The organism is Brevibacterium sp. LAARM2_SD2, from assembly GCF_057364785.1.
The window spans coordinates 1-57,105 of the sequence record NZ_JBNFOM010000002.1 but is presented as its reverse complement, the minus strand read 5'-3'; the positions used below and the strand labels follow the sequence as shown (position 1 = coordinate 57,105).

Below are 57,105 nucleotides of genomic sequence, written 5' to 3'. Positions count from 1 at the left end.
GGCCGCCCTCGGTGCCTACCGCTTCACGACGTACCGCTCCGGAGACGACGACCGCGTGCCCGGCCCCGTCACGGTGCTCGGCCCGAAGGGCAAGACGTACGCAGCGGCCCACGAAGCCGGCACGATCATCGCCGCGGCGACGAACGCCGCCCGCGACCTCGTCAACACGCCCCCGCTCGACCTCTACCCGGAGTCGTTCGCCCAGCTCGTCAAGGACCAGGCGAAGTCGCGCAAGGTCAAGGTCACCGTGCTCGGTGAGAAGGAACTTGCCGCCGGCGGCTACGGCGGACTCATCGGCGTCGGTCAGGGGTCGACCCGCGGACCGCGCCTCGTCAAGGTCGAGTACAGCCCGAAGAAGGCCCGCCGTCACATCAGCTTCGTCGGCAAGGGCATCACCTTCGACTCCGGCGGTCTCTCCCTCAAGCCGGCCGCGAGCATGGAGGACATGAAGTCCGATATGGCCGGGGCCGCCGCCGTCGTCGAGGCGGTCTTCGCGATCGCCGACCTCGGACTGCCCGTCCGCGCCACCGCGTGGCTGCCGCTCGCCGAGAACATGCCCGGCTCCTCTGCGCAGCGTCCCTCGGACGTGCTCACCATGCGCAGCGGCAAGACCGTCGAGGTGACGAACACCGACGCCGAGGGCCGCCTCGTCCTCGCCGACGCGCTCACCGACGCCGGGGCGGAGAACCCCGACCTCCTCATCGACGTCGCCACCCTGACCGGTGCGCAGATCGTCGCCCTCGGCAACCGCACCTCCGGGGTCATGGGCACTCCCGCGGCCCGCACGACGGTCGCCGAACGGGCCGCCGTGGCCGGTGAGGACGTCTGGCCGATGCCGATCCCCGAAGAGCTGCTCTCCGGTTTCGACTCGACCGCCGCCGATCTCAAGAACTCCGGTCCGCGCCCCGGCGGCATGCTCGCCGCCGCCGCCTTCCTCCAGGAGTTCGTCGCCGATGACGCCGAATGGGCGCACATCGACATCGCCGGACCGAGCTTCAACACCGGTTCGGCCTTCGGCTACACCCCGGCCGCGGCGACCGGTGCCGCTGTGCGCACGCTCGTCGAGATCGCCCGCGACGCCGACTGACCAGCATCCCCGCGCCTGACCCCGGTCGCAGAGCTCTGCGTCCGGGGTGGGTCGGGAGTGATGCTCCCCACCTGTGGCGCAACAGACACCGTTTGCTTTCGCCCCTGGCGAGAAAAGTGGAAAGATAAGAGGGAAAGCTGCCCTTGGCAGGCTTGACCACAGCTACGAGGAGTAATCCGTGAGTGACGCATTGACCTATGACCTTGTCGTCCTCGGCGGCGGACCCGGCGGCTATGCCGCTGCTCTGCGCGCCGCAGAACTCGATATGAAGGTCGCCCTCATCGAACAGGACAAGGTTGGCGGGACGTGCCTGCACCGCGGCTGTGTGCCGACCAAGGCGCTCCTCCACACCGCGGAGATCGCCGATGCCGCGAAGGACTCGGAGACGTTCGGCGTGCAGGCGGAGTTCAAGGGCATCGACATCGACAAGGTGCTCGACTACAAGAACAACGTCATCAACCGCAACTACAAGGGTCTCCAGGGCCTCGTCAAGGCCCGCGGCATCGACACCTACATCGGCAAGGGCAAGCTCGTCGGTGAGGACACCGTCGAGGTCACCGGCGACGACGAGCACTACACCCTCAAGGGCAAGAACATCATCCTCGCCACCGGTTCGACGTCGAAGACCATCGGCCTCGACGTCACCGACCGGGTCATCACCTCCACCGAGGCCCTGCAGCTGGCGACCGTGCCGAAGTCGGTCATCGTCCTCGGCGGCGGCGTCATCGGCGTCGAGTTCGCCAGCGTGTGGAACTCCTACGGTGCCGACGTCACGATCGTCGAGGGCCTGCCCCACCTCGTGGCCAACGAGGACGAATCGATCTCGAAGGCGCTCGAGCGCGCATTCAAGAAGCGCAAGATCAACTTCAAGCTCGGCGTCATGTTCAAGGGCGTCGAGGAGACCGCCGACGGCGTCAAGGTGACGCTTGAGGACGGCACCACGCTTGAGGCCGAGTACCTCCTCGTCGCCGTCGGACGCGGTCCCGTGACCGAGGGCCTCGGCTTCGAGGAACAGGGCATTCCGATGGATCGCGGCTTCGTCCTCGCCAACGAGCGCCTGCACACCGGGGTCGGCAACATCTACGCGATCGGCGACATCGTCCCGGGCCTCCAGCTCGCCCACCGCGGGTTCGGTCAGGGCATCTTCGTCGCCGAGGAGATCGCCGGCCTCAACCCGGCACCGATCGTCGAGAGCGGCATCCCGCGTGTCACGTACTGCGAACCGGAGATCTTCTCCGTCGGGCTCTCGGCGAAGCAGGCGGAGGAGAAGTACGGCGCGGACAACGTCGAGACGCTCGAGTACAACCTCGGCGGCAACGGCAAGTCGGTCATCCTCAACACGACCGGCTTCATCAAGGTCATCCGGGAGAAGGACGGCCCGGTCGTCGGCATCCACGGCATCGGCGCGCGTCTCAGTGAGCAGGCGGGCGAAGCACAGCTCATCGTCAACTGGGAGGCTTTCCCTGAGGAAGTCGCACAGCTCATCCATGCGCACCCGACGCAGAATGAGGCGATCGGCGAGGCTCACCTGGCCGCCGCCGGCAAACCCCTGCACTTCCACTCATAAGATCCGAGGAGACGAAAGACATGTCGAATTCCGTTCAGATGCCGGCTCTCGGTGAGTCGGTGACCGAAGGTACAGTCACCCGGTGGCTGAAGTCCGTCGGCGACACCGTCGAGGTCGACGAGCCCCTGCTCGAGGTCTCGACCGACAAGGTCGATACGGAGATTCCGAGCCCCTTTGCCGGTGTGCTCGAGAAGATCCTCGCCGACGAGGACGATGTCGTCGAGGTCGGTGGCGATCTCGCGTACATCGGCGACGGCAGCGATTCCGGATCCGCCGAGGTGGCTCCCGAGGAGGAGCCGGCGAGCGAGGCGGCCGAGGAGTCGGCTCCCGCCGAGGAGAAGTCCGAGGATGAGGCTCCGGCCGAGGACACCAGCTCGTCGTCCGAGTCCGAGAAGACCGAGACGTCCGCAGAGTCCGCGCCCGCCGCTGACTCGCAGTCGTCGTCCGGTGAGGGCACCGAGGTGACGATGCCGGCGCTCGGCGAATCCGTCACCGAGGGCACTGTGACCCGCTGGCTCAAGGAAGTCGGCGAAGAGGTCGAGGTCGACGAGCCGCTCCTCGAGGTCTCGACCGACAAGGTCGACACTGAGGTCCCCTCCCCCGTCGCCGGTGTCGTCCAGGCGCACCTCGCCGAGGAGGACGAGACCGTCGAGGTCGGCGCTCCCCTGGCGCGCATCGGTTCGGGAGCTCCGGCCGAGTCGGCCCCCGCCGCCGAGGAACCGAAGCAGGAGGAAGCTCCTAAGGAGGAGGCTCCCAAGGAGCAGCCGAAGGAAGAGGAAGCTCCGAAGGAAGAGGAAGCTCCGAAGGAAGAGCCGAAGCAGGAGGAAGCTCCCAAGGAGGAAGCTCCGAAGCAGGAGACGACCTCTGCCTCGGCCCCGGCAGCGCAGTCGGCTGCCGCCGCGCAGTCCGCTCCGGCGAAGTCGGAATCGGCACCGGCGAAGTCCGAGTCGGCAGCGGCTGACACCGTCGGAGAGAACTCCGCGTACGTCACGCCGCTCGTGCGTCGTCTCGCCAAGGACGAGGGCGTCGACCTCTCGACCGTCACCGGCACCGGAGTCGGCGGCCGCATCCGCAAGCAGGACGTCATCGCCGCAGCGGCGAACCGTCCTGCCGCAGGATCGTCGGCCCCCGCACCGGCTGCCTCCGGCGAAGCGAAGAAGCCGTTCACGCTCGAGATCCCGGAGGAGGCTGCGAAGCTTCGCGGCACCACCGAGAAGGCCTCGCGCATCCGCCAGACCATTGCGAAGCGGATGAGCGAATCGCTCGAGGTCTCGGCACAGCTCACGCAGGTCATCGAGGTCGACATGACGCGGGTGGCGAAGCTGCGCAAGGCGAACAAGGACGCGTTCCTCGACAAGCACGGCGTCAAGCTCACCTACCTGCCGTTCTTCGCGAAGGCGATCGTCGAGGCGCTCAAGCAGCACCCGAAGGTCAACGCCCAGTACGATCTCGAGTCCCAGGAGATCACGTACTTCGACCACGAGAACCTCGCGGTCGCAGTCGACACTCCGCGTGGTCTGCTCGTGCCGGTCGTCAAGGACGCCGGGGATCTCAGCATCGCGGGCCTCGCCAAGGCCATCGACGATGTCGCCGATCGCACCCGCAACAACAAGATCATGCCGGACGAGCTGTCGGGCGGCACCTTCACGGTGACGAACATCGGCTCCGTGGGTGCGCTCTTCGACACGCCGATCATCAACCAGCCGCAGATGGGCATCATCGGCACCGGTGCGATCGTGCGTCGCCCGATCGTCGTCAAGACCGCTGACGGCGAGGAGTCGATCGCGATCCGCGACATGGTCTACCTTCCGCTCACCTACAACCACCAGCTGGTCGACGGTGCGGATGCGGGACGCTTCCTGCAGACGATCAAGGCGCGTCTCGAGGACGGCAACTTCGAGGCCGACCTCGAACTCTGAGGCACCGCGATCTCAGCAGCCCGCAGGGGGCCGGTCATCGACCGGCCCCCTGCGGCATTCACGCCTCGGCCACCTCGGCGATCCGCCATTGCCCGGCATGCCGGCCGAGCGTGACGACGACGTCCTTCGCGTCGAACGTCTCCTCCTCGCCCCCGCTCTCCGCCGTCGTCGTCATCGTGGCGGTGACGACGATCTCCGCGTCCGACTGCGACTCGACGACGACATCGGTGACAGTGATCGTGTACGTCCCGCCGGAGTACGCGGCGAGGTCGATGAGCTCATCGGCTGCCGCCGCCGTCGATCCGGGCACCGTGAGCCCGGCCAGCCCCTCACCGTCACCGGCTCCGAGCGCCCGTGCGCGTTCGGCGCAGAGTTCGCCGAGGCGCTCGGCGACGGCCGTGTCACTGAGCGGCTGAGCTCTCCCACCCCCGTCCGCGCTCTCCGCGGCGGGGTCGTCGGCGGCGACCGGCGAGGGCGCCTCGTCCTCACCGGCCGACCACGCGCGGACCATGAGCACTCCGCCGAGGAGCACGACGACCATCGCGGCCCCCAGCGCGGCGCGCCTGGCCCACGGCGAGGTCACGGCAGCGCTGAACAGGGCGACCGCCGAGGCGGTGGCGCGTCCCCGTGTCCGCCCGCGTCCGCGGGTGCCGGGGCTGCGATCGCCTGTACGGCGACCGTCAGTGCCGCGACCGCCGGTACGGCGACTGCCGGTGTGACGGCGGGTCGAGGGCGGCCGCGTCGCCGCGGCCCTCGGCGCCCTCGCCGCGCCGACTCGAGCGCGAGCGCAGAGCGGCCACCGTCGACAGCCCTCGCCGCGACGACCCGGGGCCGGCTCCCTCCCCCGGATCCGACTCGGGAGGGATGCGGTCCGGGGCCGTCCGGGGCGTGGTCGCGCGCAGGCGGCCGTCAGGGCCAGCGCCGGATCGAGATCACGGGAAGCCGGGACGAGCGGAAGCACGGCAGGAGTGCCGAGGCGACCGAGCCGCGGAGTCACCTCGGCGATGACGGCCGGCAGGGAATCGTGCGCTGCGGGACTCGACTCGTCGAGGAGATCGGTGACGAGGGCCTGCAGCTCGGCGCTGCACGACTCGAGGGCGACGCCGACGGGCAGGAGGCTCTCGGTCCACGGCACCCCGTGGAGGGCGTGATAGAGCAGCTCCCCCACCGCGCGCCGAACCGGGGTCTCCAAGGCGCGGCGCACGCCGGGGATGACCCGCGGACGTCCCGCGGCGTCGAGTCCGAAGCACGCGAGGCTGAGCCGCTCGGTCGCGGCGTCGACCTCGGCGAGTTCGGCGAAGACGCCGCGCAGCAGGGTGTGCGCTTCGGCCTCCGTGAGACCGTGGAAGGCGCGGACGACGTCGATGACGAGGCCCCCGGGCAGGACCGGGACGAGGAGCAGCCTCGCCTCCCCGGTCGGGAGGATGACCTCGGCCGTTCCGAGCACTCCGGCATCGGCGGCCGGGTCATCGGCGTGCGCGTCGGCACTGCGGGTCCGGTCTCCGCCGACGACACCCCAGCGGGTCTCCCCCGTGTCGTCGCCGACGCGATGAATGTCGTCGGCGATCGTCGCTTCGAAGTGCCATGTCATAGTTCGTCATCCCCGTCAATGACTGTGAATGCTTTTCGATGTCATTTGATGATGAATGATGCACTCTGATAAGTCAATGGCAGACCTGTGGAGAACGTGTCGAGGGTCATGGGGAGATGAATTGAACACCCCGGTCAACGGGCATAGTCTGGACACATGCCACTGGCCACAGAGATTCTGGGTTTCGCGCCGGTCTTCTCGGACTATCGCACCACGTGGGACCTGCAGAAGAAGTATCACGAAGACGTGCTCGCCGGGAACAGGGAGTCGACGATCCTGCTCCTCGAACACCCCCCGGTCTACACTGCCGGCAAGCGCACGGAGGACCACGAACGCCCGACCGATGGCACCGAGGTCATCGACGTCGACCGCGGCGGCAAGATCACCTGGCACGGCCCGGGTCAGCTCGTCGCCTACTTCATCTACCGGCTCAACGATCCCAAAGAGGTCCGCCTCTTCGTCGCTCAGCTCGAGGATTCGATGATCCGCCTGCTCAGCGAGTACGGCATCGAGGCCACGACGATCGAGGGCCGCGCGGGCGTGTGGATCCTCGGCGACGGCGCCCGCCGTGACCGCAAGATCGGGGCGATCGGCATCCGCATCCACGACGGCGTGACGATGCACGGTCTCGCCCTCAACTGCAGCAACGACCTCGGCGCCTACGAATCGATCATCGCCTGCGGCATCACCGATGCCGACACGACCACCATCAGTGCCGAACTCGGCCGGACCGTGACGCCCGAAGAGGTCGCCCCCCGGCTCGACGAGATCCTGCACGAGACCATCACCGCTTAGGAGAACCGACGTGACGATCGCACCCGAAGGCCGCCGCATGCTCCGTGTCGAGGCACGGAACTCGGAGACGCCGATCGAGGAGAAGCCGGCCTGGATCAAGGCGAAGGCCCACATCGGACCGGAGTACACCTCCCTGAAGTCCCTCGTGCGCAAACAGGACCTCCACACCGTCTGCGAGGAGGCCGGCTGCCCGAACATCTTCGAATGCTGGGAGGACCGCGAGGCGACCTTCCTCATCGGCGGTGAGCAGTGCACCCGCCGCTGCGACTTCTGTCAGATCGACACCGGCCGCCCCGCCGACTTCGACGCCGACGAGCCGCGCCGCGTCGCCGCCTCGGTGGGCGAGATGGGCCTGCGCTACTCGACGATCACCGGCGTGGCCCGCGACGACCTGCCCGACGGCGGTGCGTGGCTCTACGCCGAGACGGTCCGCCAGATCCACGACCTCGACTACGTCGACGGCCGCGGCACCGGGGTCGAACTCCTCATCCCCGACTTCAACGCGAAGCCCGACCAGCTCGCCGAGGTGTTCTCCTCCGGCCGGAGGTGCTCGCCCACAATGTCGAGACGGTGCCGCGCATCTTCAAGCGGATCCGCCCGGCCTTCCGCTACGAGCGCTCCCTGTCGGTGATCACCCAGGCCCGCGAGGCCGGACTCATCACGAAGTCGAACCTCATCCTCGGCATGGGCGAGACGAACGACGAGATCATCTCCGCACTCCAGGACCTCCACGACGCCGGGTGCGACCTCATCACGATCACCCAGTACCTGCGCCCGTCCCCGCGCCACCATCCCGTCACCCGCTGGGTCAAGCCCGCCGACTTCGTCATGCTCCGCGACGCCGCCGAGGAGATCGGGTTCCTCGGAGTCATGTCCGGTCCGCTCGTGCGCTCGTCGTACCGCGCCGGTCGCCTCTGGGCCACGGCGATGCGCCACCGCGGCGAGGAGATCCCCGCCCACCTCGCGCATCTCGACAAGCACACCCCGGCCAAGCAGGAGGCGCAGGCCGTTGTGGATATGTTCGGCGCAGGCGAAGAGGTAGACTTGTCTGCTGAGCAATGAGTGGTTCCGCGGGCCTGTCCTCGGGACCCGTCGGCCCGTCAAGAGCAAGTGAGAGAATGAGCGAAGAACCGCGCAAGGGACTGTTCCGTCGCAAGCCGAAGGATCCGAACAAGAAGCCGGGCCGTCTGGCGCAGATGCGTCAGGTCTACGAGCTCGCCGCGAAGCACAACAAGGCGACCCCGTGGCTCCTGGCAGCCGCTGTCGTGGGCTTCACGCTCCTCGGCCTGCTCGCCGGACTCGTCTTCGGCGGGGCCGTGTTCACGACGATCCTCGGTCTCATGGTCGGTCTGCTGCTCGGCATGTTCATGCTCGGCCGCTTCGCTGAGACCGCGGCGTTCGCGCAGATGGAGGGCCAGCCCGGTGCCTTCGGCGCGGTCCTCAACACCGCGCGTCGCGGCTACCTCATGGACGAGAAGCCGATCGCCATCGACCCGAAGAGCCGCGACCTCGTGTTCCGCTCGACGGGTCGGTCCGGTGTCGTGCTGCTCAGTGAGGGACCGAAGGCCCGCAGCGCGAAGCTGCTCGCCAAGGAGAAGAAGCGCCACGAGCGCATCCTCCCCAACGTCCCCGTCCACACCCTCCAGGGCGGCAATGAGGACGGCCAGCTGCAGATGAAGCAGGTCGTCTCGACCGTCCACAAGCTGCCCCGCAAGCTCAATCGCGCCGAGGTGCTCGCCGTGCGCAACCGCCTCTCCGCCCTGGGCACCCAGGGCACGCGTCCGCCGATCCCCAAGGGCATCGACCCGAACAAGGCGCGCCCCAACCACAAGGCGATGCGCGGACGCTGATCGGCGCTCCCGAGAACGACAGCGGCCCCGTCACCGGAATCCTGGTGACGGGGCCGCTGTCGTTCTCGCCTGCCGTCTGCTCAGCGGCGGAGGATCACCGTCTTCGCCGCGAGGTCGTGGAGACCGCGGTGGTCGCGGTCGAAGATGAGCGCGGGAATGACGAGGACGACGAGGACAGACCGGATGAGGGCGGGCACGAATCCCGGGACGCGGCCGTCGAGGCGGCGCACCTCGATCCCGAAGATCCGATGGCCGACGGTGTAGCCGAGGGTCGAGACGAGGAGGATGTTCGCCAGGAGGAAGATGCCCGGGGCGAGGAACGGGTTGGTCGAGTCGAAGAGACCGGCGATCGCCAGGCACATGAACCAGTCGACCATGAGGGCGAGCAGGCGCTTCCACGCCGGTGCCACCGCATGGCGGCCGGTCTCCGGGAGGCCGAGTCGGCGTCCGGGCCAGTCACCCTCGTCTCGGCTGGTCTGTGGTCCCTGCAGCCAGGACCCGAGGTCGTCGCGATTGATCACTCCCCCAGGGTACCGAAGTCGTCCCTGAGTGAATCATCAGGAAACATCCCCGAAACATGACTGTCATCACGGCTTCACCGAGCACGAACTAGGATGGATCTCGGTCACGAAGAACCGACCATACGTCTAACTAGGAGACCTAAGTGTTCTCGTCTGCTGAAGAACTCGTCAACTACATCGCGGAGAACGACGTGCGTTTCGTCGATGTCCGCTTCTGCGACCTGCCCGGTGTCGTCCAGCACTTCAACCTTCCCGCCGCCTCGTACGGTGTGGATGAGATCACCGAAGGTCTCCTCTTCGACGGGTCCTCGATCACAGGCTTCCAGGGCATCCACGAATCTGACATGAAGCTCCTCGCCGATGTCGCCTCGGCGTTCATCGACCCCTACCGGGAGGCGAAGACGCTCGTCGTCACGCACTCGATCGTCGACCCCTTCACCGACGAGCCCTACTCCCGTGACCCCCGCCAGGTTGCGGCGAAGGCGGAGAAGTACCTGCAGAGCACCGGCATCGCCGACACCGTCTACTACGGCGCCGAGGCCGAGTTCTACATGTTCGACTCGATCCGCTACCAGAACACCCCCGGCCACAGCTTCTACGAGGTCAACTCGATCGAAGCGGCGTGGAACACCGGCGCGCAGGAGCCCGAGGGCAACCTCGGCTACAAGACGCCCTACAAGGGCGGCTACTTCCCCGTCTCCCCGCAGGACAAGTTCGCCGACATCCGCGACGAGATGTCGATGACGCTCGAGGAGATCGGCTTCGAGATGGAGCGCGCCCACCACGAGGTCGGCACGGCCGGGCAGCAGGAGATCAACTACAAGTTCAACACCCTCCAGCACGCCGCTGACCAGCTCCTCGACTTCAAGTACGTCGTGAAGAACACCGCCGACGAGTACGGCAAGACCGTCACCTTCATGCCCAAGCCCCTCTTCGGCGACAACGGGTCGGGCATGCACTGCCACCAGTCGCTGTGGAAGAACGGTGAACCGCTGTTCTACGACGAGAACGGCTACGCGGGTCTCTCCGACCTCGCCCGCTGGTACATCGGCGGCCTCATCGAGCACGCCGGCGCCGTCCTCGCGTTCACGAACCCGACGATCAACTCCTACCGCCGGCTCGTGCCCGGCTACGAGGCGCCCGTCAACCTCGTCTACTCGGCGCGCAACCGCTCGGCCGCCATCCGCATCCCGGTGACCGGCTCCTCGCCGAAGGCCAAGCGCCTCGAGTTCCGTGTGCCCGACCCGTCGAGCAACCCCTATCTCGCGTTCTCCGCGCAGCTCATGGCCGGACTCGACGGCATCCGCAACCGGATCGAACCGCCGGAGCCGATCGACAAGGACCTCTACGAGCTGCCCCCGGAGGAGGCCAAGGACATCAAGCTCGTCCCGGCCTCCCTCGACGAGGCGCTCGACGAGCTCGAGAAGGATCACGACTTCCTCACCGCCGGTGACGTCTTCACCCCTGACCTCATCGAGACGTGGATCAGGATCAAGCGCGAGAACGAGATCGACGTCGCGCGTCTGCGTCCGACTCCGACCGAGTTCGAGCTCTACTACTCGATCTGACCCGACCGGCGGACCATTCCCCAGGGAATCGGCTCGCAGGGAATACAGTGGGGGCGTCACCGGTTTCTCCGGTGGCGCCCCCGCTGCGTTCCTGCCGGAACCCTCTCGCGCGGGCGCACGGCATCGACATCACCATCTGCGAGGACGGACTATGACGCATTACGATCTGCTGCTCATCGGCACGGGCTCGGGGAACATGTTCCTCGACAAGAGGTTCGCGGGACTGAAGACCGCGATCGCCGAGGAATGGCATTTCGGGGGCACGTGCCTCAATGTCGGGTGCATCCCGACGAAGATGTTCGTCTATCCGGCCACCATCGCGGAGGAGGCCGCACACGCCCGTCGCTACGACGTCGAGGCCGCGTTCGAGGGCGTCGACTGGTCGGCTCTGCAGGAGCGCATCTTCTCCCGCGTCGACGCGATCGAGGCCGGCGGTCGGGAGTACAGGTCGGGCGATCGTCAGCCGAACAACACCGTCATCCCCGAGCACGTCCGCTTCGTCGATGAGAAGACCGTGGTCACCGCCTCGGGTGAGGAGATCACCGCGGACCGGATCGTCATCGCCGCCGGGGCCGCGCCCACTCTCCCGGACACCCCCGGGCTCGATCCGGCGCGGGTCGACACTCCGGGCTACCCGATCGTCACCTCGAATTCGATCATGCGTCTGCCGGAGCAGCCGAAGCGGCTGGCGATCGTCGGCTCCGGCGTCATCGCCATGGAGTTCGCCCACATCTTCGCAAGCTTCGGCACCGAGGTCACCGTCATCGCCCGCGGACCCCGGCTGCTCCAGGACCTCGACGGCACCGCCTCGGCGGAGTTCACGACGATCTTCACCGCCGACCACAACGTCATCCTCGGGGCCCAGCCTGCCGCCTTCCGCCTCGGCGACGGGGAGGGCGCACCGGTGACGATCGACCTCGAGCCCAGCGGTCGGGTCGACGACGTCGACATTCCCGCCGCGGTCGACGCCGACATCGTCCTCATCGCCATCGGTCGCCACCCGAACACCGCTGGCCTCGACGCCGCCGAGGTCGGCTACGATCTCACCCCCGACGGCAGGCTCGTCGTCGACGCGTTCCAACGCGTCTATGCCGGCGGAGAACCCGTCCCCGGGGTCTTCGCCCTCGGCGACATCAGTTCCGAGCACCAGCTCAAGCACGTGGCCAACCACGAGGCCCGGGTCGTCGGCGACAACCTCGTCGTCGACGTCGCCGCCGGAGCCCCCGGGGCCGCGGCGGAGGATGCGCTCGAGCGCACCAGCCACAAGGCCGTGCCGGCTGCGGTCTTCACCTCCCCGCAGGTCGCGACCGTGGGCATGACCGAGGACGAAGCCCGGCTGGCCGGACACGACGTCACCGTCAAGGTCCAGCAGTACTCCGATGTCGCCTACGGGTGGGCGATGGCCGACGATCCCGGGATCGTCAAGGTCATCGCCGACCGGGATTCCCGGCTCATCCTCGGTGCGCAGATCGTCGGGGCCGAGGCGTCGATGATCATCCAGCCGCTCATCCAGGCGATGGCCTTCGATCAGCCCGCCGACGAGGTGGCTCGGGGCCAGTACTGGATCCACCCGGCGCTGCCCGAGGTCATCGAGAACGCCCTGCTCGGACTCGAGTTCACGCCTCGCTGACCCCAGCACCACGGGTCCCGACTCGATCTGCGCCCGCGGCGGATCAGAACCCGTAGAAGCGCTGCTCCATGACCGCGCGGGCGTGACGGGTCGCCCGCAGGTAGTCGTCTTCGAGCTCGCGACCCCGCCGGCGGGATAGCCGAGCAGCCGCGCCGTCGCCTCGAGCTCCGAGTGCTCGTCGGGCAGCGCTGCGGCGGTGCGGCCGCGGAAGAGCATGACGGCCGAGCGGACATTCGTCGCCAGCTGCCAGGCCGCGACGAGTTCAGCGGCGTCCTCGACGGGGATGAGGCCCTCCTGCGCAGCGACGTCGAGGGCACCCAGCGTCGAGGTCGTCCGGAGGCCGGGAACCGTGTGGGCGTGCTGGAGCTGGAGGAGCTGGACCGTCCACTCGACGTCGGAGAGACTGCCTCGGCCGAGCTTGAGGTGTCGGCGTTTGTCCGCTCCCTTCGGCAGCCGCTCGTCCTCCATCCGCGCCTTGAGGGTGCGGACCTGGGTGAGCGCCTTCGACGGCATCTCCGCCGGGTAGCGCAGCGGGTCGATGAGCGCGGTGAAGTCGTCCCTGAGCCCCGCGTCGCCGGCCATCGGCCGCGCCCGCAGCAGGGCCTGGGCCTCCCACGGCTGCGACCACTTCGCATAGTAGGACTCATAGGAGGCAAACGTGCGCACGAGCGGACCGTTCTTCCCCTCGGGTCGCAGATCCGCGTCGAGCTCGATGCCGCGGGCGCCTTCGCTGGCCTTGAGCCGGGAGCTCAGCTGCAGGGCGACCTTGGTGACGTGCTTGGCGAGCTTCGCGCGGGCCTCGGCGTCGAGGTCGTCGGACACCGCGCGGTAGACGAACATCGCGTCCGCATCGGAGAAGTACCCGATCTCCCGGCCGCCCCACCGTCCCATCGCGACGACGGCGAACTCGTACTCCGGCACCGAGGCGTCGTCGAGGTCGAGGCGCACGGCGCGCAGGGCGCGTCGACGGTGAGGTCCATGAGGTCGGAGAGGTCGCCGGGCACCGCGGCGCGGTCGCCGACGTCGAGGACGTCGCGCAGTGCGATCCGCAGCAGTTCGCGACTGTAGGTCTCACGGATCCGGGTGATCGCCTCGGCGCCGTGGCGGTGGAGCAGGCCGTCGACCTCGGCGGCGAGTACCTGCTGATCGCGCGCGGCGAGACTGGCGTAGTCGTCGAGCCACGCGACCGCTGCCGGCTGGCGGAGGAGGAGTTCGGTGGCGTAGCCGGAGAGCGTGAGCACCTCGGCGACGGACTTCGCGGCGAGCCCGGAGTCGCGGAGCATCTTGAGGAACCAGCCCGAGGACGAGAGCGAATCGGTGAGCCGGCGGAAGGAGAGCAGGGCCGCATCGGGGTCGACGCCGTCGGAGAACCAGTCGAGGAGCGCCGGCAGCACCTGTTTGATGACGAGTGCGGTGCGCGACATCCCCGTGGTCAGGGACTTGATGTGGCCGAGCGCTCCCTGCGGGTCGCGGTAGCCGAACGCGCGGAGGCGGTCGGCGGCCGCCTTGAGGCTCGTTCCGCGGTGGTGGGCGTCGACGACCTCGCCGTGGATGCCGACGGCGGCGTCGAGGATCGGTCGGTAGAAGATCTGCTCGTGGAGCCGGGTGACCTGTTTGGCGAAGTCGCGCCGGTTCTCCTCGAGCCGGGTGCCGGTGCGCGAGCCGGAGGGGAAGACGGAGCGGGCGAGGGTCCGCAGCTTCGCCTCGTCGTCGGGGATGAGGGCGTTGCGCAGCATCCGCGGGATCTGCACCCGGTGTTCGACGACGCGCATGAACCGGTAGGCCGAGGAGAACACGAGGGCGTCGTCGAGGCCGATGTACCCGTGCTCCCCGAGCTCGTCGAGGGCACGCAGGGTGTTCGGCGAGCGGATCTCGTCATCGCTCTGCCCGTGGACGAGCTGGAGGAGCTGCGCGGAGAACTCGACGTCGCGCAGTCCCCCGCGGCCGAGCTTGATCTGCCTCGGCGCCTCCGCGGCGGGGATGAGGTCGACGACACGACGGCGCATCGCCCGGATGCCGTCGATGAAGCCCTCCCGCCCGGCGGCCTCCCAGACCAGCGGTGAGAGGGTCTCGGTGAACGCGGCGCCGACCGCGGGGTCGCCGGCGACCGCCCGGGCCTTGAGGAGGGCCTGGAACTCCCAGTTCTTCGCGATGTCGGTGTAGTAGTGCTCGAACTCCGAGAGCGTGCGCACGAGCGCCCCGGCCTTGCCTTCGGGCCGCAGGGCGGTGTCGAGCTCCCAGAGGGCCGGTTCGGCACCGGGGTCGGAGAGGATCGAGCGCATCCGCTGGGCCACCTCGGTGGCCAGTGTCCGCTGCTCCTCGGTCGCCTCGGAGTCCTGGACGAAGACGACGTCGACGTCGGAGACGTAGTTGAGCTCCCGCGCCCCGGTCTTGCCGAGCGCGATGACCGCCATGCGCACGGTCGACTCCGGGTCGAGTTCGGCCCGGGCGATCGCCTGGGCGGTCTCGATCGCCGCGGCGGCGAGATCGGAGAGCACCGCGGTGACGAGGTCGACGATCTGCTCGGGCTGATCGGAGTAGAGGTCATCGGCGACGAGCCGCAGCAGCACGTCGCGGTAGGCCCGCCGCATCCGCGCGATCCCCTCGTTGCCCGTCCGGGCGGCCACCGGAGCGTCGGAGTCAGGATCGGCGCCGACGGATTCGAGCAGGGTCGCCCGCAGCGCACTCGCCGAGGCCTGCGGGGTCGAGATCATCAGGTACGGGGAGCGCTCGAGGAGCAGCGGCAGCGAATCCGGATGCCGCACGAGGTGGTCGACCATCGCCTCCGAGGTGCCGAAGACCCCGAGCAGGCGGGCGAGCATCGGCCGGTCGAGCTCGTCCTCGGCGACCGTGCCCGTGCCGTCGACCCGGGCCGCGTCCACGAAACGCTCGATCCCGCTCGCCGCCGCCTCGGCGCCGGCGGATGAACCCTCCCTCGCCACGGCGCCGGCGGATGAACCCGCCCCCGCCTCGGCGGTCGTCGTCTCCGGCCCCGGGACGTCGGTGTCGGTCGCCGCATTCTTCTCAGCGTCCTTCTCGGCCTCCTCGAGGACCCGGAGGAGACCGAGCGCGCCGGCGTGCGGATCCGGTGTGGCCTCGAGGAGATCGACGAAGCGGGAATCCGTGGCCAGGGGCTGGCCGAGAAGGCCGTCGATGTCGCCGAGGAAGCGATTCGCCGAGGCGGTCGTCGCCGGGGTGCGGGAGGTCAGGCGCGCCATGGGATCACATCGACGAGAAGTGCTTGCTGAGCTCGTACGGGGTCACCTGAGCGCGGTAGCCGTCCCATTCCTGTCGCTTGTTGCGGAGGAAGAAGTCGAAGACCTCTTCGCCGAGGGTCTCGGCGACGAGGTCGGAGCCCTCCATGATCTCGAGCGCCTCGGCGAGGCTCGCGGGGAGGGCGCGGATGCCCATCGCCCGGCGTTCGGTGTCCGAGAGCAGCCAGACATTGTCCTCGGCCTCCTCCGGCAGCTTGTAGTCCTCTTCGATCCCCTTGAGCCCGGCGGCGAGGAGCAGCGCGTAGGACAGGTACGGGTTCGCCGAGGAGTCGAGGCCGCGGTACTCGACACGGGCCGAGGACGATTTGCCGGAGTTGTACTGCGGGACCCGCACGAGCGCGGACCGGTTCCGGTGTCCCCAGCAGATGTAGGAGGGGGCTTCGTGACCGGTCCACAGGCGCTTGTAGGAGTTGACGAACTGGTTCGTCACGGCCGTGATCTCCGCCGCGTGGTGGAGCAGACCGGCGATGAACTGGCGTCCGATCTTCGAGAGCTGATAGGTCGCACCCGGTTCGAAGAACGCGTTGTTCTCCCCCTCGAAGAGGGACACGTGGGTGTGCATGCCGTTGCCCGGGTGGTCGGCGAGCGGCTTGGGCATGAACGAGGCGTAGACGCCCTGGGCGATCGCGACCTCCTTGATGACCGAGCGGAAGGTCATGATGTTGTCGGCCATCGTCAGCGCATCGGCGTAGCGCAGATCGATCTCGTTCTGTCCCGGACCCGCCTCGTGGTGGGAGAACTCGACCGAGAGGCCCATCGCCTCGAGCATCGTCACCGCCGAGCGCCGGAAGTCGTTCGCGGTCCCGCCGTTGACGTGGTCGAAGTATCCGGCGGTGTCGACGGGCACCGGGGCGCCGAGCGTGCCGTTGCCGAGGTCGAGGTTGCCGGATCGGAAGAGGTAGAACTCCATCTCGGGGTGGACGTAGAAGGTGAAGCCCTTCTTCGCGGCGCTCTCCAGCGTGCGCTTGAGGACGTAGCGAGGGTCGGCCTTCGCCGGTTCCCCGCCGGGCACGTGGATGTCGCAGAACATCCGGCCCGTCGGCTCCGTCTCCCCGCGCCACGGCAGCAGGGAGAACGTCGACGGATCGGGCTTGAGGACCATATCGGCCTCATAGACCCGGGAGAGCCCCTCGACCGCCGACCCGTCGAAGCCGATGCCCTCGGAGAACGCGCCTTCGAGTTCGGCGGGGACGACGGCCACGGACTTCAGCCCGCCGAGGACGTCGGTGAACCACAGCCGGATGAACCGGACGTCACGGTCCTCGACGGTGCGGAGGACGAACTCTTCCTGCTTCGACATCGATCAGCCGTTCCACTTCTCGTCAGCTTCGTTCCACTCCTCGTTGCGCTTCTTCGCCTGCTCGAGGGCGTCGCGGGCCTCTGCCTCGGTGTCGTAGGGGCCCATGCGGTGGGTCCAATCGCTGACGAGCCCCTGCTCGACCTCACCGGTCGCGGTGTTGAAGTACCACTTCGAGTTCGCTTCGTCGATATCCTTGAACAGTCCCATGACAGGCCTTTCGTCGTCGGTGAGATGATGCCCTGACACCGGCCAGCTTACCGGTTCGCGGGCCTCCTGACAGGGAGTTCGCCGAGGTGTCGGCCGGTGACCGTTGCCGGTTCCCCGGAGTGCCCCGGCGGCTGCGAGGGGTCCACCGAGGATGCCTCGAGGTGGTACCAGTTCCGCGGATTTCCCCATTCTTTCGCATGGTGGACAACCGATTCCGCAAGATTGATGACGAAATGGGCACGTAAAGGTTTGCCTCGCGAACCTTCACGAGCTTAGAGTGAGATGTACCCTCGGTCGCTGCCCCGCAGAGCCGAATCTGTCCCGTCCCATGGGGCGCCATGAAAGAAGGAATCCCAATGCGCATCTCAGTGCCCACAGAGGTCAAGAACAACGAGTTCCGCGTCGCCATCACCGCCGCCGGCGTCCACGAGCTCGTCTCCCGCGGTCACCAGGTCACCGTCCAGGCCGGAGCCGGCGAAGGATCATTCATCACCGACGATGAGTACATCGCAGCCGGCGCGAAGATCGCCCCCGACGCCGCCGCCACCTGGGCCGCCGGTGACATGGTCCTCAAGGTCAAGGAGCCCATCGCCTCCGAGTACGGCTTCCTCCGCCAGGACCTCATCCTCTTCACCTACCTCCACCTCGCCGCCGACGAAGCGCTGACGAAGGCGCTCATGGAGGCCGGCACCACGGCGATCGCCTACGAGACCGTCCAGCCCGACGGCGGCGGCCTGCCGCTGCTCGCGCCGATGAGCGAGATCGCCGGACGTCTCTCGACGCAGGTCGGCGCCCACAGCCTGCTCAAGGCCGAAGGCGGCCGCGGCGTGCTCCTCTCCGGCGTCCCCGGCACCGACAAGACCAATGTCGTCGTCATCGGCGCCGGTGTGGCCGGCACGAACGCCGCGCGCATGGCCCTCGGACTCGGCGCCAACGTCGAGGTCATCGACATCAACATCCCGCGTCTGCGCCAGATCGACGAGACCTTCGGCGGAGCGATCGCGACGAAGGTGTCGAACAAGTACGAGATCACGAAGTCGCTCTCGACCGCCGACCTCGTCATCGGCTCGGTCCTCATCCCCGGCAAGAAGGCTCCCAAGCTCGTCACCGACGAGATGGTCGCCGGCATGAAGCCCGGCTCGGTGCTCGTCGACATCGCCATCGACCAGGGCGGCTGCTTCGAAGGCTCGCACCCGACGACGCACGACGACCCGACCTACGTCGTCCACCAGTCGATCTTCTACTGCGTGGCGAACATGCCCGGCGCCGTGCCGAACACCGCGACCGCGGCCCTGACGAACGCGACCCTGCCCTTCGCCGTCAAGCTCGCAGACCAGGGCTGGCACAAGGCGCTGTCGAACGACGCCGGCCTCGCCCGCGGACTCAACGTCCACAACGGTCACGTCACCAATGACAACGTCGCCGAGGCGTTCGGCCTCGAGGCCGTCTCCGTCGAGCACGCACTCGCCAACTGAGCGTTCGCCGACTGAGCGGTCGCCGACTGAGCGGTCGCCGACTGAGCGGTCGCCGACTGAGCGGTCGCTAGCTGAGCGTTCGCCGCAGGCTGCGCGCCGATGACGGTTCGGCGAAGGCCGCTCGCGACAGCGTCGGGCCTCGCGCGGGCCTGACAGCGGCGCGCGGTCCGGCGGCGGTTGTCGCGAAAGGCACCCTCGGCTCCACACCCTCCCCGTGCACGCGGTGGGTATGGAGCTGCGGGTTCCTTTCGCTGTGCTCAGAGGTGTGTGTCGAGCGCAGGGGTGTGCGTCGAGCGCCGGGGTGTTCTTGCACCCCGAGGTTGTCCGCGGCGCTCCGCGTAGTCCCGGCAGCGCCCCGAGGTTGTCGGCAGTGCCCCACGGAGGTCCGGCGGCGCACTCCGCGGCGCCCCGCGGAGGTCCGGCGGCACCCAGAGGATGTCGGCGGACCTCAGTCGGCGCGGTCAGCCCTGGTCGGGCATCGTCGTCGAGCGGAAGTGCTCTTCGCACAGCCGCCCGGCCGCCTCGGCGTCCCCGTTGGCGATCGCCTCGACGATCGCGGCATGGTCGATGACCGCACGGTCGAAGAGCTCATGCGAGAACGGGTCGTGACGGAAGCCGGCGTTGATCCGGGTGTCGATGTCGATGGCCATGCGGACGAGTTCGGGATTGTGCCCGGCCCGGGCGATGGCGAAATGGAACCGCGCATCGGCCGTCCGAGCGGCGGCCGCCTCGGCGCGTTCGGAGTACACCGCGGCGAGCTCCCGGAGTTCGGCGAGCTCGTCCTCCGTCCGCCGCGTCGCCGCCGTGGCGGCCAGACCGTTCTGGAACACGGCGCGGGCGTCGAGGAGGTTCTTGCGCTCGGCGTAGAACTCCTCGATGCGTCCGGCCATGGGGGCCAGAGTGGCCGGTTCGACGTTGGCGACGAAAGTGCCGCCGCCGCGGCCTCGGCGCCGTTCGACGACTCCGAGGCGCTCGAGCCGCTCGAGAGCCGCCCGGACACTCGAGCGCGACACCTGCAGGTCAGCGGCCAGGGCCCGTTCGCCGGGCAGCAGGGTGCCCTCCGGCAGGGCTCCCACGGCGATGCCGGAGAGGATGTGGTCGGCGATCTGCTGAGGGGCGCTCGTCAGGCTCACCACCTCGCTCAGCCCGGAGAACTCCCCACCGGACACATCCGAACGCTCGCTCATCACACCTCCTGCGTCGATTCCGTCGTCATTGCTCACCCTCGAGTCTATGCTTCTGCGCCTCCACCCGGGGTCACGGGTGCGGGTGCGCGGTGGAATATCGACACGCCGGGGCTCTAGAATCGTGACCATCATGACTGTCCAGCCTCGCCTCATCACGCCCGGAACGCTCTCTCCCGAACGTCGGGTCCCCGCTTCGATCACCCGCCCCGAATACGTCGGTCGCGCCGATGCCGATGAGGGCCGCGGCGGCAACCACTACACGCCGGAGGAGATCGAGCGCGTCCGCACCGCCGGGACGATCGCCGCGAACGCGCTGGCCGCGGTCGGCGAGATCATCGCCCCCGGAGTGACGACGGATGAGATCGACCGGGTGGCCCACGAGTACATGGCCGACCACGGCGCCTACCCGTCGACGCTCGGCTACCGCGGGTTCCCGAAGTCGGTGTGCACCTCGGTCAACGAGGTCATCTGCCACGGGATCCCCGATTCCACCGAGCTCGTCGACGGCGACATCGTCAACGTCGACATCACCGCGTTCATCGGCGGCATGCACGGAGACACGAACTTCACCTTCGCCGTCGGTGACATCGACGAGGAGTCCCGTCTGCTCATCGAGCGGACGTGGGAGGCGACGATGCGCGGCATCAAGGCGGTGCGGCCCGGTCGGGAGATCAACATCATCGGCCGCGTCATCGAGAAGTACGCGCAGCGCTTCGGCTACGGCGTCGTCCGCGACTACAGCGGGCACGGGGTCGGACGGGAGTTCCATTCCGGGCTCATCGTCCCCCATTACGACGCCGCCCCGGCCCACGCCGAGGTGATGGAGCCGGGCATGATCTTCACGATCGAGCCGATGCTCAACCTCGGCACCGAGGCCTGGGACGTCTGGGACGACTCGTGGACGGTCGTGACGAAGGACCGGAAGCGCTCCGCCCAGTTCGAGCACACCATCGTCGTCACCGACACCGGTGCCGACATCCTCACCCTCCCCGATCCGGACACGGCGATCGCCGGAGGCCCGAGCCCCAAGGACACGCATGACTGACGACTCCCCCGCCCGTTTCGCGATCGGCATCGACATCGGCGGCACGGGCATCAAAGCCGCGCTCGTCGACACGGCGACCGGTCAGCTCGCGTTCAAGCGGGTCCGGGTCCTCACCCCGAAGCCGAGCACGCCGGTGGCGGTCGCCGATGCCATCGCCGAGGTGGTCGAGCTCCTCGTCGAGCGTGCCCTCGAACTCGAGGTCGTCGACGACCGGTCGTCCCTCGACGCGCTCCCCCTCGGCTGCGGGTTCCCCGGTGTCGTCCGTGACGACGAGGTCCACTACGCCGCGAACCTCGATCAGAGCTGGATCGGCTCGAACATCCAGTCGATCCTCCGCGAGCACGTCGGCCGGAAGTTCTTCATCATGAACGACGCCGATGCCGCGGGGCTCGCGGAGATGGTCTTCGGCGCCGGCCGGAAGTACCGGAAGAAGACCGTGCTGCTGACGACGCTCGGCACCGGCATCGGCACCGCGCTGTTCACTCAGGGCCGGCTGGTCCCCTATACCGAGCTCGGCCACATCGAGATGAATGGCCGCGACGCCGAGACGCAGGCGGCCGAATCGGTCAAGGTCCGCGAGGGACTCGAATACGACGAGTGGGCTGGTCGCCTCCAGCAGTACTACTCCCAGGTCGAGCTGCTCGTCGCCCCGGACCTCATCATCGTCGGCGGCGGCATCTCGAAGCAGCACGATGAGTTCCTGCCGCTCATCAAGACCCGCGCGCTCATGTGCCCGGCGAAGATGTTCAACAACGCCGGCATCGTCGGGGCCGCAATCCTCGCCGTCAACGACGGCAAAGCGCGAGTGAAGAAGGGCGAGAGCTGAGCGGTCCCAACTCGACGGGGTGACGAGGTGACTGAGGAGGACAGGCCACCGATACGCCGGGTTCTGTCATCGAGTCGGTTGCCCTTCTCGACTGACGGCCATCTATCTGGGACCGCTGTTGCCAACGGCCTCAAGCAATCCACCCGACGGCTCGGCGAGCAGCCTCGAACGCCGTCTGTCTGATCTTGCTCCGGATGGGGTTTACCCAGCAGCGCCGGTCACCCGGCACTCTGGTGGTCTCTTACACCACCGTTTCACCCTTACCCCGCGACACGATGTGCATCGTCTCGCGTGGCGGTCTGCTCTCTGTTGCACTTGCCCGCGGGTTGCCCCGGGTGGGTGTTACCCACCATCCCTGCTCTGCGGAGCCCGGACGTTCCTCAGCCCGAAGGCCGCGGCCGTCTGGTGACCTGTCCTCACCGACCAGTCTACTCGGATCGGCAGCAGGCGACGGCGACCTCCCACCCGGTGGTGACCAAGGCAACACGGACCGGGTCGGGGCGTGTCAGCCCTGCCGCCTACGATGGTGGGGTGAAGATCCTCCTCCCTCCCTCCGAAGGCAAGACCCCACCGGCGACCGGGGCACCGCTCGACCTGGCCGCCCTGTCGTCCCCGGATCTCACCGCCAAGCGACGGCAGGTGCTCGGAGCGCTGAAGAAGGCCTCGAAGCGCAAGGACGCGCTCACCGCCCTCGGCGTCGGCAAGTCACTCGCCGAGGAGGTCGCCCGCAACGTCACCATCGACGAGCAGCCGTGCGCTCCCGCCCTGCTCACCTACACCGGCGTCCTCTTCGAGGCGATGGGCGCGGCCGATCTCGTCGCCCTCGCCGAGTCCGATGCGGCGTTCGCTGACCGCCTCCGCGACGTCCACGTGTTCTCCGCGGTGTTCGGTCAGGTCGGCGGCCTCGACCCGATCCCCGCGTATCGCTTGGCGATGAAGACCGACCTCGGCCAGCTCGGCCGGCTGTCCTCGTGGTGGAAGCCGATCCTCGCGAAGTCCTTCACCGTCGCTGACGCCGAGGTCATCCTCGACTGCCGCTCGAGCGACTACCGGTCGGCGTGGCCGGGTCCCCACGGGCAGGTCGTCACGCTCGGGGCCATCAAGGCGACCGGGGACAAGCGCAGCGTCGTCTCCCACTGGGCGAAGTTCTACCGGGGCGAGTTCGTCGGCCGCCTGCTCCGTGACGAACGCCCGCTGCCGGAGAGCATCGACGCACTCGTCACCCGCGCCGCAGAGCACTATGAGGTGGAATTCGCCGAGGCGACCGCCACCCGACCGGCGGGACTGACGATCGTCCTGCGCGACTGAGCCCTCGGCTTCACGCGCGGCGGAGCAGGACCGCTTCGCACTCCTCGCAGGTGTGGACCTCGTTCGGGTCCTCGCTCAGCCACTGGTGCCACGTGGCGCCGCTGATCTCCTGACCGCAGGCCTGGCAGTTGGGGCCGGCGATGATCGCCGCGCCCGGCCCGCCCTGGGCGACGTTGCCCTCGAACCGGCGCACGAGGTCCGGCGGCAGGTCGGCCTTGAGCTGGGACTCCTGACTGCCGAGCTCGTCCATGTCCTCGGCCAGCGCCGCCTTGCGCTCCTTGATCGCCGTCTGGGTCGTCCGTCCCTGCTCCGTGACCTCGGCGATGCGGGATTCGATGTCCGCCAGCTCGGCCTGCGCGGTTTCGAGTCGCTCCATCGTCGCGAGCTCCGTGTCCTCGAATTCGGCGACCTTCGCCTCGTGGGCGGCGATCTCCTCCTGCAGGTGGACGAGGTCGCGGCTCGTCAGCCCCGTGCCGTCGTTGAGCTCGGTCGTCTTCTTCGCAATCTGCGCCGTCTGCTTGTCGATCGCGGCGGTGAGCTCGGCGGTCTCGCTCTCGAGCCCGGCGGTCACCTCGGCGGCGGCCGCCTTCTCCGCACTCAGCGCCTTGTGCCGCTCGATGAGCTCCTGCAGCTTCGGCCCCTCGGCGGGGTTCTCGTGTTCGTGGCGCAGGGCCCGTGACTTCGCCGTGAGCTCGATGAGCTCCTCGAGACGGGTGCGCTGATCGGCGGTGAGCTGCATGGTCATGTCCTAGAGCATCGAGGGCAGGGGTCAGTAGCGTTCGACCCAGGGGTCGGTGTTGACGGCGGAGGCCTGGAGGGCGACGGAGAGTCCGCGGGCGGCGAACTCGGCGTCGAGCGCCTCGGCGGCGACCGCCAGCCACACCGCCTCCGAGGCCCAATGCGAGACGTCGATGAGCTGGGGGCGGGCGTCGCCGCGATTGCCGGTGTCGAGGGCCTCGGTCGCCGGATGATGGCGGAGATCGGCGGTGACGTAGACGTCGGCACCGCTGGTGCGCACGGCGTCGAAGAGGGAGTCCCCCGCTCCCCCGCACACGGCGACCCGGGTCACCTCGGCGGCGGGGTCACCGGCGATGCGCACACCGGTCGTCGTCCGCGGCAGTCGACCGGCCAGGGTCCGGGCGATGTCGCGGACCGTCGTCGGCTCGCCGAGGTCGCCCACCCGACCGATGCCGCGTGCCGGATCCGCGGGGTCGGGGACGAGCGGTGAGGAGTCGGGGACGCCGATGAGGTCGATGAGGACGTCCGAGACTCCCCCGACGGCGGAGTCGGCATTGGTGTGCGCGTTGAACTGGGCGATGGCGTTCGTGATGAGCGTGTGGACGGCCCCGCCCTTGAGGGTGCCCGCGCTCACCGAGGAGACCGGGCGCAGCATGAGCGGATGATGGGTGAAGAGCAGGTCCGCGCCGAGGACGACCGCCTCGGCGATGACGGCATCGGTGGGATCGAGGGCGAGGAGGATCGAGCGCACCTCGGCATCGGGATCCCCGACCGCGAGACGACGGTGTCCCAGTCCTCGGCCAGGGACGGCGGCCACAGGGAGTCGAAGACGTCCACACATTCGCTGACCGTCGGATATCTCATACGCCCACACTAATGCATCGTCACCGGCACTCATCCCGGGCGGTGGAGCGCACGCACCGCCCCCGGTCGGGCCGGTCCGCCTGCCATCGGCCGGAGTCGGCCCGGCCCTGGCACCGGAGAGCCCGATCTGTTCACTTGCCGAGGCGTCGCCGCTAGATTGGCCCCATGACCTCTACCGCGTCGACGACGACGTCGTCCCTGCAGCCCGTCTCCTCCACCGTCGCCGATCTCATCCGGCGCAGCGCCGACCGCTTCGGCTCCCGGACCGCCGTCGAGTTCGGCGACCGCACATGGTCCTATGCCGAGTTCGATTCCGCGGTCACCGCGATCGCCCGTGAACTCCGCCGCCTCGGGGCCGGTCCAGGCGACCGGATCGCCGCCTACGGCCGGAACTCGGACCTCTACGCCCTCGTCTATCTCGCGTGCGCCCGTGCCGGATTCATCCACGTGCCCGTGAACTTCCAGCTCACCGGGGACGAGCTCGACTACATCCTCGCCAACTCCGGGGCCGGGATCGTCGTCGCCGACTCCGACCTCGCCGAGGCGGTCTCCGCCACCGCCCATGGCGGCAGCGCCCGTCTCGTCGGGTTCGACGACTTCCTCGGTCCCGCCTCGGCGCCGGACATCGCCCCGGCCGGAGAGGGCGAGTTCGACGTCGCTGACACGGATGTCGCGCAGCTGCTCTACACCTCGGGGACCACCTCGGCGCCGAAGGGCGCGGTCATGACGCACCGCGCGCTCGTCCACGAATACCTCTCGTGCCTGACGAGCCTCGACTTCGCCGGCACCGACCGGGTCGTCCATGCGCTGCCGCTCTACCATTCGGCGCAGATGCACGTCTTCCTCCTCCCGCTGCTCGCCGTCGGCGCCCACAACATCATCGTCACCGCCCCCGTCCCGGACGACCTGCTCGCTCTCTTCGAGTCGCGGCGGATCAACTCCTTCTTCGCCGCCCCCACCGTGTGGGTGGCGCTCGCGAACAGTCCCGGCCTTGAGACGAGGAACCTCGACAGCCTCGAGAAGGCCTATTACGGGGCGTCGATCATGCCCGGCCCGGTGCTCGAGAAGCTGCGCACCCGGCTGCCCGGGCTCGGGTTCTACAACTGCTTCGGCCAGTCCGAGATGGGTCCGCTGTGCACGGTGCTCCGCCCCGAGGAGCACGACGCCCACCCCGGCTCGGCCGGACGCGCCGTCCTCTTCGTCGAGACGCGGGTCGTCGACGCCGCCGGTGAGGAGGTCGGCCCCGGTGAGCTCGGAGAGATCCTCTACCGGTCGCCGCAGCTGTGCGAGGGCTACTGGGACAGGCCCGAGGCGACCGACGCCGCCTTCGACGGCCAGTGGTTCCACTCCGGTGACCTCGTGCGGATGGATGCCGACGGCTACGTCGAGGTCGTCGACCGCGTCAAGGACGTCATCAACACCGGCGGGGTGCTCGTGGCCAGCCGGCAGGTCGAAGATGCGATCTTCGCGATGCCCGGAGTCGCCGAGGTCGCCGTCGTCGGCATCGCCGACGAGAAGTGGATCGAGGCGATCAGTGCCTTCGTCGTTCTCCGCGACGATGCCGGTGAGATCGCCGAGGCGGATGTCATCGCCCATGTCCGGGACCGTCTCGCCGGCTTCAAGGTGCCCAAGCGGGTGACGTTCGTCGCCGAGCTGCCGAAGAACTCCGCCGGCAAGATCCTCAAGCGATCGCTGCGGGAGACATGACCCCTCTCGTGCACAGCCGCCTCGGCGCGCATACACTGCACTGGGACCCGGTGAGGGTCCGGAGTCGACGGAAGGGAACACGAGGTGGACACGACCGCCAGATGGCAGTGGAGCCTCCACGGTGACGGCAGGACGATCCGTCCCGGGGAGATCGTGCTTCCCGAGGAGCGGCTGAGCTGGCCACGGACGATCGGGATCGGCGCCCAGCACGTCGTCGCGATGTTCGGGGCGACGTTCCTCGTCCCTCTGCTCACAGGCTTCCCGCCGTCGACGACGCTCTTCTTCACCGCGATCGGCACGCTTCTCTTCCTCCTCATCACGAAGGGGATGATGCCGTCCTACCTCGGCTCGTCGTTCGGCCTGCTCGCCCCCGTCGGGGCGGTCACCGGCTTCGCGGCGACCTCCGGGGAGCGGCTCGACTCGCAGGCGATGGCGCTCGCCCAGGGCGGGATCATCTCCGTCGGGGTGACCCTGGCGCTTGTCGGCATCGTCGTCCACTTCGCCGGGGTGCGGTGGATCGAGGTGACGATGCCGCCGGTCGTCACCGGTGCGATCGTCGCCCTCATCGGCCTCAACCTCGCCCCCGCCGCCTGGGGGTGGGTGCAGCAGGCGCCGCTCACCGCAGTCATCACGATCGCCGTCATCGTCGTCTCCTCCGTGCTCTTCAAGGGCATGCTCGGGCGGCTGTCGATCCTCATCGGCGTGCTCGTCGGCTACGGTGCGGCACTCGTCCAGGGGGAAGTGAACTTCTCCACCGTGTCCTCCGCCGCCTGGATCGGCCTGCCGACCTTCCACGCCCCGGCCTTCGATCTCGGGTACCTCGGACTCTTCCTGCCCGTCGTCCTCGTCCTCGTCGCCGAGAACATCGGGCATGTGAAGTCCGTGGCCGCGATGACCGGCCGCGATCTCGACGGACTCACCGGCCGGGCCCTCTTCGCCGACGGACTCGCCACGACGCTCGCCGGGGCCGGCGGCGGATCGGGCACGACGACGTACGCGGAGAACATCGGCGTCATGGCCGCGACGAAGATCTACTCGACGGCCGCGTACTTCTGTGCCGCGATCATCGCCCTCATCCTCAGTCTGCTGCCGAAGTTCGGGGAGATCATCGCGACGATCCCACCCGGTGTGCTCGGCGGGGCAGCGACCGTGCTCTACGGGATGATCGGCCTCCTCGGGGTGCGCATCTGGGTGGAGAACCGGGTCGACTTCGCCAATCCGATCAACCTCAACACCGCAGCGGTGTCCCTCATCGTCGCGATCGCGAACTTCACGTGGACCCCGGCCGGACTCGAGTTCGCCGGGATCGCCCTGGGCACCGCCTCGGCGATCGTCATCTACCAGCTGATGACGCTCATCGCCCGGTGGCGCGGCACCGCGCCGGTCCCCGTCGAGGCGGGGGCGGCGCATGGCAGACCAGTCGGAGCCGAAGAGCACTCAGTAGGTGACGACGGCGCGGAAGCGGACGTCACCGGCGGTGACCTTGGCGACCGCCTCGGTGATGTCCTCCTTGTCGAAGACCTCGATCATCGGCTTCACCTTGCCCGATGCCGCGATCTCGAGTGCTTCGGTGAGGTAGTTGAGCCCGTTGTGCGTGGCGCCGATGACCTTCTGACGCTGCGCGAAGAACGGCTGCGGCTCGGTCGGGATCGTGAAGTCGTCGAACGGGTCGAGACCGACGAGAACTGCACGACCGTCGTGCCGCAGGCCCTTGAACGCGTCCCTGCCGGACTCGTAGGAATTCGAGCTCAGAAGCAGGACATCGGCGCCGCCTGCCGCCTGGAGCTCCGCGCCGTCGGCGACGACGAGATCAGCGCCGAGGTCGCGGGCCAGGTCATGCTTGTCCGGCGAGTGGGTCACCGCGATCGTCCTGAAGCCGGCTGCCTTCGCATACTGGACCGCAAGGTGACCGAGACCGCCGATCCCGACGACGGCGATCGTCTCGCCCGGCTGAGGATCAGCCGCGCGCAGTCCGCTCCACACGGTGTACCCGGCGCAGAAGATCGGTGCGGCCTCCTCATAGGACAGTCCGTCGGGGATGAGCACGGTGCCGGTCGCGGTGGCCGCGATGTACTCGGCGTGTCCGCCCTGGGTGGTGAACCCGGTGAGCCGGGCATTCGGGCAGTTGACCGCGGCCTGGCCGGACAGCGGCAGGTTCTCGCGGCAGTAGTCGCACCGTCCGCACGTCGACTGCACCCACGTGGTGCCGACCCGGTCGCCGACCTTGCGGCCGGTGACGCCCTCGCCGACCTCGACGATCTCGCCGACGACTTCGTGTCCCGGGGTGTTGGGGAACAGATCGCCGGCGGCACCGCGCGTCGTCCAGATGTCGGTGAAGCAGATGCCGGTGGCGTGGACCTTGATGAGGACCTGACCGGGTGCGGCGGTCGGGGTGGGAACCTCCCGCAGCTCCCAGGTGCCGTTGAGTTCGGGAATGACTGCTGCCTTCATGTTGGTGACCTTTCAACAGGGTGGTGCTCGGGGGCGAATCCGGTGAGTGGTCCTCACCGGATTCGTGATGACACCATCGACATTAGATGTCACAGCATGCCGTGTGACCAGCAGAGCACGCCGAGGTGCTTGCCGATCGCGCCACGATCGCCTGGCGTCCTTTGCGGGTGGACTGGCGTGCAGTACCGGTGGTCCGCGCTGCGTTCTCGGCTACGCTTCGACCATGGCCGGAACCCGATTCGATCTCGATCCGAGCATCGCCGTGCTCCTGCGCGATCTCGACATCTCCCCCGCCCTCGTCCTCCGTCGCGCGAGCCTGCCCGGGGATCTGCTTTCGCGTGGAGCGACCGAGCTCGACACCGCGGACTACTACCGCTTCTGGGCGGCGATCGCCGACGAGGCGGAGCGTCTCGGCACCGCGGCGGAGGCGGCCGTCGCGATCGGCGAGGCGATCTCCGTCGAGCACTTCTCCCCACCGCTGTTCGCTGCGCTCTCGAGTCAGGATCTGCGCACGGCAGCCGAGCGCCTGGCCGTCTACAAACCGCTCATCGGTCCGGTTGCCCTCGTCGTCGACAGCGCAGCCGACCTCACCATCGCCTATCGGTGGCCGAGCACGCAGGAGCCGCCGGTCCTCCTCGCCATGGCCGAAATCCTCTTCTGGGTGGCCCTCGCCCGCTTGGCAACGCGGGAGCCGATCCGCCCGGTGCGAGTGTCGATGCCGCAGCTTCCTCAGGATCCCGGCGTGCTCGAAGAATTTCTCGGAGCGCGGGTGCGGACAGGAGACGCCTGGTCGGTCACCTTCGCGCAGGCTGATTCCACACGGCCGTTCCTCACCGAGAATGAGGGGATGTGGCAGGTCTTCGCGCCCGAGCTGCGCCGCCGGCTCGCCGATCTCGACGCGGGAGCAAGCACGAGCGACCGCGTGCAGTCAGCCTTGGTCGAGACGCTGCCGGCAGGCGATCCGTCGATCGGCGCCGTCACACGGCGGTTGGCGACAAGTCCGCGCACCCTGCAACGGCAGCTCAAAGCCGAGGGGACGTCGTTCCAGGCGGTGCTCGCCGAGACGCGCGAGAACCTCGCACGCCACTATCTCGTGCGCAATGATCTGCGCACCGCCGAGATCGCCTTCCTCCTCGGCTACACCGACACGAACTCGTTCTATCGCGCGTTCAAGACCTGGACCGGAATGACGCCGGAAGGTGCGCGAACGGGCCTCATCGAGGCCTCGGCGGTCCGGCCCTAGTCAGCGGGCGGCGTTGAAGACCGTCTGGATCTCCGCGATCTTCCCGCCCTCGAAGCGCAGCCATGTTGCGGCCGGGATCGCCGGGGAGCCGGAGGTCGCGAGTTCGGACCAGATGAGGGCGTTGTCGTCGTCGGAGAGCTGGACCTTGACGTCGTCGGAGGTCGTCATCGAGCCCATCTCCGCGAGACCCCGGACGACCTCCTCGGCGCCGGAGGCCTGAGCGACGGGCCCGGTGAACGTGACATCGGGGGTGACGAGCGAGCTGAGGGTGTCGGCGTCGCCGCCGACGAGAGCGGTGTGGAACTGCTGGGCGAGATCTGCGGTGGCCATGATGGGTCCTCTTCCTGAAGCGGTGGTGCTCGGAATCGTGCGGATGTCCCCACGATCATGGCAACATTTCGCCACCCTGGCAATGGGGCAAGCACACTTCCCAGCCTCGGCGATCACCGCAACTGTCCGGAGCCCGGCAGCCGTGGGGCCTGCTCATCCGGCAGTGCGCCGGTCGGGGCGCACTGCCGGACGGGTGTGGATCAGGCGTCCTGATCGACGTTCTCGCGGTTGCTCTCGGCGAGATCGGCCTCAGCGGAGACGCCGCGGAGCATGATGCCCGCGAAGATCGCCACGGCCACGAGGATCGCCGTGGCGATGCCGCCGGTCAGCGACAGTGCCGTCGTGAAGGACTCCATGGCTGCCGATGCCAGGGCGGCGCCGATGTCACCGGAGATCTGCTCTGCGTAGAGCAGCGCCGCCGCAAGGGTCTCCTTGGCGGCCTCGAGCACCTCGCCGGGCAGTCCCGCCGGCACCGAGTCCTCGAGGTTCGTGCGGTAGAAGCCGAGCAGCACGGATCCGAGGACCGCGATGCCGAACGAGGTGCCGACCTCGTAGCCGGTGTTGCTGATCGCCGCAGCCTGACCGGACTCCTCGGGGCGGACCGAGCTCATGATGATGTCGTTGGTCAGCGTCAGACCCACACCCGCGCCGAGACCGACGAGGGAGAGGGCCACGGCGATGACCCACGGGTGAGTATCCGGGGTGAGCGTGAGCAGGATCGCGAATCCGCCCGCGGTGACGAGCATGCCCGCGGTGACGATGATCGACGTCGGAATGCGCTTGACCAGCGCCGCGGCGACGAAGCCCGCACCTGCCGAGACGAGCGCCTGCGGCAGCATCCACAGGGCGGATTCGATGATCGAGAGTCCCGCGACGAGCTGGAGGAACTGCGTGAGCGCGAACATGGCTCCGACCAGGGCGAACACCGACAGGAAGTTCGTCACCACGGCACCGGTGAAGGCTCGTCCCTTGAAGAGGCGGACGTTGATCATCGGCAGAGGCATCCGCAGCTGCCGGATGACGAAGAGGACGAGGAGCACGAGACCGGCGACGAAGGTGACGACGGCGATGCCGGGCTCATCGCCCTCGGCGAAGGTCTTCACTCCGTAGATGACGGCGATCATGCCGGCCAGGGAGAGGACGATGCTGAGGAGGTCGACGCGACCGGGGTTGGGGTTCCTGCTCTCCGGGACGAGGAAGGGCGCGAGGACGAGCAGGAGGATCATCACCGGGATGTTCATGAGGAACGCGGCATGCCAGCTGAACGCCTCGATGAGGGCGCCGCCGACGATGGGTCCGGCAGCGGCGCCGAGTGCTCCGGCCGCCGCCCACACGGCCATCGCGGTGCGGCGCTCGTTGCGGTCGAGGAACATGTTGCGGATGAGTGAGAGAGTGCCGGGCATGATCGCGGCACCGGACATGCCGAGGAGGGCCCTGGCGGCGATGAGCATCCAGGCCTCGGTCGACAGCGCTCCGATCACCGAGGCGATCGCGAAGCCGACCGCGCCGATGAGGAGCACCTTCCGTCTGCCGAAGCGATCACCGAGTGAGGCCATGGTGACGAGCAGGCCGGCGAGCATGAGCGAGTAGATGTCGAGGATCCACAGCTGCTGCGCACCGGAGGGTTCGAGTTCCGCGGTGATCTCGCCGAGGGCGAAGATCAGCACCATGCTGTCGATGGCGATGAGCAGCATCGGCAGCACGAGCACGGCCAGACCGACCCAGGTGCGGGCTGTGGCCCGAGGGGGTGTGGTGTCCATGAGGTTCCTTCTCCTTTCGAGTTACTTCACCAATGAGTGTACTACACCGAAAGGTATACTTATGACATCGAGAGGAGAACCCATGGCACGACCGAGCGCACGACGCAAACTCATCGAGGCGGCACTGACCGTGGTGGAGGAGCGAGGGATCACCGCCCTCACGCTTGACTCCGTCGCCGAGGAGGCGGGGGTGACCAAACGCGGCCTGCTCTACCACTTCGCGAGCAAGCACGCCCTGCTCGCGGGCATCCATGAGCATCTGGCAGCCCGCATCGAGGAGGACCTCCTCGCCGCGACCGGAAAGGCACCCGAGGAGGCGAGCCTCGTCGAACGCACCCGCGGCTACGTGCGGGCGGCGCTGAAGACGCCGAGCACCGTGGAGCTGCGTCTCATCATGGAAGCAGCGAACGAACCGGAGTGGATCGCACCCTGGGAGGAGGTCTATCGGCGCTGGTTCCCCGATGAGGGCGTCCCCGTCGATGAGCTCGATGACGTCTCGCTGCGGTGCCTGGTCGCCCGCATGGCCGCGGACGGCTCCTGGGGGTATGAGAGCATTCTCACCGCGCCGATGAGCGCGTCAGCGCGCGAACGCCTCATCGGCCGGATCCTCGCCGACCTCGGCGAGGACTGATCGCGCCTGGGCGAAGACAAACCTCGCTCAGTGCTCGTGGGAGCTGAGGTCGGCCGGCGGCAGGTATCTGATGAGCCGATCCTGATCGACGTCGAGGATCCTGCGATCCCAGTTCGCGAGGTCCGCGGCGCGGTCGTAGACCTCGTCGAGGAACGTCAGCAGCGTGCCTTCGGGATCGTCGGCGGTGCGGACATCGGCGTAGGGCAGGAGGTACTCCCCCAGGCTCGCGTCGTATCCGCCGGCGGTGAGCTTCCCGTCGTAGTAGCCTTTCGGCGCCGGATACGCGTAGGCGTAGAAAGAGCCTTCGGCGCTGCCGCCGGCCCAGAACCCGACGGCGACGTTCTCCCGGTCCTCGGCTTCGGCCATCACCCAGGGCGGGCAGTTCGGGGGTGAGGCCGTGCTCGGTGGGGCGACTCGTCCCGAATAGCGTGTCGCGGAGAGGTCCATCGACCCCCAGAACAGTTGGACGGGGCTTGCTTTGCCTGCGAATCCGGCGCGCCAGTAGGCGAAGACGTCATCGATGTGCTGGAGCTGTCGCCACCACAACCGCACGGCGTCGGCATCGTATTCCCGTGGCCGTGTGTCTTCGGCGAACGGGGTGGCCTGGGGCAGTTCGTTCGGCCATGCCCACACTGTGCACGGGGCGCCGAGCCTGGTCAGGGCCGCCATCACGGCGGCGTAGAAGTCGGCGACCGACTGGGGCTTCAGCGGCACGGTCTCGATGTCGCCGGTGCTCGCTCGCAGCACGAGTTCGTCGGCGATGAAGTCGAATTCCGCGTCGAAGGTCCGCCCCTGTTGGCGCATGAGGATCTGTGTGCGCAGTCCGCGAGCGCTGACGTCATAGGTGACGTTCCACCAGTGGTTGATGAGCGTCGTGGAGACCAGTTCGATCTTCCCGACGATCTGCAGCCACTGGTGCAGGTTCTCCCGCGTGCCCGTCCAGTCATCGATGCGCAGCTGCGGCCACGAGGACCCTGTCATTTCCGTTCCCATCGCCCACCCGGCCTTCTCGTGGTCACAGGCACGCCTGTGACCGATGGAGTTTCGCTCAACCTAGAAGGTGCGCGGTCACCCGTCAAGGGCGGCGCCGGTGGATGTGCCGGATTCGTGTCGTCGCCGGGCGTTCTCATCGCCGGCGACAGTGGCTAGCGCGCGGCCTCGGGAGGCGGTGATTCGCTGTCGTCTGCGGCATCACCGCTGCCGGGGATGAGGAGGGCGACGAGGTAGGCGATGCCCGCCCCGACGACGAGCGGCAATGCGACCGGGGTGTCGACGAGGAGGACGAGGATGAGGAGGACGGCCAGAGGGCGACGCCATCCGACGGCGGTTGTTGCCGCCATTCCCGTCGCCATGGCCGCTCCGACGGCGAGACCCGGGATGAGGACGGCAGCGGCGGCGCCGATGGCCGAACCGATGAAGATCAGCGGGAAGAACTCCCCTCCCCGCCATCCGCTGACGAGGCAGAGCGACAGCGCGACGATCTTCGCTGCTGCGACGAGGAGCAGCGTCGGCCAGGCTCCGGAGTCGGTGAGCACCTGGAGGTCGTGCAGTTCATGATGGCCGGAGAAGCGGACCAGGGGGACGAGGACAGCGAGGACGGCGAAGAGGATCGTGCCGATGGCGATCGTCGCCCACGTGCGACGGATGCGCTGCGCTGCGACCTCGAGCAGATGGTGGAGGGCGCGGAAGGCCAGGCCGGCGGCTGCCGCGATGCCGGCGACGGCGAGCAGCCACGGGCTGAAGTAGGCGACGTCGACCGGTGGCAGGGAGATGCGTGCACCGCTGCCCTCGGGCATCGCCCTCATGACGGCGAGAAAGACGAAGAACCCGGCGAAGGCCGCGCCGAACTGGAGGACCTTCTGCGGACCGAGCTGGTCGCCGTCGATCGCGGCCGCGCCCGGTGGGGACCCGTAGAAGCCACCGAGGGCGCCGGCGCTGCCGGCCTGGCCGATCGTGCGGCGCATGGCGACGTCTTCGCCGATGAGGTGGGCGACGATCGTCGAGAGCTGCGCGACGACGGCGACGATGCCGGCTTCGGGTCCGATGGCACCGCCGAAGGCGACCGCGACGATCGCGGCGAAGGCCGTGGTGAGCACGGCGCGCCGAGGCAGTCCGTCGGGGTCACCGGACTGATTGAGCAGAGTCTGGAGATCCTCGGTCGGGGCGGCTCGGTCGATGAGGATGAGCAGGGCACCACCGGCGAGGATGGTCACGAGGATCTGGGTCGTCGCATCACTGAAGAGTTCACCGCCGGCTCCCCAGACGAGGTTCTGGAGGGCGGTCATGCCGCTGAAGGTCAGCGCCGCGACGAGTCCTGCGATGCCGCCGTAGACGATGGCCAGCAGCGTCAGGCGTGGGGTGACGCCGGCGAAGCGCGCCTTCACGGGTGGTCCGCCGGACCGGCCTGCCGTCGGCTGACGATGCGCGAGAGTTCACTGGCGAAGAGTCCGAGGAAAACGAGGTCGAAGACGAAGACCGCGGAGACGAGGATGCGCGAGAGCTGACCGGTGGCGACGATGTCACCGTAGCCGGTCGTCGTCATCGTCGTCAGCGTGAAGTAGAGGGCGTCGACGCGGGTGTCGATGCCGTCGAACTCGGCGGGATTGTTCGTCGCGACGACGAAGAAGACCGCGGAGAAGGTCGCCGCGACGAGGACGAAGGAGAGGACGAGGAGCGGCAGATTGGTGTCCGTGCGGCGCAGGCGCAGCAGGGCGAAGGCGAGGACCGACAGCGCCGCCGCGGTCGCGAGCAGGCGTTCGATCGCACCCATTTCGGAGCTGGCCAGGGGAACCGTGAAGTAGAGCGCGAGGACGGCCAGGGGTCCGACGATGAGACTGAGTGCGCGCAACCCTGGGGAGCTCATGAGCTGCTGCCTGCTGGGGCGTCGGCTGGGTCGGCCGTCTGAGGAGGGGGCGTTCACGCCTTGATTGTATGCGGAGACCAGAGGCACTCCTCTCTTTGTCAGGCGTCCGCGCGCTTCGAAAGCGCCGTCAGCGAAGCAGTAATCGATTGTGTCACCAGTGTTGACAGCAACGCTGACTCGCCATAGTGTGTGTGACGCACACAACAACGATGTGAAGGGTGCACCCGATGACTGCAGCAACCACGTCCACCAGGCGTGTCTCCCGCCGTGGCCTGCTCGGTCTCGGTGCCGCCGGGACCGCTGCAGTTCTCTCCCGCCCCGAATCAGCAGCAGCTGAACCGGACATATCTGAGAACCGAATGTGGGACGTCATCGTTGTCGGCGCTGGTCCCGCCGGGCTCGGAGCTGCGCGGGACCTCGCGGACGCAGGCAAACTCGTGCTCATCCTCGAAGCCCGTTCAAGGATCGGCGGTCGACTCTTCACCGATGCGTCATCGATGTCCGTACCGGTCGAGCGCGGCGCCGAGCTCGTTCACGGCCCAGACGTCTCGACCTGGGATCTCATCCACTCCGCTGGGCTGACGACGCATCGCCAGGCGGCCATTGCCGGCAGACTCTCTCCAGACACGCCGTGGATCCGGTCGAACACATTCGACACGTTTCGTTTCCCGCTCGGTGCACCCACATATCCGCAAGGACTGCCCGCACCCCGCTCAGGTGAAACGGCGCTGATGTGGCTGAAAAGGGTCGGCATCTCAGCGGACAATTATCCGATCACTGTCGCCGCACTCGAAGTCGACAGCGAGCAGTTCGATATCGCCCCCGCCGACCCGGTGTACTACACAGTGCTCGAAGCACTCGACCTCCAGGATCGCAATGGACCAATCCCACCGGACGAATCCGGCGACTACCGGGTCATCGGCGGCTACAACCAGATACTTGAGCCGCTTTCTCGCGACATTTCCCTTCTGCTCGATCACCCGGTAGCTCAGGTGAACTACCGAAGCAGCCGAGTCACCGTCGTTGCCGGGAGTAGAGAATTCAAGGCCCGCGCCGTCGTTCTCGCCGTCCCAGGTGGCGTGCTCCAAACCGACGACATCGTCTTCGATCCGCCGCTGCCGGGGGATCGTCGAGTCGCTATTGACGAGATCAGCTACCTTTCGGTCTTCAAAGGAATCTTCGAGTTCGAGCGACCAGTTCTCCCCCCTTCGCATTCTCAGGCACCCGACTGGGATGTGCTGGCGACGTTCTCGGTCAACCCGCCCAGTCTGTGGAATGCGTCCGCTGGCACGCCTGACTTCCCCGGGGAGATCGTTGTGTCATGGATGACCGGCGGAAAGGCGCAGGAGCTGCTCGACCTGCCCGAAGTCGAACGGATGGCACTCGCTCTCGAGAGCATTCGCGTCTCCACCGGAGTGCCCGATCTGCAACCGGTCGCCTCGGTGACGAAGGACTGGTCAAAAGATCGATTCGCGCGTGGCGCGTATCCGGGACCGTTCTCCCGACGCGACGGCCTGCACGCACCGATTGATTCCCGGCTCTACTGGGCCGGAATCGTCACGTGTCGACTGTTCACACGTCGCGGGATTCGGGCATCGCGGCGGCGCAGGCGGTCCTGAGTGATCATCCCTGAGATGGGCTCGCAGACATCCTCACCCACCCACCGAGCAGGAGAACGACCATGAACCTCCCCCATATCACCGCCACAGAGGCAATCCGGCTGTTCCGAACGCAACGGCTCTCGCCTGTCGAGCTGCTCGATGCCGTCGTGGCACGCACTCGCGAGACCGAGCCTCTTGTCAACTCAGTCACCGAACAGATGCTCGAGGCTGCGTACCGAGCCGCACGGGAATCTGAGAAGCGCTATCAGGACAAGACGCCGCGACCCCTCGACGGTGTTCCGCTCATGCTCAAGGAAGAGCAGCCGATCACGGGCTATCTCAGTGAGGAAGGATCACTACTTGAGAAGGGCAATGTCGCCGAGGTGACCCACCCCATCGTCGATCGCATCATCACTGCCGGCGCCGTTGTCCATGGCCGGACGACAACGCCCGAGTTCTGTTGCGCCCCAGTGACGCACACTCGCCTCTGGGGCATCACGAGAAATCCCCATAATCCGGAAATGACTCCCGGCGGTTCGTCGGGAGGTTCTGGGGCGGCCCTGGCCTCGGGGTCAACGGTATTGGCAACCGGCTCGGACATCGGCGGTTCGATCCGGATCCCCGCCTCGTACTGCGGTGTGGTCGGCTTCAAACCGCCCTTCGCACGTGTGCCAGGCCTTGCTCCATTCAACGCCGACACCTATTGCGCCGACGGCCCGATGGGTCGCAGCGTGGCCGACGTCGCCCTGTTGCAGAACATCATCGCAGGCCCGTGGGCTGGCGACCCCGCGTCCCTGCGTCCCCGAGTCAGTGTCTCCGGCGATGTCGGCACTTTGAACGGGGTGAGGATCGCACTGAGCTTCGACCTCGGCGGTTATGATCCGGACCCCATTGTGGTCACGCGCACAGAGCAGTTCGCACTGGCGCTGGAGAACGCTGGAGCCAGCGTCGAAGAAGTCGATCTGCCATGGACCCCTGGCAGGGTCCTCGACATCGCGTGGAAGCACTTCGGCGGAATCATGGGCCCCTTCATCGAGTCGATCGGGCGCGACAGTTCGGCAGAGAGTCTCATGCCCTATACACGAGCCTTCATCAACGCCGCTTCGCGAGCGGGGAGCTACGCCGTCGGTCTTGTGGAGGAATCGACCTTCTATCGACCACTAGGCAACCTATTCGAGACTTTCGATGCGCTCGTCTGCCCCACCGTCACAAATACAGGGATGGCCGCAGATGCGACATGCACTGACTCGGCCGACGTCTTCTCTCAGCTGATGACCCTGCCTTTCAACATCGTCGGACGCGTGCCCGTCCTCGCCGTTCCTTCGGGTCGCGCCCCCAACGGAGTCCCCACCGGCGTCCAGATCGTCGGGCGCACGTTCGACGATCCCATGGTCTTCCGAATCGGAGCAGCCGTCGAGGCAGAACTCGGTCTGACCACTGCCGACGACTGGTGGCCGGATCTGTCTCTGAGTTCGACTAACACGCGAAACACGCCTGCAACGGAGTTCCGCGATGATGCCCAGGGGTCGACTGCGACCACGAGCTTGGCGGGTCGGCAATGACCCACACCACGACAGCCAAGAGTTTGATCCCCCAGCTCAATCTGGTCGGCATCGTCGTCTTCGGCATTTCCTACATGGCCCCTTCAGTGGTCATCGCCACATTCGGAGTGATCGCCACACTGTCACAGGGCGCCACCGCAATGGCGTACGTCTTTGCCACTGGCGCCATGGTGCTCACGGCGCTGAGCTATGGCAAACTCGCGCGCGCCTACCCGGCGTCCGGATCGGTCTACACCTATGCTCGCCGCACTCTCGGCAGTCATATCGGCTTCCTTTCCGGATGGACGATCCTCCTCGACTATCTCTTTCTTCCAATGGTTGCGTGGCTGATCACGGCCCTCTACTTCGGCGCTCAGTTTCCCGTCCTGCCGACGTGGATCTGGGGTGTGCTCATCATCGCAACCTGCACCCTCATCAACATCATCGGCCTCAAACTGGCAGACCGCTTCAATCGCGTTCTGCTTCTCATCGTCATGGGCGGGGTCCTCACTCTTATCGGGTTCGGCATCGCATTCGCCTCCGGAAACGGCAATCCAGTCGGACCTGCTGCCTGGCCGGAATCCGCAACCATCTCCGCGATCGCTGCTGGAGCGGCGGTAGCCGCCTATTCCTTCCTCGGATTCGACGCAGTGAGCACGTTGAGCGAGGAGGTGAAGAACCCCACGACGACAGTCCCCCGCGGGATCGTGCTCGTCGTCCTCACCGGAGGGGTGATCTTCGTAGCGACCTCCTTCGTCATGCAATGGGCGCATCCGAGTCTCGACTTCGCCGACCCGGAAACGGCAGGATACGAAGTCCTCACTCTCATCGGTGGCCCGATCTTCGCCGGAATCATCAACTCCACTCTCCTCGTGGGCGGAGTCGCCTCGTGCTTGGCCGTCCAGGCTAGTGGCAGTCGACTGCTCTTCGTCATGGGGCGAGACGGGGTCTTTCCGAAGCGAGTCTTCGGCAGACTCCACAATCGGTTCCGCACCCCCGTATTCAATCTCGTCCTCATTGCCGCCATCGGACTCGCGGGGCAGCTGCTCACCGTGGGCGACGCGACGTCGCTCATCAATTTCGGGGCTTTCCTGGCGTTCGCGGTCGCCAATGCCTGCGTCATCGCCCTCTGGTGGCGACACCGGATCGGATTCAAACGCAGATCTGTGATCGGGTTCGTCGCGCTCCCAGTCCTCGGCATCATCGTCGACGTTTACCTGCTGTTGAATCTGGGGTCGTTGGCGATACTCATCGGATTGGCGTGGTTGGGCCTCGGGGGCGGGTTCTTGGCGGTGCTCACACGAGGCTTCACTCGCCCGCCGCCAGGACTCGACTTTGCAGGCGCGGACGAGGCTTGAGTCCATGCGCCGGTATTCGCACAGCCCACCACATCACCCGGTTCGCAGCCTCGGCCGTTCACTCTTTTCACAGCGACGTCTCGGCGCGATGAAGCGCTGACCTGCAGGGTCCAACAACAGAACACACTATTTCAGGAGGGCAATGATGGCCACTGACACCGAGCTCGAAGACAGACTGAGATCACTTGAATCGTCACACGGACTCGATAGACGATTCTCACCCGGGGACCTGCTTCTGCTCGCCATGCTCACTGTGGCGCTCCCCATCGTGCTCATCGTGATCGGATGGGGAGCGGGATCGTGAGTGTCCAGGCACGACCGCTCACCGGCGAATTCGAAAGCAGCCTTCCCGTCACGCGTGCGGAGAAGACATGGGGACCGCTGGCGATCTTCGGTAACACCTCCTCCGCAGCAGTGGCGACGTGGTGCTTCATCAGCGGAGGTTTCGTCGCAGCTTACCTCGGCGCCACACAAGGGGCCCTGGCCGTCACAGCAGGCACGCTGATCGGGGTATTCATGGTGCTCCTTGCAGCGCTTCCCGCAGCAGGCCGGTATGGGGTCGAGGCCGTGCGTTCGACCAGACCTATGTTCGGATCGCGCGGTTCCGTTCTTACTGTCGTACTCACCCTGCTCATCCTCATCGGGTGGAATGCCGTACTGACGATCGCACTCGCTGACGCCTCAGCTCTGGCGCTCGCTGAGATGGGATGGCTGACGGAGACGATGATCGGCCCGACCGCCATGATCGTCGCCGTCGGCAGCGCTCTTGTCGTGTTCTTGCTTCTTCGAAAAGGCACAGCCACACTGCGCTGGGCGGGACCGGTCGTTGCTGTCACCGTGCTCATCCTCGCAGTTTGGATCGGCATCATGCTCATCATCCGCTTCGGCATTGACGGCATTCTCAGTGCCGGCGCGCTCGCGCCGCTGCCGGACAACGGCAGCAACTTCATGCTCACCGTCGAACTGGGAATCGCCGGAGGACTGTCGTGGTGGCCCTATGTCGGGGGCCTGACGAGGAACGCCCGCACCACACGAGCAGCCATCGTGCCCAGCGTGCTCGGCCTGGGCGTGATGATGTCCCTCGTCCTCATCATCGGCCTGATCGCAGCCCTGGTGGTGCCGGAGTCTGGCGGTGATCCGACCGGCTATCTCATTGAGATCGGCGGCCCCGTCTTCGGCGTCGTCGCGCTCTCGTTCCTCGCCCTGGCCAACGTCGGAACGATCATGGTTGGAGCCTACTCCGCGGCTCTCGGGCTCAAGCAGATACCGACAATCGACCGCCGGGTCCCGTGGTCGGTCGCAGTTGCCGTTGTCATGCTCCCCGTGCTGGTCATCGCTGTGTTCTTTGCCGACGCCTATATGGCGAACTACGGCGCATTCATCACCTTGGCGGGAATCCTGCTCGGCCCGATCTGCGGAATGCAGATCGTCGACTTCTTCCTCGTGCGCCGGCAGGAGCTTGATATCCGCGCGCTCTACTCAGTGAACGGCTCAGGATCCTACTGGTATTTCGCGGGGATCAATCCCGCAGGAATCGTGGGACTCATAGTCGGAATGGGAACGTATCTGGCACTCCTCGATCCATTCACCTATGTTCCGCCCGTCGACCTGGGCGTGATCGCCGCGGCAGTGCCCGCAGCGATTGCAGCTGGCGTCGTCTATCTCATCATCCTCCGGTTCGTTCCGCGGCTATGGTCCAGCCGACGGATCACCACCGACAGTTGAACTCATGATGAATCGTATTGCCGGCACCGATTCGGTCGGTGCCGGCAATTCGACGAGCAGAACGACTTCGCCGCGATGCCCGTCGCCTCCGCGATCAGATGCTGAGCGTCTCAACCACTCGGATAGTCGTGAGAGCCAACCTAGGCGGTCGAGTAGACTCGTTCACCGCGGATCCATGTCGAGGTTACGCGGCTCTCGTCGATGGAAGCCTCAGCGACGTCAAAGGGGTTGGGACTGATTGTGATGAGGTCGGCGTCGTATCCTCGCCTGATCGTTCCCGTCCGGGACTCCCAGTGATTGACGCGCGCTGCACCTGAGGTGCAGGCAGCGAAGAAGTCAGCGAGTTCGAGCCGCTGCTCATCTCCACCCAAGGGCGGACGATCGGATCCGGGCACCGCCCGGTTCACAGCGACATGGGCCGCGGCGATCGGGTCAGCTGACGAGACCGGCCAGTCACTGCCGGCGGCGAGCGGCGTTTCGCTCCTGACGAGATCCCCGAAGGGATACTGCCTCTTCTGCGCGCTCTCAGGCATGTACGGAAGCGTGAGTTTGTCGATCTGATCCCCATGGCAGGCCCACAGAGCTTGGATGTTTGCGACAGCGCCGAGCCCAGCGAAGCGTGAGACGTCACCAGGGGCGACGACCTGAAGATGCGCAAGATGATGGCGCAGGTCTGTCGGCCCGTTGACCGTCCGCGCAGCCGCGAGGGCGTTGAGTGCGTCATGCACAGCTCGATCCCCGAGTGCATGGAAGTGGATCTGGAAACCGGCCCGGTCGAGAGCGATAGCGTACTCCGCCAGTCTCTCTGATGAGATGAAGCTCTTGCCGCGATTGTGCGTATCTCTGCCGCAGGCATCGCGGTACGGTTCGCGCATCGCCGCCGTGAAGTTCTCCGCAATGCCATCGACCATGATCTTCACGGTGCCGAGACTGTAACGGTCAGCGCGACCAAGCGCAGCGGCATCGGCGCGACCGCGGATGAGGTTGTCGAGCTGCTCGAGCCCTCGGTCACGTTGCCACCATTGGGCACCACGCACCCGGACTCGAAGTGTGCCATCGGCAATTGCACGCTCATAAGCGACCCGGGTATCGGGAAAGCCCGCGTAATCGCCGATGAGGGCGTCTTGCCAGCCGGTGATGCCAAGCGCGATGAGCCGAGTCTGTGCCGCGAGCAGGCCCGCGGTGAGCTTTTCTGCGGACACGGCCGGAAGATGCGCCTCGACGAGTCGGAGTGCGCCTTCGTGGAGAGTACCGGTCGGTGCACCATTCGGAAGCCTTTCGATGACACCGTCAGCGGGGTCGGGAGAGTCCGGGCCGATCCCGGCCAGGGACAGCGCCGCAGAATTGACCCAGAGAGAATGATGATCCCGGCTGTTGAGGGCAACCGGACGATCAGCGATCACGTCGTCGATGAGCAGCGCGGATGGGGCTCCACCCGGAAAATGACCCATCGACCATCCGCCACCAACGATCCATGGCTCATCCGGATGCGCGTCGGCATACGAGGCAATGCGGTCAATGGCCTCAGCGGCACTGCGAGTGTCCGTGAGGTCGCATTGCAGCATTTCGACTCCGCCCTGCACCGGGTGGATGTGTGCGTCCTGGAAGCCGGGCGAGAGGAGACCGCCCTCCAGATCGACCACTATGGTCGATTCACCGACGTACGCCGCCATGCGGGCGTTGGGGATGATATCGCGGATTACGCCGTCCGTGACGACCACCGCCCGATCGCGAAGTGGGGCACCGGACCCGGTGAAGACGGCGCCATTATGGAAGACGACATCAGCAGTGGGGGTCATGACCGTCCTTCGTCGGAAACCAGCGTCAGTGCCACAATACTGATGCGTCATTGTCGGTGTCAACGCCGATGACAGAGGTGCATGATTGTACGATGATCTCGGATCTCACGGGCGGTTCTGATGCCGCCGACCTATGAACGGAGTCGAATCCCATGACGAGCAGAACCCCGGCCAAGTCTGGTGCCAAACCCACTCTGGACAAGGAAGCATTCATCGACGCCGGACTGCGCATGGCTGCCCGCCCCGAGACCACTACCGTGACGAACAGAGCGCTCGGAAAAGAGGTCGGCGTCGATCCGACGGCCGTTTACCGGCATTTCCCGAACAAGGAAGTGCTCATGCGCGCGCTTCTTGATCGCCTGTTTCAGCTCGCATGCTCGAAGGTGACGGTCGACCTGGACCGGTGGGAAGATCGACTCGTCGAGTTCGCTGAGATCACTCTCGACACGTTTCAGGAGTACCCGTCAATTGCGGCAACGGCCACAACGCTGACGACGCAAGGCCCAGGAGAGCTCGACAGTATCGAACTCATTCTCGAATGCTTCCACAGAGCCGGGTTGAGTGGACAAGCGCTAGCTGAGAACTACTCCACATTCGGCGCATATGTGCTTTCCGGTGCAGCCAGCCTCTCGGCTCCGCTGCCTGCGAGCAAGAATGAACGACGCGCATGGTTCTCGGGTGCACTGTCTGCCGATCCTGCCCGATATCCACTGACAGCCTCGATCCGCGATGACATCCTCAGCCTGGATCACCGGGAGATCTACCTCCGCGGGGCTCGCCAACTGGTCAGGTCAGCCGTGGGCCCAGAGGGACTCGAACCCCCGACCCTCTCGGTGTAAACGAGATGCTCTAGCCAACTGAGCTATAGGCCCCAAACGCGCGTGTTCAGTATGTCATATCCCCGACCCGCTGCCGAAACCGCTGACGCCGGGGTCGGCCCCACCCGGGTCAGTCCTGTTGCCGCAGGATCCCGGCGACCACCTCAGCGAAGCGCTCCCCAGCACCCGCGTCCGCGACGTCGAAGAGGGCGCGGTTCTGTTCGATCGCAACCGCACCGAGGGCGAACGACAGCACCGCCGCCGAGGTGGTCGCCCCGAGCCGTGCCGGGGTGAGCCCCACCGGGGTGACGTCGTCCGGGGCGAGCGAGTAGCCGAGCATGAAGATTTCCGCGCCGTCGCGGAACCGCAGCAGCACATCGCGCAACGCAAGAACGGTGACGAGCGGGTCCGCGGTGACCGGGGCGCGGCTGTTCACCTCGGCGCCCATCTTCTTCGCGATGAGCACGAGGAGGTCCTGCTTGTTCTTCACATGCCAGTAGAGCGCGGAGGGCTGAACGTCGAGCTCACGGGCGAGGCGACGCATCGACAGATCGCCCAATCCGTAGCGTGAGAGCACGTCGAGTGCGGTCATCGTGATGCTCTCAGCACTCAGCGCCAATGAGACGTACCTTTCACTTTTCGACATTCCCCGCGCTCGATTTCTCAAATGCGCGATCCCCTGGCTATAGTAGTTGCTGGTCACGGGATATGGCGCAGGTTGGTAGCGCGCCTCGTTCGGGACGAGGAGGTCGTGGGTTCAAATCCCGCTATCCCGACCAAGTGAAATCTCGGGGCATCGCACGCGCGATGCCCCGAGATTCTTTCGTTCTAGAGTGGTTCCCATGCCCACTCCCCAGATCGTCGCCGACATCTCCGAACTCGAGGTTCCACCGCGAGTGTCCGGTTCCGCATGGCGGCTGACCCCACCTGAGCGGGATCTCGACGCGAACATCATCACTCTGCCGGCCGATGACGAGATCCGCGCTCACAACGGCCCTGACCTCGACGTCCTCATCCATGTCCTCTCCGGTTCGGGAACCCTCGAGACGGACGCTGACACCCTCGACCTCGCCCCCGGTCTCATCGTCTGGCTCCCCCGCCGTTCGACCCGCCGATTCATCGCCGGCCCCGACGGCCTCAGCTACTTCTCCGTCCACCAGCGCAAACCGGGACTGAGCATCGGATCACGGCCACCGCTAAGGACCTGAGAGCCACCGGGTGCCGGGCAGAACCCTCACCGCTGCGGTTCAGGGTCGTCCTCACGGGCAAAGGCGATCGCGATGAGCTGCCGGAGGACCGCCTCGTCGATGTCTTCGAGCTTCTTCACATACACGCACCCGGCCCCTTCCGTGTACGTCCCGAGCTTCGGCAGCAGAGCCGCACCGCCCGGTAGGTCCTTGAGTCCGTAGAGCGACAGCTGTGCCTTCCGCGGGGAGAACGCGGTCTTCGGCCACACCCCGTGATTGCGTGGATTGACCGGTGACCGGTAGTGATACTCGCCGTAGCCGACCATCGACGGCCCCCACATCACCGGTTTCACCCCGGTCACCTCGGTGAAGATCTCCTCGAGCCGCTGACCGTCGACACGGCGCTTCGCCGGGGTCGCGGCAGCGATGAAGGCGTGGACATCGGCGTCGGTCGGCTTCGTCTTCTGTTCGGCCATGGATCGATTATCGCCGAGACGGTCGCCCCTGTCAGCCCACGTCGCGTGCTCAGCTCTCCGGCAGCCAGTCCGTGCCGTCCTCGACCCGATAGATGAGGTTCGTCCGCGTATGGGCGACCGCCGGGTAGCGGGTGAGGTAGTCGAGGACGAAGGCCTGGACCGCCTCGGTGTCGGGGGCGACGATGTGGAGGAGATAGTCGTCAGCGCCGGCCATGTGATACATCCGCACGACGCCGGGGAACTTCGGCGCAGCAGCGGTGAAGGCATCGATCTGCGCCCGGTCGTGCTGGGCGAGCCGGATCGAGATGAGCGCCTGGAGCGGAATCCCGAGCGCCGAGGTGTCGATGTCGACGCTGTAGCCGCGGATCACCCCGCTCGAGCGCAGGCGCTTGAGCCGCAGCGACACCGTCGACTCCGAGATCCCGACCTCGGCGGCCAGAGCTGCCCCCGAGGCACGAGCATTCTCACTCAGGGCCGAGAGCAGATGCCGGTCGATGTCATCGAGTTCGATCTTCTGCGACACGGTGCCCGCTCCCCTCAACTGATCCGTCTCGGAGAGTCTACGCACTCAGGGGCGCCCGCTCCCAGCCCGTCGATGCTCCTCGCGGACACTGTGCCCGGTGACGGCTGCCGCTCAGCCCTGTGCGGCGGCTTTCTCCGGGACGGCGGTCGCTGCCGGGGACACGGTGAGTGAGGCCCGCTCGGCGAGGCGGTCGAGGAGCGCGCCGAGCTCCGCGGAGTCGGCGGCATGACCGAAGACGTAGTAGTCGGGGCGCACGACGACGATCGGTGCGCCGATGTCGCGGAACCAGCGCGAGTAGTCGGCGTCGACGTCGACGACGCTGTGCTCCGAATCGAGCTCGGCCCGGCTGACATGCGCGTGGACCATGCCCAGGGCATCGATGATCGCCCTCTGCTCCGCGGTCAGGTCGTCGAGATAGTCACCCCGGGAGGACAGCAGCGTCCACCCCGTGCCGATGACGTCGTCGGCCAGACCGTCCCGGCCCCGTGCCTCCACCCTGGCCTGGAGACCGAGGCGTCCGACCACCTCGGTGCTCTCACCGCCGTCGAGGACGCCCTCGTAGAGCCACGGCAGGACCGGCGGCGGGACGTCTCCGGCGAGGAACGCGGCATCACGGGCCGCGACCTCCTCAGGATCCTTCATGCAGACCACCCGACCGAGCGCCATCGAGGCCTCGATGTAGGCCCGGGCATGAGGGCGCCGTTCGACGGTGTACGCGTCGAGGAGACCCTCGGCCGCGCTCCCGGAGAGCACGAGGTCGAGCTTCCACGCGAGATTGACGGCGTCGCGGAGGCCCGAGGACAGCCCCTGCCCCATGAACGGCGGCATGAGATGAGCGGAATCGCCGATGAGCAGCGTGCGATCCCGGCGGAACGTCGAGGCGATGAGCGAGCGGAAGCCGTAGACCTTCTTCCGCACGATCGTCGCGTTGTCCGCACTCAGCCCCCACCGCGACAACAGGGACCAGATCCTCTCCTCCGTCGCCATCTCCTCGGCACTCTCACCGTCGAGCAGCATGAACTCCCACCGCGCGGTGTGCCGACCGAGCCAACGGAAGAGGGACACCGGGCGCTCCGGGTCGCAGATCTGACCGGCGTCGGGCATGTCGATGACCATGTCGCGATCGTGGGGTTCGATGTCGGTGACGAGCCAGTCCTCCTCGAAGCCGAGGTCCTCCCATTCGATGCCCACCTGCCGGCGGACGAGGGAGTTCGCGCCGTCGGCCCCGATGAGGTACCGCGCTGTCACCGTCTTCTCCTTGCCGGTGGGGGTCAGTCCCGCCTCGGTCTTCTCGACTTCGCGCAGGCGCACCTCGACATGGTCGGGGTGATTGGCCACCTCGGTCGCCTCCCACCCGAGCTCGACCGTGACACTGGGATGCCTGCCGACCGCGTCGAGCACGGCCTCCTCGAGCTCCGGCTGATAGAAGAGGTAGTCCGACTTCCATCCCGAGGGCGTCGGCGCATTCCAATCGATCCGCAGGAGCAGCTCCCCCGCCGCATTCACCCAGTCGTAGTCGGGAATCGGAATGGCCTGCAGGCGGAACGCGTCCGTCGCGCCGATGCCCTGGAGGATCCGCATGATCTCATGATCGAGATGTCCGGCGCGCGGCAGCGGGTAGGTGCCGGGCCACTTGTCGAAGGCAGCGACCGTGTGGCCCTTGGCCCCCAACAGCGCCGCGTGCACCTGTCCGACGGGACCGAATCCGACCTGAATGACATCGACATCAACCATGGGGCAACTGCTCCTTGAGTTGGGTCATCATGTGATATTAAACATAATGATTATGTTCAATGAGCTTAGGGACAAGAGCCGGCCCGGTCAAGACTCGACGACCTTATGGAGACTCCTCTCAGCCGCACCGCGTCGGTGCTCGACGGCGCGGAGCACCGGCGGCAGAATCTGCGGTGCGCGTCACGTCACCGGCGACTTCGTCAAGGATCCTGCCGGAACAGGGTCGAATGCAGAAGATTCTTGATGATTCCTTGCAGTCGTTGAGAGAAACCCGATTGAATTCCGCCATGACCTCTCTCCACCCCGAATCACCCCTTCACCCCGAAACCCGCATGGTCCACGGCGGCATGGACGGCCTCACCGAGGCGGGCGTCCACGTCCCCGCGATCGATCTCTCGACGACGAACCCGGTCGGCGACATCGACACCGGCGGCGAATCGTACGAATGGCTCGCCACCGGCCATCCCCTGCGCGAGAGCGATTCCGCCGTCTACCAGCGCCTGTGGCAGCCCGGCGTCGCCCGCTTCGAAGACGCCCTCGCCGACCTCGAACACGCCGAGGAGGCCGTTGCCTTCGCCACCGGCATGGCGGCCCTGACGGCGGCGCTGCTCGCCGCGGTCAGCGCCGGCACCCCGCACATCGTCGCGGTCCGTCCGCTCTACGGCGGCAGCGACCATCTGCTCGACTCCGGCCTGCTCGGCACCACGGTGACGTGGACGACGCCGGAGGGGATCGCCTCGGCGGTGCGGGACGACACCGGACTCGTCATCGTCGAGACCCCGGCGAACCCGAGCCTCGACCTCGTCGACCTCGATGCCGTCGTCGCGGCGGCGGGCGATGTTCCCGTCCTCGTCGACAACACCTTCTCCACACCCGTCCTCCAGCGCCCGATCCGGCACGGCGCCGTCCTCGTCCTCCACAGTGCGACGAAGTACATCGGCGGGCACGGCGATGCGATGGGCGGGATCATCGCGACGAACTCCGCGTGGGCGACCCGGCTGCGTCAGGTCCGCGCGATCACCGGTGCCCTGCTCCACCCGATGGGCGCCTACCTCCTCCATCGCGGACTGCGCACGCTCGGGGTGCGGATGCGCGCGGCTCAGGCCACTGCGACGCAGCTGGCCGAGCGCCTCAGCGCCCATCCGGCGATCGCCGCGGTCCACTACCCCGGGCTCGAGGGCCAGGATCCGCACGGTCTGCTCGGCCGCCAGATGGCCGGGCCCGGCGCGATGATCGCCCTCGACATCGCCGGCGGCTTCGAGGCGGCCCGCACCTTCGTCGAGAACTGCCGCCTCGTCGTCCACGCCGTCTCCCTCGGCGGCGCCGACACCCTCATCCAACACCCTGCGTCGCTGACCCACCGTCCCGTCGCCTCCGAGGCGAAGCCGGGTGACGGGCTCGTGCGCCTCTCCGTCGGCCTCGAACACGTCGACGACCTCGCCGAGGACCTCTTCACCGCCCTCGACGCCGTCCGCGCGGCCGCGTGAGCAGGCCGTTTGTGGTCACAGACCTGAGGTGCTGGAGCCGAAATCGCTCCTCTCCCTCGGTTCTGTGACCTCAAACGCCGCTGTCGCGCGTCAATGGGTGTTGACATTGACGCGACGTCAACTTCTACGCTGGTTTCCATGGACTGGTCCATACAGGAAACAGCGCGACTGACGGGCACGACGAGCCGGACTCTGCGTCACTACGACGCGATCGGCCTGCTGTCTCCGTCGTCGAGGGCCGCCGGTGGCAGCCGACACTACGACGAGGACGCCCTCGTCCGCCTGCAGAGGATTCTCCTCCTGCGGGAGCTGGGCCTGCCGCTGGGTCGGATCGCGGAGGTGCTCGAGACCACCGCGGATCCGATCACGGCCCTCGAGGACCATGTGCGCGAGCTCGGACGCGAGCGAGCGCGCCTGGAGCGGCAGATCGCCGCCGTCACCGCGACGATGACACGACTGAAAGCAGGTGAACCGCTCATGGCGGAAGAGATGTTCGATGGCTTCGACCATCGAGAGCACGAAGACGAGGTGCGGCAGCGCTGGGGCGATGCCGCCTACGAGACCTCGGAGAAATGGTGGACGGGAATGAACGACGACGAGCGCCGGTCCTGGCAGGACGATGCCCGCAGACTGGCCGCGGACTGGGCAACTGCCGCCGAGGCGGGGGTTGACCCCGATTCGTCCGAAGCGCGGGATCTGTCCCGCCGTCACATCGAGTGGCTGACCTCGGTGCCGGGAACCCCGGCCGCCGACCCCGCCGGCGACACCGACGGCTACGTGCGGGGACTCGCGGAGATGTACGTCGCCGATCCGCGGTTCGCCGCGAACTACGGCGGTGAGCAGGGTGCGGAGTTCGTCCGCGCCGCGCTCGTGTCCTACCTCGACGCGAACTGACGCTCACCGCGTGCTGAGTGCGCTGAGCTCCGAAAGAGCTCAGCGCCCGCAACGCTCAGGACTGCTGGGACAGGGCCTGCCGAATCTTCTCGGCGGGCCCTTCCAGCGTCTGCGCGCCCTGCATCGGGGCCCGGTCGGAGATGTCGAAATCGGCCATCGACGTCGTCGGCCACACATGGATGTGGACGTGGGGCACCTCGTAGCCGACGATCATCATCCCGATCCGCTCGCACTCGAACGCGGCCTCCTGAGCACGGCCGATCCGCTTCGCGACATTCATGAGGTGATCGAGGAGGTCGTCGTCGAGGTCCGTCCACGCGGAGATCTCCTCGCGCGGGACGACCATCGCATGTCCCTCGGTGAGCGGGGAGACGTCGAGGAACGCGACGCACCGGTCGTCCTCGTAGACGAATGCTCCGGGGATCTCTCCGTTGATGATCTTCGTGAAGATCGTGGCCATGGCGGTCCTCCTCGGTCGAGGGCCGCTGCTGCGCGGCCCGGTGTGATGCGGTCGCCGGGCTGCCGGTGGGTCAGGCGATGCCGGCGGCGATGCGGGCCTCGATCGCGAAGTCCCGGGTCTCGGTGCGTGCGACCTGGCGGCCGCTTTCGATCGTACCGGCTTTCGTGATGACGAACACACCGCGCTCGGCGACCCCGTGGTCCTCGTCGAAGACGCCGTAGGCGCGCGCCACGGCACCGTGGGGCCAGAAGTCCGAGCCGATCGAGAGATTCACGCCGCGTTCGACGCCCCACGCCGCCAGCGTGTACTTCGCATCCGCGGTGATCGCGATGACGGTGAGGTCATCGCCTGCCGCATCGGCGTCGTCCTGGACGTCCTGCAGGGCCCGGATCTCGTCGCCGCACACCGGGGAGAACGCATAGGGCAGGAACGCGAGGATGACCACGGAGCTGCCGGTCGCCTCGGCGAGGGTGATGGTCCGGCCGAACTGATCGGTCACGGAGAAGTCGGGAGCCCGGTCACCGGGCCCGGGAATCATGGACGGCCCGCGCTCACGAGTAGTTCTTCTTGCCGACGAGGCGGAAGCCTGCCCAGTCCTCGGCCGCGGACACGGTCGAGGTGACGTGCATGCCGGCGGTCGGCGCCGCTTCGGAGATCTCTGCCGGGGTGATGTGGCCGGGTCGGTTGGCCTTGGGAGTGAGCAGCCACACGACCCCTCCGTCCTTGAGGGTGACCTGAGCGTCGACGAGCCCGTCGATGAGGTCGTCGTCATCGGACCTCCACCACATGAGGATGACGTCGAACACGTCATCGACGTCGCCGTCGGCGATCTTCTCTCCGATGATGGTCTCGATCGCCTGGCACAGATCAAGGTCGACGTCGTCGTCGTAGCCGATTTCTTGCACATAGTCCCCCGCTGCCAATCCGAGATTGTGTCCCAGTTCGGTCGGCAGGGTCGACGTGGAAGAGGTCCTTTCAGAAGCGGAGTTGCTCATACTCACATTGTTCCGCCATTTGCAGACGGGGGCAAATGTCGGCGCGCCCGTTCTCCCGGCCGTTCTGCGGATTCCGTCGTCGTCATCCAGATCACAGGAGACGGCAGAGCGAAGACGGCCGCCGCGTACTAGGCTGGAATCGAATCCGGTGGACCCTGGGCTCTGTGTCATCACCCGAACCGCATTCCATCGGCAGAACGCGACTTCGCCACCAATGCAGGTCGCGGAGGGAAGAGAGGACCACACTGTGGACAATCGCAATCAGGGCGGACCGATACTCAACGGGCTGCCAAGCCAGGTGCCTGACATCGATCCAGAGGAGACAGAGGAGTGGTTGGCCTCTCTCGACTCCCTCATCGATGAAGGCGGGCGCTCGCGCGCACGCTACGTCATGCTGCGGATGCTCGAGCGCTCGCGTCAGAAGCAGATCGGCGTGCCCAGCCTCACCGCCACCGACTACGTCAACACGATCGGACCTGAGAACGAACCCTGGTTCCCCGGTGACGAAGAGGTCGAACGCCGCTACCGCCGGTGGAACCGCTGGAATGCCGCGATGCTCGTCCACCGCGCCCAACGCCCCGGCATCGAGGTCGGCGGCCACATCTCCACCTACGCCTCCTCGGCGACTCTCTACGAAGTCGGTCTCAACCACTTCTTCCGCGGCAAGGACCACCCCGGCGGCGGCGACCACATCTTCTATCAGGGACACGCCTCCCCCGGCATGTACGCCCGCGCCTTCCTCGAAGGCCGGATGACCGAGGAGGAGCTCGACGGATTCCGTCAGCAGCAGTCCCACCTCATCGACGGCAAGCCCGCCGGCCTCCCGTCCTACCCTCACCCGCGCCAGCTCGAGGACTTCTGGGAGCACCCGACGGTCTCGATGGGCCTCGGCCCGATGAACGCGATCGCCCAGGCCCAGTTCGACAAGTACCTCCACAACCGGGGGATCAAGGACACCTCGCAGCAGCAGACGTGGGCGTTCCTCGGCGACGGTGAGCTCGACGAGCCCGAGAGCCGCGGCATGCTCCACGTCGCCGCCTACGAGGAGCTCGACAACCTCAACTTCGTCATCAACTGCAACCTGCAGCGACTCGACGGACCGGTGCGCGGCAACGGCAAGATCATCCAGGAGCTCGAAGCGTACTTCCGCGGGGCCGGCTGGAACGTCATCAAGGTCGTCTGGGGCCGCGAGTGGGATGCGCTGCTGGCCAAGGACCGCGACGGCGCCCTCGTCAACCTCATGAACGAGACCCCCGACGGTGACTACCAGACCTACAAGGGCGAGTCCGGCGGGTTCGTGCGCGACAACTTCTTCGGCCGCGATCCGCGGACGAAGGCGATGGTCGAGAACTACTCCGACGAGCAGATCTGGCAGCTCAAGCGCGGCGGCCACGACTACCGCAAGGTCTACGCCGCCTACAAGGCCGCGTTCGAGCACACCGGTCAGCCCACCGTCATCCTCGTCAAGACCGTCAAGGGCTACTCGCTCGGTCCGCACTTCGAGGCGCGCAACGCGACGCACCAGATGAAGAAGATGACGATCGACGACCTCAAGCTCGCCCGCGATCACTTCCAGATCCCGATCTCCGACAAGGAGCTCGAGGAGAACCCGAAGCTGCCTCCGTACTACCACCCGGGACCCGACGCCCCGGAGATCAAGTACCTCCAGCAGCGGCGCGCCGACCTCGGCGGGTACTCCCCCGAACGGCGCAGCACGTACGTCGACCTCGCCCTGCCCGGCGACAAGGCCTACGAGGCCGGACGCCGCGGCTCGGGCAAGCAGACGATTGCGACGACCATGGGCTTCGTCCGCGTCCTCAAGGACCTCATGCGCGACAAGGAGTTCGGCAAGCGCATCGTGCCGATCATCCCCGATGAGGCCCGCACCTTCGGCATGGACTCGTTCTTCCCGACGGCGAAGATCTACAACCCGCACGGACAGAACTACATCTCCGTCGACCGGGACCTGTTCCTCGCCTACAAGGAGGCGATGGACGGACAGCTCCTCCACGTCGGCATCAACGAGGCCGGCGCGACGGCGGCCCTGACCGCGGTCGGCACCTCGTACGCCACGCACGGCGAGCCGATGATCCCGTTCTACATCTTCTACTCGATGTTCGGGTTCCAGCGCACCGGTGACTTCTTCTGGGCCGCCGGCGACCAGATGGCCCGCGGCTTCGTCCTCGGCGCCACCGCCGGACGCACGACGCTCGTGGCCGAGGGACTCCAGCACGGTGACGGCCACTCGCACCTGCTCTCCTCGACGTACCCGTCGGTGATCTCCTACGACCCGGCCTACGTCTACGAGATCTCCCACATCGTCAAGGACGGACTCAACCGGATGTACGGGCCCGATGACGGCCGTGATCCGAACGTCCTCTACTACCTGACGATGTACAACGAGCCGATGGTCCAGCCGGCCGAACCCGAGGACCTCGACGTCGACGGCCTGCTGCGGGGCATGTACCTGCTCAAGAAGGGTCCCGACAACGGGGGTCCGAAGGTTCAGCTCATGGCCTCGGGCGTCGGTGTGCCGTGGGCGCTGGAGGCCCAGGAGCTCCTCGAGAAGGACTGGGGCGTGTCCGCCGACGTGTGGTCGGTGACCTCGTGGACCGAGCTGCGCCGCGACGGCCTCGCCGCCGACGATGCGCGTCTGCTCGACCCCGAGGCCGAGCCGCGGATCCCGTTCGTCACCGAGAAGCTCCTCGACGCCTCGGGTCCGGTCATCGCGACCTCGGACTTCATGCGGGCCGTGCCCGACCAGATCCGGCAGTACGTGCCCAACCACTTCACGTCGCTGGGCACCGACGGCTACGCGATCTCGGACACCCGTCCCGCGGCGCGCCGGTACTACCTCGTCGACGGTCCCTCGATGGCGACCCAGGCGCTCATCTCGCTTGCCGACACCGGGGTGATCCCGATCGACAAGGCCGCCGAGGCGGCGAAGAAGTACCAGCTCGATGATCCGCGGGCGGGCGCCTCCGGTTCGACCGAGGGTGCCGGTGCGTGAGCCTGAACAGGTGAGCAGCCGCACACGCTGAGTGACGGAGATGGCCGGAGTCGACAGGACTCCGGCCATTTCTGTCCCCGATGACAGATTTTTGTGCGTTTCGCACAAGCGTTTTGTCTCAAGGCCTTTAAGCTGGAGTCCATGACCTCCGACACTGAGACTCTCCGTCGGCGAGCGGAGACGGGTCGACGTCTGCGCGCAGGCGTCGGCGTCCTCTCCACCGTGACCCTGCAGCGACTCGACACCCGGCTGCCCTGGTACCGCTCGATGTCACCATCGGATCGCTCCTGGGTCGGGCTCCTCGCCCAGTCGGGCATCAGCTCGTTCATCGACTGGTACCGCCAGCCCGACACCGATCTGCGGGTCGTCAGCGAGATCTTCAAGTCCGCTCCCCGCGACCTCATCCGCGCCATCAGCCTCCAGCAGACCCTCCAGCTGCTCAAGGTCGTCGTCGAAGTCGTCGAGGAGCGCGTGCCCGACATCGCCCGCACCGCCGAGCAGCCGGCGCTGCGCGAAGCCGTGCTCATCTACTCCCGCGAGATCGCGTTCGCCGCGGCCGACGTCTACGCCCGGGCTGCGGAGGCCCGCGGCAGCTGGGACGCCCGCCTCGAGGCGATGGTCGTCGACGCCCTCGTGCGCGGGGACTCCGTCGACGAACTCGCCAGCCGCACCGCCGCCTTCGGGTGGCAGTCCGAGGAACCGGTCACCGTCCTCGTCGGCCGCGCCCCGCAGCGGTCGGCGAAGAAGGGCATCGAGGTCATCCGCCGCAAGGCCCGGAAATGGGCCGAGGACGCCCTCGTCGGCATCCACGACAACCGTCTCCTCATCGTCCTCGGCGGAGTCAGCGACCTCGACACCGCGGTCGAGGACCTCTCGGACTGCTTCGGCCCCTCCGAGGTCATCGTCGGTCCCAGCGTGCCGACGCTCGCCGAGGCGGCCACCTCGGCGAAGGCGGCGATCATGGCGCTCAAGGCCGCCACCGCCCGTCCCGACTCCCCGCGCCCGGTCAAGGCCGACGAGCTCCTGCCCGAACGGGCTCTGGCCGGCGATGCCGTGGCCCTGGGCGAGCTCATCGCCCGCTACTACGAGCCGCTGACCTCGGGCACCGGCCAGCTGCTCAAGACCGTGAGCGCCTACGTCGAGTTCGGCTCCTCCCTCGAAGCCACCGCGAAGGCCCTGTCCGTCCACCCCAACACCGTCCGGTACCGGCTGCGGAAGATCACCGAGGCGATCGGGCTCGATCCCACGGTCTCCCGGGACGCGTTCGTCATCCACATCGCATTGGTGTACGGACGACTGTCAGATGCCGGGCTATTGTCGCAAGGCGACAAAACGCAATGACGCCCGACAACCATCCGTTAGATTGAACAGCGACGTCGAACGAAAAGAGATTCTCAGTGCTAGTCATCACGTGCCCAGGTCAGGGCGCCCAGAAGTCAGGCTTCCTCGAGTCCTTCCTCGAACTCGAGACCTTCTCAGCACAGATCGATGAACTCGCCGCCGCGTCGGGCATCGACCTGCGCGCGCACGGCACGACCTCCGATGACGAGACGATCAAGGACACCGCGCTCGCGCAGCCGCTGCTCGTCGCCGCGGCCATCGCCTGCGCCGCCGAGCTCGGCGTCACCCCCGACGTCGTCGCCGGCCACTCCGTCGGTGAGATCGCCGCCGCGCAGATCGCCGGCATCCTCACCCCCGCCGATGCCATGCGCTTCGTCGCCGTGCGCGGGCGCCGGCATGGCCGAGGCCGCAGCCGCCA

Annotated in this window: 46 protein-coding genes, 2 tRNA genes, 1 other RNA gene and 4 pseudogenes (1 of these 53 only partly in view); 28 read left to right on the top strand and 25 right to left on the bottom strand. The window is 67.2% G+C overall.

Translation table 11 applies throughout. The features are described 5' to 3' along the window. The 3 genes from AC2W7K_RS01540 to sucB form a co-directional block, all read left to right on the top strand. Window positions 1-1,087, top strand: partial view of a leucyl aminopeptidase gene (locus tag AC2W7K_RS01540; protein WP_198498737.1) — the 3' portion only. The gene continues 401 nt to the left of window position 1, outside the view; 1,087 of the gene's 1,488 nt are visible here — the last part of the coding sequence; its start codon lies beyond the left edge, outside the window; its stop codon occupies window positions 1,085-1,087. A 178-nt stretch (window positions 1,088-1,265) separates the two neighbouring features. Then, a complete protein-coding gene (gene lpdA / locus AC2W7K_RS01535) occupies window positions 1,266-2,654 on the top strand; it encodes a dihydrolipoyl dehydrogenase (protein ID WP_137826129.1) in 1,389 nt (462 codons plus the stop codon). Between the two features lie 20 nt (window positions 2,655-2,674). Further along, entirely contained in the window at window positions 2,675-4,573 is a 1,899-nt protein-coding gene (gene sucB / locus AC2W7K_RS01530; protein ID WP_198498736.1) for a 2-oxoglutarate dehydrogenase, E2 component, dihydrolipoamide succinyltransferase, read from the top strand. A gap of 58 nt (window positions 4,574-4,631) precedes the next feature. Here the strand turns inward: sucB and AC2W7K_RS01525 are convergent, their stop codons facing one another. Further along, window positions 4,632-6,164 (bottom strand): hypothetical protein, encoded by a 1,533-nt coding sequence (locus tag AC2W7K_RS01525; RefSeq protein ID WP_486005684.1) that lies wholly within the window; start codon window positions 6,162-6,164, stop codon window positions 4,632-4,634. 156 nt (window positions 6,165-6,320) lie between these two features. Here AC2W7K_RS01525 and lipB point away from each other — a divergent pair, with 156 nt between their 5' ends. The 3 genes and pseudogenes from lipB to AC2W7K_RS01510 all read left to right on the top strand — a co-directional run bounded on the left by lipB (window position 6,321) and on the right by AC2W7K_RS01510 (window position 8,809). Then, window positions 6,321-6,959 carry a lipoyl(octanoyl) transferase LipB gene (lipB, locus tag AC2W7K_RS01520; RefSeq protein ID WP_198498734.1) on the top strand — a complete coding sequence of 213 codons (639 nt, stop codon included), beginning with the start codon at window positions 6,321-6,323 and terminating at the stop codon, window positions 6,957-6,959. 10 nt (window positions 6,960-6,969) lie between these two features. Then, window positions 6,970-8,021: pseudogene (gene lipA, locus AC2W7K_RS01515) on the top strand (lipoyl synthase). A 56-nt stretch (window positions 8,022-8,077) separates the two neighbouring features. Next, entirely contained in the window at window positions 8,078-8,809 is a 732-nt protein-coding gene (locus tag AC2W7K_RS01510) for a DUF4191 domain-containing protein (protein ID WP_198498733.1), read from the top strand. Window positions 8,810-8,889: 80 nt separating this feature from the next. On the opposite strand, the gene AC2W7K_RS01505 is transcribed toward AC2W7K_RS01510, so the two are convergent. Next, complete coding sequence (locus tag AC2W7K_RS01505; protein ID WP_198498732.1) at window positions 8,890-9,330, bottom strand: RDD family protein; 441 nt, start codon at window positions 9,328-9,330, stop codon at window positions 8,890-8,892. A gap of 143 nt (window positions 9,331-9,473) precedes the next feature. Between AC2W7K_RS01505 and glnA (AC2W7K_RS01500) the strand changes: the two genes are divergently transcribed. Both glnA (AC2W7K_RS01500) and AC2W7K_RS01495 read left to right on the top strand, forming a co-directional pair. Then, window positions 9,474-10,898 (top strand): type I glutamate--ammonia ligase, encoded by a 1,425-nt coding sequence (gene glnA / locus AC2W7K_RS01500; RefSeq protein ID WP_198498731.1) that lies wholly within the window; start codon window positions 9,474-9,476, stop codon window positions 10,896-10,898. Window positions 10,899-11,049: 151 nt separating this feature from the next. Beyond that, a complete protein-coding gene (locus tag AC2W7K_RS01495; RefSeq protein WP_198498730.1) occupies window positions 11,050-12,528 on the top strand; it encodes a mycothione reductase in 1,479 nt (492 codons plus the stop codon). Window positions 12,529-12,720: 192 nt separating this feature from the next. On the opposite strand, the pseudogene AC2W7K_RS01490 reads toward AC2W7K_RS01495, so the two are convergent. The 4 genes and pseudogenes from AC2W7K_RS01490 to AC2W7K_RS01475 all read right to left on the bottom strand — a co-directional run. Further along, window positions 12,721-13,419, bottom strand: a pseudogene (locus AC2W7K_RS01490) ([protein-PII] uridylyltransferase family protein); the annotation flags it as partial. Window positions 13,420-13,541: 122 nt separating this feature from the next. Then, a pseudogene (locus AC2W7K_RS01485) lies at window positions 13,542-15,746 on the bottom strand (bifunctional [glutamine synthetase] adenylyltransferase/[glutamine synthetase]-adenylyl-L-tyrosine phosphorylase); the annotation flags it as partial. Window positions 15,747-15,750: 4 nt separating this feature from the next. Beyond that, window positions 15,751-17,103, bottom strand: coding sequence for a type I glutamate--ammonia ligase (gene glnA / locus AC2W7K_RS01480; protein ID WP_198498729.1), 1,353 nt, complete (start codon window positions 17,101-17,103; stop codon window positions 15,751-15,753). Window positions 17,104-17,106: 3 nt separating this feature from the next. After that, complete coding sequence (locus AC2W7K_RS01475; RefSeq protein WP_198498728.1) at window positions 17,107-17,310, bottom strand: hypothetical protein; 204 nt, start codon at window positions 17,308-17,310, stop codon at window positions 17,107-17,109. Window positions 17,311-17,666: 356 nt separating this feature from the next. Here AC2W7K_RS01475 and ald point away from each other — a divergent pair, with 356 nt between their 5' ends. After that, window positions 17,667-18,785 carry an alanine dehydrogenase gene (gene ald / locus AC2W7K_RS01470; RefSeq protein ID WP_198498727.1) on the top strand — a complete coding sequence of 373 codons (1,119 nt, stop codon included), beginning with the start codon at window positions 17,667-17,669 and terminating at the stop codon, window positions 18,783-18,785. Window positions 18,786-19,246: 461 nt separating this feature from the next. Here the strand turns inward: ald and AC2W7K_RS01465 are convergent, their stop codons facing one another. After that, a complete protein-coding gene (locus tag AC2W7K_RS01465; RefSeq protein ID WP_198498726.1) occupies window positions 19,247-19,972 on the bottom strand; it encodes a FadR/GntR family transcriptional regulator in 726 nt (241 codons plus the stop codon). 130 nt (window positions 19,973-20,102) lie between these two features. On the opposite strand from AC2W7K_RS01465, the gene map reads away from it, so the two are divergent. Then, window positions 20,103-21,017 (top strand): type I methionyl aminopeptidase, encoded by a 915-nt coding sequence (map, locus tag AC2W7K_RS01460; RefSeq protein ID WP_198498725.1) that lies wholly within the window; start codon window positions 20,103-20,105, stop codon window positions 21,015-21,017. Continuing rightward, window positions 21,010-21,843 (top strand): polyphosphate--glucose phosphotransferase, encoded by an 834-nt coding sequence (gene ppgK, locus AC2W7K_RS01455; RefSeq protein WP_198498724.1) that lies wholly within the window; start codon window positions 21,010-21,012, stop codon window positions 21,841-21,843. Before map ends, ppgK begins: the two co-directional genes overlap by 8 nt. A gap of 36 nt (window positions 21,844-21,879) precedes the next feature. Here ppgK and rnpB read toward each other — a convergent pair. Next, an RNA gene (rnpB, locus tag AC2W7K_RS01450) (RNase P RNA component class A) lies at window positions 21,880-22,257 on the bottom strand. Window positions 22,258-22,314: 57 nt separating this feature from the next. Here rnpB and AC2W7K_RS01445 point away from each other — a divergent pair. Beyond that, a complete protein-coding gene (locus AC2W7K_RS01445) occupies window positions 22,315-23,151 on the top strand; it encodes a YaaA family protein (RefSeq protein WP_486005683.1) in 837 nt (278 codons plus the stop codon). A 10-nt stretch (window positions 23,152-23,161) separates the two neighbouring features. Here the strand turns inward: AC2W7K_RS01445 and AC2W7K_RS01440 are convergent, their stop codons facing one another. Both AC2W7K_RS01440 and AC2W7K_RS01435 read right to left on the bottom strand, forming a co-directional pair. Then, on the bottom strand, window positions 23,162-23,896 hold the full coding sequence (locus AC2W7K_RS01440) for a zinc ribbon domain-containing protein (RefSeq protein ID WP_232623593.1): 735 nt from the start codon (window positions 23,894-23,896) through the stop codon (window positions 23,162-23,164). A 24-nt stretch (window positions 23,897-23,920) separates the two neighbouring features. Then, window positions 23,921-24,706: a Nif3-like dinuclear metal center hexameric protein gene (locus tag AC2W7K_RS01435; RefSeq protein WP_486005682.1), complete on the bottom strand. Its 786-nt coding sequence runs from the start codon at window positions 24,704-24,706 to the stop codon at window positions 23,921-23,923. A 212-nt stretch (window positions 24,707-24,918) separates the two neighbouring features. Here AC2W7K_RS01435 and AC2W7K_RS01430 point away from each other — a divergent pair, with 212 nt between their 5' ends. Together AC2W7K_RS01430 and AC2W7K_RS01425 are read left to right on the top strand one after the other, a co-directional pair. Further along, window positions 24,919-26,460, top strand: a complete 1,542-nt coding sequence (locus AC2W7K_RS01430) for a fatty acyl-CoA synthetase (RefSeq protein WP_344251615.1) — start codon at window positions 24,919-24,921, stop codon at window positions 26,458-26,460. Window positions 26,461-26,649: 189 nt separating this feature from the next. Further along, window positions 26,650-27,879 (top strand): annotated as a pseudogene (locus AC2W7K_RS01425) (uracil-xanthine permease family protein); the annotation flags it as partial. Window positions 27,880-27,897: 18 nt separating this feature from the next. On the opposite strand, the gene AC2W7K_RS01420 reads toward AC2W7K_RS01425, so the two are convergent. After that, entirely contained in the window at window positions 27,898-28,911 is a 1,014-nt protein-coding gene (locus AC2W7K_RS01420; protein ID WP_198498719.1) for an alcohol dehydrogenase catalytic domain-containing protein, read from the bottom strand. Between the two features lie 223 nt (window positions 28,912-29,134). Here AC2W7K_RS01420 and AC2W7K_RS01415 point away from each other — a divergent pair, with 223 nt between their 5' ends. Next, complete coding sequence (locus AC2W7K_RS01415) at window positions 29,135-30,154, top strand: AraC family transcriptional regulator (RefSeq protein WP_198498718.1); 1,020 nt, start codon at window positions 29,135-29,137, stop codon at window positions 30,152-30,154. Here the strand turns inward: AC2W7K_RS01415 and AC2W7K_RS01410 are convergent, their stop codons facing one another. Together AC2W7K_RS01410 and AC2W7K_RS01405 are read right to left on the bottom strand one after the other, a co-directional pair. Continuing rightward, window positions 30,155-30,484, bottom strand: coding sequence for a nuclear transport factor 2 family protein (locus AC2W7K_RS01410; protein WP_198498717.1), 330 nt, complete (start codon window positions 30,482-30,484; stop codon window positions 30,155-30,157). It abuts the gene before it with no gap. Window positions 30,485-30,684: 200 nt separating this feature from the next. Then, window positions 30,685-32,244 (bottom strand): MFS transporter, encoded by a 1,560-nt coding sequence (locus AC2W7K_RS01405; protein ID WP_198498716.1) that lies wholly within the window; start codon window positions 32,242-32,244, stop codon window positions 30,685-30,687. 82 nt (window positions 32,245-32,326) lie between these two features. Between AC2W7K_RS01405 and AC2W7K_RS01400 the strand changes: the two genes are divergently transcribed. Beyond that, entirely contained in the window at window positions 32,327-32,875 is a 549-nt protein-coding gene (locus AC2W7K_RS01400; protein ID WP_198498715.1) for a TetR/AcrR family transcriptional regulator, read from the top strand. A 27-nt stretch (window positions 32,876-32,902) separates the two neighbouring features. On the opposite strand, the gene AC2W7K_RS01395 is transcribed toward AC2W7K_RS01400, so the two are convergent. From AC2W7K_RS01395 to AC2W7K_RS01385, 3 genes are all read right to left on the bottom strand, one after another. Further along, window positions 32,903-33,868 (bottom strand): DUF5996 family protein, encoded by a 966-nt coding sequence (locus AC2W7K_RS01395; RefSeq protein ID WP_232623592.1) that lies wholly within the window; start codon window positions 33,866-33,868, stop codon window positions 32,903-32,905. A 152-nt stretch (window positions 33,869-34,020) separates the two neighbouring features. After that, a complete protein-coding gene (locus AC2W7K_RS01390) occupies window positions 34,021-35,259 on the bottom strand; it encodes a chloride channel protein (RefSeq protein ID WP_198498714.1) in 1,239 nt (412 codons plus the stop codon). After that, window positions 35,256-35,723, bottom strand: a complete 468-nt coding sequence (locus tag AC2W7K_RS01385; RefSeq protein ID WP_198498713.1) for an ion channel — start codon at window positions 35,721-35,723, stop codon at window positions 35,256-35,258. The genes AC2W7K_RS01390 and AC2W7K_RS01385 overlap by 4 nt, the downstream gene beginning before the upstream one ends. Before the next feature lie 374 nt (window positions 35,724-36,097). On the opposite strand from AC2W7K_RS01385, the gene AC2W7K_RS01380 reads away from it, so the two are divergent. From AC2W7K_RS01380 to AC2W7K_RS01365, 4 genes are all read left to right on the top strand, one after another. Further along, the gene (locus AC2W7K_RS01380; protein WP_344258178.1) at window positions 36,098-37,357 is read left to right on the top strand and encodes a flavin monoamine oxidase family protein; all 1,260 of its coding nucleotides are present in this window, start codon (window positions 36,098-36,100) and stop codon (window positions 37,355-37,357) included. 62 nt (window positions 37,358-37,419) lie between these two features. After that, window positions 37,420-38,901 carry an amidase gene (locus tag AC2W7K_RS01375; RefSeq protein ID WP_198498711.1) on the top strand — a complete coding sequence of 494 codons (1,482 nt, stop codon included), beginning with the start codon at window positions 37,420-37,422 and terminating at the stop codon, window positions 38,899-38,901. Next, complete coding sequence (locus tag AC2W7K_RS01370) at window positions 38,898-40,238, top strand: APC family permease (protein WP_486005681.1); 1,341 nt, start codon at window positions 38,898-38,900, stop codon at window positions 40,236-40,238. Before AC2W7K_RS01375 ends, AC2W7K_RS01370 begins: the two co-directional genes overlap by 4 nt. A 300-nt stretch (window positions 40,239-40,538) precedes the next feature. After that, the gene (locus AC2W7K_RS01365) at window positions 40,539-41,963 is read left to right on the top strand and encodes a cytosine permease (RefSeq protein WP_486005680.1); all 1,425 of its coding nucleotides are present in this window, start codon (window positions 40,539-40,541) and stop codon (window positions 41,961-41,963) included. Window positions 41,964-42,103: 140 nt separating this feature from the next. Here AC2W7K_RS01365 and AC2W7K_RS01360 read toward each other — a convergent pair whose 3' ends face one another. Next, window positions 42,104-43,762, bottom strand: a complete 1,659-nt coding sequence (locus AC2W7K_RS01360; protein ID WP_198498708.1) for an amidohydrolase — start codon at window positions 43,760-43,762, stop codon at window positions 42,104-42,106. A 152-nt stretch (window positions 43,763-43,914) separates the two neighbouring features. Between AC2W7K_RS01360 and AC2W7K_RS01355 the strand changes: the two genes are divergently transcribed. After that, window positions 43,915-44,601, top strand: coding sequence for a TetR/AcrR family transcriptional regulator (locus AC2W7K_RS01355; RefSeq protein WP_376872352.1), 687 nt, complete (start codon window positions 43,915-43,917; stop codon window positions 44,599-44,601). Here AC2W7K_RS01355 and AC2W7K_RS01350 read toward each other — a convergent pair. Next, window positions 44,561-44,634, bottom strand: a tRNA-Val gene (locus tag AC2W7K_RS01350). The genes AC2W7K_RS01355 and AC2W7K_RS01350 overlap by 41 nt on opposite strands. A gap of 76 nt (window positions 44,635-44,710) precedes the next feature. Then, entirely contained in the window at window positions 44,711-45,172 is a 462-nt protein-coding gene (locus AC2W7K_RS01345; RefSeq protein WP_232623591.1) for a TetR family transcriptional regulator, read from the bottom strand. Between the two features lie 110 nt (window positions 45,173-45,282). On the opposite strand from AC2W7K_RS01345, the gene AC2W7K_RS01340 reads away from it, so the two are divergent. After that, window positions 45,283-45,359 (top strand) — tRNA-Pro (locus AC2W7K_RS01340). A gap of 63 nt (window positions 45,360-45,422) precedes the next feature. Next, window positions 45,423-45,788 carry a cupin domain-containing protein gene (locus AC2W7K_RS01335; RefSeq protein ID WP_198498706.1) on the top strand — a complete coding sequence of 122 codons (366 nt, stop codon included), beginning with the start codon at window positions 45,423-45,425 and terminating at the stop codon, window positions 45,786-45,788. A 26-nt stretch (window positions 45,789-45,814) separates the two neighbouring features. Here the strand turns inward: AC2W7K_RS01335 and AC2W7K_RS01330 are convergent, their stop codons facing one another. The 3 genes from AC2W7K_RS01330 to mhpA form a co-directional block, all read right to left on the bottom strand. Beyond that, entirely contained in the window at window positions 45,815-46,243 is a 429-nt protein-coding gene (locus AC2W7K_RS01330; protein ID WP_198498705.1) for a DUF1801 domain-containing protein, read from the bottom strand. A gap of 49 nt (window positions 46,244-46,292) precedes the next feature. Then, on the bottom strand, window positions 46,293-46,766 hold the full coding sequence (locus AC2W7K_RS01325; protein WP_198498704.1) for an Lrp/AsnC family transcriptional regulator: 474 nt from the start codon (window positions 46,764-46,766) through the stop codon (window positions 46,293-46,295). Window positions 46,767-46,877: 111 nt separating this feature from the next. Further along, window positions 46,878-48,500: a bifunctional 3-(3-hydroxy-phenyl)propionate/3-hydroxycinnamic acid hydroxylase MhpA gene (mhpA, locus tag AC2W7K_RS01320; RefSeq protein WP_198498703.1), complete on the bottom strand. Its 1,623-nt coding sequence runs from the start codon at window positions 48,498-48,500 to the stop codon at window positions 46,878-46,880. A 287-nt stretch (window positions 48,501-48,787) separates the two neighbouring features. On the opposite strand from mhpA, the gene AC2W7K_RS01315 reads away from it, so the two are divergent. Both AC2W7K_RS01315 and AC2W7K_RS01310 read left to right on the top strand, forming a co-directional pair. Next, window positions 48,788-49,987: a trans-sulfuration enzyme family protein gene (locus AC2W7K_RS01315; RefSeq protein ID WP_198498702.1), complete on the top strand. Its 1,200-nt coding sequence runs from the start codon at window positions 48,788-48,790 to the stop codon at window positions 49,985-49,987. 138 nt (window positions 49,988-50,125) lie between these two features. Next, a complete protein-coding gene (locus tag AC2W7K_RS01310) occupies window positions 50,126-50,881 on the top strand; it encodes a MerR family transcriptional regulator (RefSeq protein ID WP_198498701.1) in 756 nt (251 codons plus the stop codon). A gap of 55 nt (window positions 50,882-50,936) precedes the next feature. Here AC2W7K_RS01310 and AC2W7K_RS01305 read toward each other — a convergent pair whose 3' ends face one another. The 3 genes from AC2W7K_RS01305 to AC2W7K_RS01295 form a co-directional block, all read right to left on the bottom strand. Next, window positions 50,937-51,341, bottom strand: coding sequence for an HIT family protein (locus AC2W7K_RS01305; RefSeq protein WP_198498700.1), 405 nt, complete (start codon window positions 51,339-51,341; stop codon window positions 50,937-50,939). A gap of 70 nt (window positions 51,342-51,411) precedes the next feature. Then, window positions 51,412-51,879 (bottom strand): redoxin domain-containing protein, encoded by a 468-nt coding sequence (locus AC2W7K_RS01300; protein WP_198498699.1) that lies wholly within the window; start codon window positions 51,877-51,879, stop codon window positions 51,412-51,414. Window positions 51,880-51,892: 13 nt separating this feature from the next. After that, complete coding sequence (locus tag AC2W7K_RS01295) at window positions 51,893-52,336, bottom strand: DUF3052 domain-containing protein (protein WP_232623589.1); 444 nt, start codon at window positions 52,334-52,336, stop codon at window positions 51,893-51,895. Between the two features lie 214 nt (window positions 52,337-52,550). Between AC2W7K_RS01295 and aceE the strand changes: the two genes are divergently transcribed. The 3 genes from aceE to AC2W7K_RS01280 form a co-directional block, all read left to right on the top strand. After that, window positions 52,551-55,346, top strand: coding sequence for a pyruvate dehydrogenase (acetyl-transferring), homodimeric type (gene aceE, locus AC2W7K_RS01290; protein ID WP_232623588.1), 2,796 nt, complete (start codon window positions 52,551-52,553; stop codon window positions 55,344-55,346). A 141-nt stretch (window positions 55,347-55,487) separates the two neighbouring features. Beyond that, window positions 55,488-56,687: a PucR family transcriptional regulator gene (locus AC2W7K_RS01285; RefSeq protein ID WP_198498697.1), complete on the top strand. Its 1,200-nt coding sequence runs from the start codon at window positions 55,488-55,490 to the stop codon at window positions 56,685-56,687. A 56-nt stretch (window positions 56,688-56,743) separates the two neighbouring features. Then, on the top strand, window positions 56,744-57,105 hold a 362-nt coding region (locus AC2W7K_RS01280; RefSeq protein WP_486005679.1), incomplete at its 3' end, for an acyltransferase domain-containing protein.

Excerpts from the sequence above, each read along its gene's own strand:
- sucB (WP_198498736.1), top strand. The coding sequence starts at position 2,675 with ATGTCGAATTCCGTTCAGATGCCGGCTCTCGGTGAGTCGGTGACCGAA.
- AC2W7K_RS01525 (WP_486005684.1), bottom strand. The coding sequence starts at position 6,164 with ATGACATGGCACTTCGAAGCGACGATCGCCGACGACATTCATCGCGTC.
- lipB (WP_198498734.1), top strand. The coding sequence starts at position 6,321 with ATGCCACTGGCCACAGAGATTCTGGGTTTCGCGCCGGTCTTCTCGGAC.
- AC2W7K_RS01510 (WP_198498733.1), top strand. The coding sequence starts at position 8,078 with ATGAGCGAAGAACCGCGCAAGGGACTGTTCCGTCGCAAGCCGAAGGAT.
- AC2W7K_RS01495 (WP_198498730.1), top strand. The coding sequence starts at position 11,050 with ATGACGCATTACGATCTGCTGCTCATCGGCACGGGCTCGGGGAACATG.
- glnA (WP_198498729.1), bottom strand. The coding sequence starts at position 17,103 with ATGTCGAAGCAGGAAGAGTTCGTCCTCCGCACCGTCGAGGACCGTGAC.
- AC2W7K_RS01475 (WP_198498728.1), bottom strand. The coding sequence starts at position 17,310 with ATGGGACTGTTCAAGGATATCGACGAAGCGAACTCGAAGTGGTACTTC.
- ald (WP_198498727.1), top strand. The coding sequence starts at position 17,667 with ATGCGCATCTCAGTGCCCACAGAGGTCAAGAACAACGAGTTCCGCGTC.
- AC2W7K_RS01465 (WP_198498726.1), bottom strand. The coding sequence starts at position 19,972 with ATGAGCGAGCGTTCGGATGTGTCCGGTGGGGAGTTCTCCGGGCTGAGC.
- map (WP_198498725.1), top strand. The coding sequence starts at position 20,103 with ATGACTGTCCAGCCTCGCCTCATCACGCCCGGAACGCTCTCTCCCGAA.
- ppgK (WP_198498724.1), top strand. The coding sequence starts at position 21,010 with ATGACTGACGACTCCCCCGCCCGTTTCGCGATCGGCATCGACATCGGC.
- AC2W7K_RS01440 (WP_232623593.1), bottom strand. The coding sequence starts at position 23,896 with ATGACCATGCAGCTCACCGCCGATCAGCGCACCCGTCTCGAGGAGCTC.
- AC2W7K_RS01430 (WP_344251615.1), top strand. The coding sequence starts at position 24,919 with ATGACCTCTACCGCGTCGACGACGACGTCGTCCCTGCAGCCCGTCTCC.
- AC2W7K_RS01420 (WP_198498719.1), bottom strand. The coding sequence starts at position 28,911 with ATGAAGGCAGCAGTCATTCCCGAACTCAACGGCACCTGGGAGCTGCGG.
- AC2W7K_RS01415 (WP_198498718.1), top strand. The coding sequence starts at position 29,135 with ATGGCCGGAACCCGATTCGATCTCGATCCGAGCATCGCCGTGCTCCTG.
- AC2W7K_RS01410 (WP_198498717.1), bottom strand. The coding sequence starts at position 30,484 with ATGGCCACCGCAGATCTCGCCCAGCAGTTCCACACCGCTCTCGTCGGC.
- AC2W7K_RS01405 (WP_198498716.1), bottom strand. The coding sequence starts at position 32,244 with ATGGACACCACACCCCCTCGGGCCACAGCCCGCACCTGGGTCGGTCTG.
- AC2W7K_RS01400 (WP_198498715.1), top strand. The coding sequence starts at position 32,327 with ATGGCACGACCGAGCGCACGACGCAAACTCATCGAGGCGGCACTGACC.
- AC2W7K_RS01395 (WP_232623592.1), bottom strand. The coding sequence starts at position 33,868 with ATGGGAACGGAAATGACAGGGTCCTCGTGGCCGCAGCTGCGCATCGAT.
- AC2W7K_RS01380 (WP_344258178.1), top strand. The coding sequence starts at position 36,098 with ATGTGGGACGTCATCGTTGTCGGCGCTGGTCCCGCCGGGCTCGGAGCT.
- AC2W7K_RS01375 (WP_198498711.1), top strand. The coding sequence starts at position 37,420 with ATGAACCTCCCCCATATCACCGCCACAGAGGCAATCCGGCTGTTCCGA.
- AC2W7K_RS01370 (WP_486005681.1), top strand. The coding sequence starts at position 38,898 with ATGACCCACACCACGACAGCCAAGAGTTTGATCCCCCAGCTCAATCTG.
- AC2W7K_RS01360 (WP_198498708.1), bottom strand. The coding sequence starts at position 43,762 with ATGACCCCCACTGCTGATGTCGTCTTCCATAATGGCGCCGTCTTCACC.
- AC2W7K_RS01355 (WP_376872352.1), top strand. The coding sequence starts at position 43,915 with ATGACGAGCAGAACCCCGGCCAAGTCTGGTGCCAAACCCACTCTGGAC.
- AC2W7K_RS01345 (WP_232623591.1), bottom strand. The coding sequence starts at position 45,172 with ATGACCGCACTCGACGTGCTCTCACGCTACGGATTGGGCGATCTGTCG.
- AC2W7K_RS01335 (WP_198498706.1), top strand. The coding sequence starts at position 45,423 with ATGCCCACTCCCCAGATCGTCGCCGACATCTCCGAACTCGAGGTTCCA.
- AC2W7K_RS01330 (WP_198498705.1), bottom strand. The coding sequence starts at position 46,243 with ATGGCCGAACAGAAGACGAAGCCGACCGACGCCGATGTCCACGCCTTC.
- mhpA (WP_198498703.1), bottom strand. The coding sequence starts at position 48,500 with ATGGTTGATGTCGATGTCATTCAGGTCGGATTCGGTCCCGTCGGACAG.
- AC2W7K_RS01315 (WP_198498702.1), top strand. The coding sequence starts at position 48,788 with ATGACCTCTCTCCACCCCGAATCACCCCTTCACCCCGAAACCCGCATG.
- AC2W7K_RS01310 (WP_198498701.1), top strand. The coding sequence starts at position 50,126 with ATGGACTGGTCCATACAGGAAACAGCGCGACTGACGGGCACGACGAGC.
- AC2W7K_RS01305 (WP_198498700.1), bottom strand. The coding sequence starts at position 51,341 with ATGGCCACGATCTTCACGAAGATCATCAACGGAGAGATCCCCGGAGCA.
- AC2W7K_RS01300 (WP_198498699.1), bottom strand. The coding sequence starts at position 51,879 with ATGATTCCCGGGCCCGGTGACCGGGCTCCCGACTTCTCCGTGACCGAT.
- AC2W7K_RS01295 (WP_232623589.1), bottom strand. The coding sequence starts at position 52,336 with ATGAGCAACTCCGCTTCTGAAAGGACCTCTTCCACGTCGACCCTGCCG.
- aceE (WP_232623588.1), top strand. The coding sequence starts at position 52,551 with ATGCAGGTCGCGGAGGGAAGAGAGGACCACACTGTGGACAATCGCAAT.
- AC2W7K_RS01285 (WP_198498697.1), top strand. The coding sequence starts at position 55,488 with ATGACCTCCGACACTGAGACTCTCCGTCGGCGAGCGGAGACGGGTCGA.